Here is a 57,671-nt window from a genome sequence, read left to right as displayed (position 1 = left end):
AAGTAAGTAAATAATACAATGGCTGACATCTTAAAAAATCATAAATATGGTTGAAACTATTCCTTAACGGAAAACTCTCAATATATCTATTACTTAAAAAACCAAGGTATAATGAAAGCATAATACCTAAATATTGAAATGTGTCGCTCAAAGTATAATAAGATATAGCAACTACAATCGGCCAATGCCAAAGATAAATTGAATAAGACCACTTACCTAATGATTGAAAAACAATATTATCTGTTACAATACTATCATTCCTTTGAGCTTGGATTAGCAAAAACGCACCAAAAACAGGAATTAAAGCCAAATACCCAGGCCATAAGTTTTCTTTTGAAATGAAAATATAAGATAGGATTATTAGTGCTAAACCAACCCATTCAAAGACTTTCTTTTTATTCTCTGCAAGTTTTAACGGGTAAAGGTATGCAACACCGCCAATCATCATTTCCCACGCTCTGGTAGGTAATAGATAGTAAGCAGGATTAGGCCATTTGTAGGTTGCTATCACACAGAAGATAAAGCCCAACACCGTTCCAACTAAAACAGTCGCTTTCATCGCCTTTAACGACATAAACTTTCTCATAGCAACAAGGACTAATGGATAGATTATGTAGAACTGCCATTCAGCAGATAAAGACCAAGTATGTAAAAGCCACTTTTCGTGTGAAGCTGCGTCAAAGTAGCCAGACTCCCTCCAATATATGATATTGGATAAAAAGCCCATACTACTGCCTACGTGCTTTCCTAATGCTCTGTAATCAAGCGGAGTAAGATAGAACCAACCGAACACCAACAAGAGCAGACAAAGAACAGCTAACGCTGGTATGATCCTGTTAGCTCTCGCAACATAAAACTTCAAAATAGAAAAGTTTTCTTGCTCAATCCCTCTAAATATTATCCCTGTCATTAAAAAACCAGAAATAACAAAAAACACGTCTACCCCTGCAAAACCGCCGGGCATCCAACTCGCATTGAAATGAAATAGCACAACGGCTATTACTGCTATGGCTCTTAAACCATTTATATCTTTTCTGAACTGCACAAGCCTAAACCAAATGATTGAAATATTTGGGTGTATTTTATACTAATACTAAGGCAAGGCAAGGCAAGGCAAGGCAAGGCAAGGCAAGGCAAGAATATTTTATATAGTGCAGATAGCAAAAAACCGCTCATATAGAACGGTTCTTTTAAATATGGTACCTGCGGGCGGACTTGAACCGCCACTCCCGAGGGAAAGGGATTTTGAATCCCTCATGTCTACCAATTCCATCACGCAGGCTTTTTATACAACTCTATACAACTTTTACTTGAATAGAAAAATCAATGTAACATATTGATTTTAATGCACATTAGCATAATAACACTGGAAACGCAACGCCTTTTGAATCCGTCGTGTATACCAATTTCACCACACCGGCATCTTTGGGCTATTGCCCTTTGATGGTTGGCATTATACGTAAGCTTTTGACCTGCGCAAGCAGAAATACCTTAAATAACTATCGTTTGCTGATAATTTCGCCACAAAGTGTGACAAAGCTGTACTCATAAGAAACGTACGCTCCATTTTCTACTACTCTTCCAGATGAAAGTGAGTATACGAAACTCTTTTTAAATTCTATTCACTGTAATATCAGAAACATAACCATTCCCAATGCTCGACAACGCATTATGGAGCATCTCTGCGGCATCTTCTGCTTGCATGAAGTGACTCGTGTCCATCGTATTGCCGCTTGTTTTCCAGAATTCCGTATCCATTCCACCAGGATAAACCGCGATAATTTTCATAGGTTTTCCTTTTAGCTCCAAACGAACCGACTCAATTAATCCTTTGACGGCCCATTTCACTGCACAATACGTAGACTCTTGCGCTTTAGGTTGTTGCGCGGCTGTGGACATGATCATGACCACTTTTATTGGATGATCTTTGTAACGCTTTACTAACTCTCTTAACACATGAATCGCAGAATTCAGGTTGTTATCAATCAACTTTTGAACCTCTTCCGGCTCCTGCTCTTCCAGTAAGCCAAAATAACCACTTCCTGCACTATGAATGACCATTTCAGGAGGCTGTTTCATCCCATCAAAGAGCTGTTTCACACCTTGATGTAATGAGAGGTTGCAAGCTTGATAGCCGACGTTATGAGAGAGTTGTTTTGCTAGTGCGGATAGTTTTTCTGTATTTCTTCCTATTACATACGTCTCTTTGCCTTCCGCATCATAACGCTTTGCTAGTTCCGCCCCTAAGCCGCTACTTGCACCTGTAATTACAATCATGCGCTACCTCTTTTCAATCACATACTTTTAATTCATCTATCAATTAAGGTAACAGAATCGTGGTAATTCACACCTCAAGAGCACCATTCTTTGAAGCAAGCAGCTTTCTTACTTTCGTGATGCATGAAATATCAAGCAGAACGACGGGCATTTAACCTATGCTTAAGCAAGAATAACTTTCTGAATTTTCTATCGACTTTCTAGTGAGAACTGAATAGGAGCAAAGAATGACTGGGTCAAAATGGCAGTGGTTACTGAAACAGATGACACGAAAACTGTGGGTCCGGACGTCACTCTACGCATTACTAGCTGTTGCTACCGCCTTAATGTCGATTGTTTTAAACCAGTTCATTACTCTGCCCCCTGCCATCAACGTCAGCAAGGATTTGTTGAACAACATATTAAATATCCTCGCAACCTCCATGCTTGCAGTGACTACATTCTCTCTCAATATTATGGTCTCAGCATACAGTGCCGCTAGTGCGGGGGTAACGCCACGAGCGACAAAACTGTTGATGGAAGACAGCACAACACAAAATGCCTTAGCAACCTTTCTTGGCTCTTTTCTATTTAGTTTGGTAGGAATTATCGCGCTAGGTATTGGGGCCTATCATCAACAAGCACAAATTTATCTGTTCATCGTAACTATCGCCGTAATCGTGATGATCATACTCACTCTGCTACGTTGGATTCAGCACCTTTCCGTACTAGGAAGGGTCAGTGAAACCACTTCATACGTGGAGCAAGCCTTGTTAGATGCGATAAGAAAACGGGGCAAAGAGCGTTGGCTAGGTGCTCACCCGTGGAGCCACCCAGAACATAAACCCAGAGGAAGTAAACCTATTTTGAGCCAAGAAATTGGCTACTTACAGCATGTTGATATGCATCATCTCGATAGTATTGCTGAAGCAAACCAATGCACCATCTACCTTGAGCGACAACCGGGAAGTTTTGTGTACGTAGGTCAACCATTGGCTTGGGTTTGTGGAGAATTGCCAGACGAAAGCGAAGTAACGGCAGCCTTCACGATTCGAACGGAGCGTTCATATGATCAGGACCCTCGCTTTGGTTTAGTCGTTATGGCGGAAATCGCCTCACGAGCACTATCTCCGGCTGTAAATGATAATGGCACCGCAATTGACGTTCTTGGGCGTTCTGTACGAGCACTTTCATTATGGGGAGACCTACTCAGTGAGCCTCCTACCAAAACTCGATATCCTAGACTATTTGTGCCCGCATTGAGCTGCCAGGATTTGTTTGATGATGTCTTTTTGCCGATAGCACACGATGGTGCAGCGCAACTCCAAATACAGATTCGCCTACAAAAGGCCTTGCTAGCTCTCTCTAGTATGCACCCTAAGTTATTTTTGTCACCAGCAATCAAGCTGTCAGAAAAAGCTTTAGAGCTTTCGTTAAGCCAACATTATACCGAAGATGAGAAACACCAACTCTCTCAGCTATCTAATCTGGTCACAGACCAAAGAGCCAATGGTTAAGAGAGTCGAATTCAGTTGAAACATATTGCTGCACGGCCTCGTGTATCATGACATGTGCTGATAACGTAGGGCAGAAAAGTCACTTAGTTTATACACAATTAAAGACTCTGTGCGTTAGGTCTCTTTTCTCTTGGTGAGGGAATCTATATTCTGACGCACAATTTTTAAGGTAAGTGATGGAATAATGGCAACGTCTACAACTCTTCCACCTGCTGGTCTCTTTCGTCGACTTGCAGCGTTGATTTACGACACATTGATTATTATCGCAATTGAAATGATGGCCGCTGGTATTGTTATGGCCGTTGTGTTTGCACTAAATGCAGCAGGATTGTTGAGCTATGGCGAGTACGCTGATGCCGCAGATATGCTCGGAAAGCACCCTGTATTCAGCCCTCTATTTACACTTTATCTTGCGGGTGTGTGGATATATTTCTTTGTGTTCTTCTGGACGCGAGCAGGACAAACTCTTGGGATGCGCGCTTGGAAGCTTCGAGTTCGCAATGCCAAAGACGGAGCACCAATTACGGTAACTCAAGCTCTGATTCGTATTTCGACATCTGGCTTTGGCTTGGCAAATTTGACTGTACCGATTGATCCGAAGAAACGTGGTTTCCACGACATTTGGGCCAAAACAGAGGTTGTTGTATTACCTAAGGCAAATTAACTTGTCTAGGAACACAAAAAAGGAAGGCGTAATGCCTTCCTTTTACATTTGGTTCGGTAAAACTTGGTTTATTCGATGATGCTTCAGTTATAGCTTTCTTCGTAGCAGTGCAATCGCAATAGCTAAGAACACCAAACTCGGGGCCAAAGCACCAAACACTGGGGATATGCCATACACCAAGCTTAATGGGCCAAAGAACTCACTGGATATGTAAAAAGTAAACCCGGCAACCACGCCCGACAATACCCTTGCCCCCATGGTCACGCTTCTGAGTGGCCCGAAAACAAAAGATAGCGCCATTAACATCATCACAGCAATTGAAAGCGGCTGAGTCAACTTACGCCAAAACGCCAACTCATAGCGAGATGCATCTTGTTCCGATGCTTTCAGGTAAGTCACATAATCATACAAACCGCTCAGTGACAGTTCTTCTGGCTTCACGGTCACCACAGCTAGCTTATCTGGTGCCAAAGAGGTGTGCCACTCCATCTGTTCGATGTCTTGCTTTGAAATTACGTTTTCATTTTCCATGTCCGTAATTTGTACGTAGCGCATCAGCCAGTTGTTATCTTGTTGGTAGTCGACTTCTTCGGCGAAAATAACTTTTTGTAGATTCTTATCATCATCAAAACGCCACATATTTAAAGCATAAAGCTTGTCGTCTTCGACTTTACCGATAAAGATAAAGTCGTTTGCGTCACGAGCCCACACACCTGAGCGCACAGACACAATGCTACCACCTGATATCGCAAACGCACGTAAGTCACGGGCCATCTTCTGGGCCTCAGGAGCGCCCCATTGACCTAACGCCATAACGACAATCATGAGCGGGACGGCCGTTTTTAGTACCGATAACCCGATATCCAGCTTAGAGAAACCAGCAGCTTGCATCACCACCAGCTCAGAGCTTGAAGCCAACATACCTAAGCCGATCAGGGCACCGAGTAATGCCGCCATTGGAAAGAACATTTCGATATCACGCGGCACACTGAGTAACACAAAGTACAACGCATGAGTGAGGTCGTACACACCTCGCCCTACTTTACGTAGCTGTTCTACATATTTGATGATGCCCGATAAGCCAACAAACGTCGCTAAAACCAAGGCAGTGGTAGAGATGATGGTTCTACCGATGTAAAGGTCTAAGATTTTGAACACAGCTTACGCGAGCCTCTTCTTGCGGAATTTGTCTTTTATTCGTCTAGCAGCAACGCTGTCCATCATATTCGCCATGATAGCAACAATCAGCAACATCGCATTGATTGGCCACATACCAATAGCAGCCGGGATGTCACCATCTTCTAATGCAGATTTGGTTGCACTGATCGCCAAGAAATACGCTAGATAGATCAGAATCGCAGGCCCCATTTTGGCAAACCGTCCCTGACGCGGATTCACCGCAGACAAAGGAATAACGAGCATTGTTAAGAGTGGAATACACACAAATAACGAAATTCGCCATTGTAGCTCCGCTTGCGCCTCTGGATCTGGGTGACCTATCAAGTCAACCGTTGGGTATGCTTCCCAGTCTCGCCCTTTCTCTTTGACCTCACGTTGGCCGATAACACCTTCGTATTCATCGAATTTCGTGATCATATATTCAACGCGAGTAGGCACACCTTCATAACGCGTACCTTCTTTCATAGTGATGATCTGACGACCGTCCGAAAGCTCTTTTACTTCACCAGAAGATGAGAACATCACACTCGGTAACACTGAATCTCGAGGGCGCATCTGCGCAACAAAAACGTTGCTCAAGGTATTGTCTTTAATGTCATCGATGAACACAACCGATGAACCGTCTGGTGTACCTTGGAACTGACCTTTTTTAAGTAGGTCAACGCTGTTTTCTGACGCTACCTGCTCATAAAGCTGCTCAACGCGGTCTTGAGACCACGGCGATAGCCACAACGCATTGAAAGCCGCCACCGCTGAAGTAATCAACGCTAGGTATAAGGCCGCTTGAACCAAGAATTTATTACCAATACCTGTCGCGTTCATTACGACAATTTCGCTCTCTGCATACAGACGACCAAATGTGATCAATATGCCGATATACAGACTTAAAGGCAGCATTAACAGACCCATTGCTGGCATGTTCAAACCAACAATCGAGAAAATCAATCCAGCAGGAATATCCCCATCAGAAGCATCAGCAAGAACACTTATGAATTTCTGGCTTACAAACACCAAAAAAAGTACGAAAAAAATCGCAAATTGGCTCTTGAGTGTTTCGCGGATCAAATATCTAACAATAATCACGCTGAAATTACCTATACAAAACTTGTTTTTTTGGTCGAATCACTATAGTTTCCCGTTGAACCATTTATTTTTTTAAAAATTATAAACTAGATGTTAGTCGCTTAATCAGCTCTGCATGTAAGCCTGGAGCTAAAATTCAACAAGTAAGCGATCATTATCTAACATTTAGAGCAATTTGTCTTCAGGATGTAGGAGTACGCATGGAGTTCAGTGTAAAAAGTGGCAGTCCAGAGAAACAACGTAGCGCATGTATCGTTGTTGGTGTGTTTGAACCACGTCGCCTTTCTCCAGTAGCCGAACAACTTGATAAAATCAGTGACGGTTACATCAGTTCACTACTTCGCCGTGGTGATCTAGAGGGTAAACCTGGTCAGATGCTGCTACTGCATCAAGTACCAGGTGTTTTGTCAGAGCGCGTTTTACTTGTCGGTTGCGGCAAAGAGCGTGAACTTGGCGAGCGCCAGTACAAGGAAATCATTCAAAAGACGATCAGCACACTTAACGAGACAGGCTCAATGGAAGCAGTATGTTTCCTAACTGAACTGCATGTTAAGGGTCGTGATACATACTGGAAAGTGCGCCAGGCTGTAGAAGCGACTAAAGATGGTCTATACACATTTAATCAATTCAAGAGCGTGAAACCTGAGACTCGCCGCCCACTGCGCAAGCTTGTTTTCAACGTACCAACGCGTCGTGAATTGAACTTGGGTGAAAAAGCAATCACTCATGGTCTTGCTATCGCATCAGGTGTCAAAGCCTCAAAAGACCTTGGCAACATGCCGCCAAACGTAGCTAATCCAGCTTACCTTGCTTCTCAAGCTCGTCGTCTAGCGGACGATTACGAAACCGTAACCACCAAAATCATTGGTGAGCAAGAGATGGAAAAACTGGGTATGACCTCTTACCTAGCAGTAGGCCGTGGTTCTAAAAACGAATCTATGATGTCTATCATCGAGTACAAAGGTAACCCTGACTCGGATGCAAAACCGATTGTGCTCGTAGGTAAAGGTCTAACCTTCGACTCAGGCGGTATCTCTCTAAAGCCGGGCGAAGGTATGGATGAGATGAAGTACGACATGTGTGGTGCGGCATCGGTATTCGGTACAATGAAAGCTCTGGCGAAGCTAAACCTACCAATCAACGTTATTGGTGTTCTAGCGGGCTGTGAAAACATGCCTGGCAGCAACGCTTACCGTCCAGGTGACATCCTTACAACCATGTCTGGTCAAACTGTAGAAGTTCTGAACACGGATGCGGAAGGTCGTCTCGTTCTTTGTGACGCACTGACTTACGTAGAGCGTTTCGAACCAGACTGCGTAGTAGACGTTGCAACGCTAACTGGTGCTTGTGTTATCGCACTAGGCCACCATATCAGCGGCGTAATCTCTAACCACAACCCTCTTTCTCATGAGCTAGTAAACGCTTCTGAGCAAGCGAGTGACCGTGCATGGCGTCTACCAATGGCAGACGAGTACCACGAACAGTTGAAGAGCCCGTTTGCGGATATGGCAAACATTGGTGGTCGCCCTGGTGGCACAATTACTGCGGGTTGCTTCTTATCTAAGTTCGCGAAGAAGTACAACTGGGCACACGTCGATATCGCAGGTACCGCGTGGAAATCAGGCGCAGCGAAAGGCTCAACGGGCCGTCCTGTCTCAATGCTTGTCCAATTCCTTTTGAACCGCAGCGGCCAAGAGACAGAAGAGTAATTTCTGAACAGAATCTAAAAGGGCCGCAAGGCCCTTTTTTATTACCTCGATTTTCTTGATTGAAAATCGGATTTAATATGGTTTCTGGAAGAGACCATCGGCAAGTGAGAGAATGATGCAAACAGCAACCTTCTACATCATTAATGAAGAGAGCCCGCAAGCAACGGTGACTGGCTTTGAAGAATACATCGTGTTTTTGGCTCAGCACTTTGCTCGTCAAGGCGCAAAAGTGTATCTGAACTGCCAAGACAAACCGCATGCCGAGCAGCTCGCTGAAGCCTTTTGGCAAATTGATGCAGACAAGTTCATGGCACATAATCTTGTAGGCGAAGGACCGAAATACGCCACCAATATTGAAATCGGCCATGAAGGTGTAAAACCTAATTGGAACCGCCAGCTGGTAATTAATTTGGCGGAAAATGAGACAACCTTTGCGAACAAGTTTGCTCAAGTGGTAGACTTCGTGCCCTGCGAAGAAAAAGCTAAACAACTCGCAAGAGAAAGATATAAAATTTACCGTCAAGCAGGTTACCAGCTGCAAACGATCGAAATTCAATATCCTTAACGGTCAATCCTTATAGTTAAGGCGATCTTGTTAAGATCCCTCACTTATAAAGATTGACTAAGATTCAACCATCAACGTATCCATTAAAAGAGCGCTATGGAAAAGACATACAACCCAACTTCAATCGAACAAGCTCTGTATCAGACTTGGGAAGAGAAAGGCTACTTTAAGCCACACGGTGACACTACTAAAGAATCATACAGCATCATGATCCCGCCACCGAACGTCACTGGTAGCCTACACATGGGCCACGCGTTCCAAGATACGATCATGGATACGCTTATCCGTTGTGAACGTATGAAGGGTAAAAACACCCTTTGGCAAGTAGGTACTGACCACGCTGGTATCGCAACTCAGATGGTTGTTGAGCGTAAGATCGCTGCAGAAGAAGGCAAAACAAAACACGATTACGGTCGTGAAGCTTTCATCGACAAAATCTGGGAATGGAAAGGCGAATCTGGCGGCACTATCACTAAGCAGCTTCGTCGTCTTGGCGCATCTGTAGACTGGGATCGTGAACGCTTCACGATGGACGATGGTCTATCTAACGCCGTCCAAGAAGTGTTCGTACGTCTGTACGAAGACGATCTAATCTACCGCGGTAAGCGTCTAGTTAACTGGGATCCAAAGCTACACACAGCGATTTCAGATCTAGAAGTAGAGAACAAAGACACTAAAGGCCACATGTGGCACTTCCGCTACCCACTAGCAGATGGCGCTAGAACAGCCGATGGCAAAGACTACATCGTTGTTGCAACGACTCGTCCAGAGACCGTGCTAGGCGATACAGGTGTTGCAGTTAACCCAGAAGATCCACGTTACAAAGATCTTATCGGTAAAGAAATCATCCTTCCTATCGTTGATCGTCGCATCCCAATCGTGGGCGATGAGCACGCAGATATGGAAAAAGGTACTGGCTGTGTGAAAATCACACCTGCGCACGACTTCAACGACTACGAAGTAGGTAAGCGCCACCAGCTACCAATGATCAACATTCTGACTTTCGACGCAAACATCCGTGATGCTTCTGAAGTATTCAACACCAACGGCGAAGCAAGCGACGCTTACAGCACTGAGCTACCAGCTAAATACCACGGTATGGAGCGTTTTGCCGCTCGTAAAGCTATCGTTGCTGAATTCGACGAGCTAGGCCTACTTGAAGAAGTGAAAGATCACGATCTACAAGTTCCTTACGGCGACCGTGGTGGCGTGGTTATCGAACCAATGCTAACTGACCAATGGTACGTACGTACTGCGCCTCTAGCGAAAACTGCAGTTGAAGCAGTAGAAAACGGCGACATCCAATTTGTTCCTAAGCAGTACGAAAACATGTACTTCTCTTGGATGCGTGACGTTCAAGACTGGTGTATCTCTCGTCAGCTATGGTGGGGTCACCGCATCCCAGCTTGGTACGACAACCAAGGTAATGTTTACGTAGGTCGCACTGAAGAAGAAGTTCGTAAGAACAACAACCTAGAGTCAGTCATTGAACTGCACCAAGACGAAGACGTACTGGATACGTGGTTCTCTTCTGCACTATGGACATTCGGTACTCAAGGTTGGCCAGAGCAAACTGACGACCTGAAAGTATTCCACCCTTCAGACGTTCTAGTAACTGGTTTCGACATCATCTTCTTCTGGGTTGCGCGCATGATCATGATGACCATGCACTTCGTGAAAGACGAAAACGGCAAACCACAAGTACCATTTAAGACGGTTTACGTTACTGGTCTAATCCGTGATGAAAACGGCGACAAGATGTCTAAGTCGAAAGGTAACGTACTTGACCCAATCGACATGATCGATGGTATCGACCTAGAGTCTCTAGTAGAGAAGCGTTGTGGCAACATGATGCAACCTCAGCTAGCGAAGAAGATCGAGAAGAACACTCGTAAGACGTTTGAAAACGGTATCGAAGCATACGGTACAGACGCACTACGTTTCACTCTTGCAGCAATGGCATCAACAGGTCGTGATATCAACTGGGATATGAAGCGTCTTGAGGGTTACCGTAACTTCTGTAACAAACTATGGAACGCAAGCCGTTACGTAATGATGAACACAGAAGAGCAAGATTGTGGCTTCAACGGTGGTGAGATTGAATACTCACTAGCAGACAAATGGATCGAGTCTCAGTTTGAACTTGCAGCGAAAGCGTTCAACAACCATATCGACAACTTCCGTCTAGATATGGCTGCGAACACGCTTTACGAATTCATCTGGAACCAATTCTGTGACTGGTACCTAGAGCTAACTAAACCCGTTCTATGGAAAGGTACTGAAGCGCAACAGCGTGGTACTCGCCGTACACTAATCACGGTACTTGAGAAGACTCTACGTCTGGCTCATCCTGTGATTCCTTACATCACTGAAACTATCTGGCAAAGCATCAAGCCACTAGTTGAAGGTGTAGAAGGTGAGACAATCATGCTTCAAGCACTGCCTCAATTCGACGAAGCAAACTTCAACCAAGAAGCGCTAGATGATATCGAATGGGTGAAGGCGTTCATTACCAGCATCCGTAACCTACGTGCTGAATACGACATCAACCCTGGTAAGCCGCTTGACGTTATGCTGAAAGCAGCAAATGCAGAAGATGCCTCTCGTCTAGAAGCAAGCAAGCAAGTACTGATGTCACTAGCGAAGCTAGAAGCAGTACGCGTGCTTGAAGCTGGCGAACAAACTCCTGCATGTGCGACAGCACTGGTTGGTAAGTCTGAGCTGATGATCCCAATGGCAGGTCTGATCGACAAAGATGCTGAGCTTGCTCGTCTAGATGGCGAAATCAAGAAGACTCACGGCGAAATCAAGCGTATCGAAGGCAAACTAGGTAACGAAGGCTTCGTAGCGAAAGCACCTGAAGCAGTTGTTGCTAAAGAGCGTGAGAAGCTTGAAGGCTACAAAGAAACGCTAGCTAAGCTAGAAGAGCAGAAGACAACGATCGCTGCGCTTTAAGCCTCAGTGAAAGAGAAGAATTAGCACTTCTCACTTTTTGGTTCAAAAGGTTGGTCATCATGGCCAACCTTTTTTGTATACATTTCACCAAAACCATCATCAATAGCTTCCCCCTATCACAACAATACTCATTACCCATTAGCATTAATGAGAATTATTATCGATAATAAGCTCATCGAAACAAACACGATTGAGTAATTATCATGAAAAAGACACTAACTTTCGCAGCACTGCATTTTACTATCGCATTTAGTGTCGCTTACGTACTCACAGGCGACATTCTAATTGGTAGTTTAATTGCCATGATTGAGCCTTCAGTGAACACCGTAGCCTTCTACTTTCATGAAAAGGCATGGGCAAAAGTCCCAGCACTTAAAGCTCGTCAGTGGATGACCAAATTAAAAACCGCAAGCTTTGCGACCGTGCACTTCAGCGTCGCTTTTACCGTGGTTTACTTACTAACAGGTGATGCATTTGTCGGCGGCGTAATGGCGATGTTAGAGCCAAGTTTGAACACGGTGGCTTACTACTTCCACGAGAAAGTATGGATGCGTAAATCATCAGAAAAAACTCCAGCACCGCAGTTTTGTTTACATCACCACGCTTAAACATGGAGGCTCACTACGTCTCCTAACGAGCAAAATGACATTTACCATTGACAAGGTTGCGCACCGCAATTAATTTAATTGCGGTACGCAACTTTATTTTTAGAGGTAAGTGATAATGAACGCTCGTCAACTTCGACACTACTCCCGTCAAGCCGTCCGATTGCTTGGTATGCTTGATAAACAATGCGGCGATGTCGCTCTCACTCCAGTGCAAGCGCACGCATTGGGTGAAATCCAATTGCAGCCATTGACCATCAATCAGCTGGCACAGCAGCTTAATGTCGACAAGTCCAACGCGAGCCGAACCGTTACTGGTTTGATTAAATTAGGTTTGGTCGAGAGCATCGAAAACCCAAAAGACAAACGTAGTCAACTCGTCGCGATTACAGAGCAAGGCCAACTGGCGTTATCGCAACTGGACCAACAGCAAAACCACTTCTTTGAACAACTGCTTACCCAACTCGATGACAGCGAGCAAGAGCAACTCAAACTTGGTCTAGAGACTTACCTAAAAGGGCTAACAAAAGTGTGTCAGTCTGAGGAATACGTTCTTCGACCTCTTACTAAAGCAGACAACCCGCAAGTCGCAGATGTGATTCGTAAAGTCTCTGCAGAATACGGCTTAACCGCAGACAAAGGTTATGGTGTGGCCGATCCAACGCTTGATGATATGTATTCGGTTTACAATCAATGCGGGGCCGCCTATTGGGTCATTGAACATCGCGGAGAGATCGTTGGTGGCGGTGGCTTTGCCCCTTTAGCTGGCGAGCCAAATGTGTGTGAACTACAAAAGATGTACTTCTTACCTCAAACACGAGGACACGGTTTAGCCAAACGCATCGTCGCATTGAGCTTACAATTGGCGAAACAATTTGGGTATCAGCAGTGCTATTTAGAGACAACTGAATGTCTGAGAGAAGCGGTAAGCTTGTATGAAAAGCTAGGCTTTGAGCATCTCGATGCCCCGCTTGGACAAACAGGGCATGATGCATGTGAAGTCGTAATGCTTAAGATGCTGTAATAGATAATATTATTAGAAGTTAAAGCACAACATGGGTAACACAAAGCTCCTGGCTCAAGGCAACAGTGAAGTTTTGGTGCTGCCCATCCAACTCAACAGACAATTGGTAGAGATCACTTGGATCAGGATCAGTAAGATCGGCATACTTTGGCGCTTCGATCTGGAATAAAGCGCTCGCATGCTCCGCTCGGACATCAATAGGAATATGGTAAGTCATAGCATTAAACTTAACCGATGCAGAGACCAGACCCGGCGCAAAAGTTTGATAGTACAAGTCTACTTTAAACTCGCAACCACCACCGTGGTGCCAAATCTGCTCGGTTGCCACGCGGTCTAAACGTACATTGCGAATGAACTGCAGATACGGTTCTTGCCATACCCCTAAGCGCTCATCACTTTTTTTATATTCATGATCGGACAGAGAGCACAGCTCAGGTTTATCTTCATCAAACAGAAGATCCTCTTCTTCCTCTAAGAACAAGATTTCAAAGCGGTTACGCCCCATTTGCATGAACGGACGAATGTCTTTCTTGTAGACATTTTGAGAACCGTCACAGTCGAACAATGCTACTCCGTTCAAACGCACTTCTGCATGGTAATCCACACCACCCAACACCATTTCTACCGCTGGGAATGCCATCATGGATTCGTCCACTTCAATGTCATGCATCAGGTGCCACTCTTGCTGACGAATTGCTTCTTCTGTCAGTTCAGCTGGCAATACCTGACTCAAAGGAGCAGGGAAAGTAATGTCATCCTGTGGGATAGAAAGGTCCGTCAGTGGAGAGACTTGCCATAAACCGGCGAGTGAGAGTTGCATATACACCTTGAGCTAGATCAATTTTCACGCATTATAGGGAGAAATCCCCTATAAACTCAATGTGAATTATTTATCGCCTCCACATTCGTCAGTTTTTCAAGGAATAAAAAAACCAGCGTTAAACGCTGGTTTTTCCAAAAGTAGTGAGCTTTGATTACTCGTCGTCTTCATCTTCTTCAGGGTAAAGCGCATCTTCGCCTTCGTAGTACGTACCCCAACCGTCATAGATGATGTCGTATTTTTCTGCCAAGTGAATCAATTTTTCAACTTGCGCATCAATCGCTTCTGCGTCTAGTGCGGACTCCATAGTCGCATCACAGCAAAGCAACTTGTTACCATCTTCATCTTCAGTTTCTTCTGCTTCAAGAACTTCAAAGCCCATCTTGAATGCTTCAACTACCGCTTTTTCTAGCGTGTCAAAATCTTCTGCAAACAGGTGGTGCTCAATTTCGTATAGCGAATCTGGATCGCTGCCATCTTCTAGCAATGCTGCAATGATATCGCGAGTCTCTTCCTTTTGAATCTCAATTAATTCTTCTACTGATAGATATTCATCTTCGTGAGACATGTTTTGGCTCCAGATTAGTTACTTGATGGAAACACAATACCCGATACTGAGTATGCTGATCTGGTGAAATATGGCATGGATTGCGATGAAAAGCCACAAACAAACATCATACCACTGCGATTCTTATCGGTTATTTGAATCTAAATATTAAACCGACCACACAAAGAAACAAAAAATTAACAAAGAATGGCATTTTTTAATATTCAGAACATCCTAATTGACACTTAATGTGGTTATTTTCTCTTTCTATGCGTGTTTATGATGCTTTCTTGAATACACTCACGTGTAAAACGAAGAAGCATAACGAATAAATTCACTTTAATAATGCATAATTTAGAATAAAAATGCACGTTTTATGCACTGTGCGTGTATTCTTTCTCAACGGGAAAATTAGAATAAAAACGCACGCACTCTAATTTTAGTAAAATAGCATTTATATCTAATAATGAATTTCATAAGAATAAAAATAAAAATAAAAAACTCACAAAACCATAAACACCAGAATATAAACAAAGCTTGATAACTTGCATCTTTCTAGGAAGCTTGTCATAACTAATGGCTGGAAAATTTGTAAGGATACAAAATGAGCAAGCTGTACGTTGGATCAGAAGTTGGTCAACTTCGACGAGTTCTATTAAATCGCCCTGAACGCGCCCTAACCCACTTAACTCCGTCAAACTGTCATGAGTTGCTATTTGATGACGTTCTTGCTGTAGAAGCGGCAGGTGAAGAGCACGATGCATTCGCACGTACGCTGCGCGAGCAAGACGTTGAAGTGCTTCTCCTCCACGATTTACTGGTCGAAACCCTCGCCGTTCCAGAAGCAAAACAATGGCTGCTGAACACTCAGATTTCTGACTTTCGCTACGGGCCAACATTTGCGCGAGACCTACGCCAATACTTTTCAGAAATGGATGATGAACATCTTGCCTGCATCTTTTTAGGTGGCTTAGCTTACTCAGAGCTACCGATCTCCTCATCTTCTATGCTGCCAAAAATGAAGCGTCCTCTCGACTTTGTTATTGAGCCACTGCCTAATCACCTCTTTACTCGTGATACCTCATGTTGGGTTTATGGCGGCGTTTCTCTTAACCCGATGATGATGCCTGCACGTCAACGTGAAACAAACCACCTACGTGCGATTTATCGTTGGCACCCAATTTTTTCTGGCCAAGATTTTATCAAATACTTCGGTGACGATGATCTGCATTATGATAATGCGAATGTCGAAGGCGGTGATGTGTTGGTTATTGGTAAAGGTGCAGTTCTGATCGGTATGTCTGAGCGTACGACCGCGCAAGGCGTAGAGAACCTTGCAGCGAGCCTATTTAAAGCAGGCCAAGCTACCGAGGTTATTGCAATTGATCTGCCTAAACACCGCTCATGTATGCATTTAGACACTGTGATGACCCATATGGATGTAGATACTTTCTCTGTCTACCCAGAGATCATGCGCAAAGATCTCGACACATGGCGCTTAACACCAAAAGGCAACGGTGAAATGCATGTTGAAGCCTCACATAACTATCTGCACGCGATTGAGTCCGCTCTTGGCTTAGATCAGCTGAAAATCATCACTACTGGTGGCGACAGCTATGAAGCGGAACGCGAACAATGGAATGATGCCAATAACGTTCTAACTGTAAAACCGGGCGTAGTAATTGGTTACGAACGCAACGTATACACCAACGAAAAATACGATAAAGCTGGCATCAAAGTACTGACAGTACCTGGTAACGAGCTTGGTCGTGGTCGCGGTGGCGCTCGCTGTATGAGCTGTCCAATAGAACGAGACGATATATAACTTACTCGTCCCTTTACATTAGGTGAATCAAAACTAAGGTTGATGTGAATACATCAACCTTTTTTAGCTTTAATTGAAAATAATTATTCACAATAAAAGCATTTATATGTTTTAATGAATTCTATTAATCTAATCACATGTACTAAGGGACGAGCTATGGCTTTCAATTTACGTAACCGCAACTTTTTGAAGCTATTGGACTTCTCAACCAAAGAAATCCAGTTTTTGCTCGAACTGTCTGCAGAGCTGAAAAAAGCTAAATATGCAGGAACAGAGCAGAAGAAACTTCAAGGTAAAAACATCGCACTAATCTTTGAGAAATCTTCGACTCGTACCCGATGTGCGTTTGAAGTCGCTGCCTTTGACCAAGGTGCTCAAGTCTCTTACATCGGCCCTTCTGGCTCGCAGATCGGTCATAAGGAATCGATGAAAGACACCGCTCGCGTTCTTGGTCGTATGTACGACGGGATTGAATACCGAGGCTTTGGCCAATCCATTGTTGAAGAGCTTGGTACTTATGCTGGTGTTCCTGTGTGGAATGGTTTAACGGATGAGTTCCACCCAACCCAGATCCTTGCTGACTTCCTGACCATGCAAGAGCACGGCCGTGGTAAACAGCTGCATGAAATAACCTTCGCTTACCTAGGTGATGCGCGCAACAACATGGGGAACTCACTTATGGTGGGCGCAGCGAAAATGGGCATGGATATTCGCCTTGTCGCGCCAAAAGCGTTCTGGCCTGAAGAAGAGCTCGTGGCAACTTGTCAAACTATCGCGCAACAAACCGGTGCAAAAATCACGTTAACAGAAAGCGTTGAAGAAGGTGTGAAAGGTTGTGACTTCCTATACACCGACGTTTGGGTGTCTATGGGTGAGTCTGCCGAGGCATGGGATGAGCGTGTAGCGTTAATGACACCTTATCAAATCAATATGAACGTGATTAAGCAAACGGGCAATCAACATGTGAAATTCATGCACTGCCTTCCAGCTTTCCACAATGATGAAACCACCGTCGGCAAAGAAGTCGCTGAAAAATACGGCATGAAAGGCCTTGAAGTAACAGAAGAGGTATTTGAATCGGAATACTCCATCGTATTCGACGAAGCTGAAAACCGTATGCATACCATCAAAGCCGTAATGGTTGCGACGCTAGGAAGCTAACCAGCGCGCAAAAACAGCCGCTAAAAACCATGATGTAATCGCTTGCGCTCACGAAAGTTAAGCGTATAATGCTCGGCAATTTGTCTGAGGATTAAGAAATGACCACGCTGATTGCTGACTTAAAAACGCGATTTGCTCTCGCTAAGCGACTACGCTTACGTGGTGTTATTTTCGTTAATTCTATTGAATTTTAAAACCTCCCCATTGGGGAGGTTTTTTTATGTCCAAAATTCCTTTCGGTTATTTGGATGTAGTCATCAATGTTATAGGGAAGAAGATCATGGCGAACTCGCTTTACCAGAAGCACATCATCTCTATTCCAGAGCTTTCACGCGAAGAACTGGAACTTATCGTAGAAACAGCAGGTAGCCTTAAAAAAGCACCTCGACCAGAACTGATTAAAAACAAAGTCGTTGCAAGTTGTTTCTTTGAACCATCAACACGTACACGTTTATCGTTTGAAACAGCGATTCAGCGCATTGGTGGTGACGTGATTGGCTTTGATAATGATGGTAATACCTCTCTGGCGAAAAAAGGCGAAACACTCGCAGATTCAGTACAAGTCATCTCTTCTTACGTCGATGCCTTTGTGATGCGTCATCCACAAGAAGGCGCCGCTCGCTTGGCCTCTGAATTTTCAAATGGCGTGCCAGTGATCAACGCGGGCGACGGTGCAAACCAACACCCAACTCAAACGCTACTCGACCTATACACCATAGCGGAAACACAAGGGCGTCTAGACAACCTGAACGTCGCATTCGTAGGTGACCTAAAATATGGCCGCACAGTGCACTCACTGACTCAAGCCTTAGCAAAGTTTAACAACATCCGCTTCTTCTTTGTTGCACCAGATGCGCTGGCAATGCCAGATTACATCTGCGAAGAACTAGACGAAGCTGGCATTCAATATAGCCTACACACAGACATGGAAAGTGTGATTCCTGAACTGGATATTCTGTACATGACACGCGTACAGAAAGAACGTTTTGACGAATCGGAATACGCACATATTAAGTCGGCTTACATCCTAACGGCGGCACTACTAGAAGGCGCGCGTGAGAACTTGAAAGTACTGCACCCACTACCACGTGTGGATGAAATTACAACTGATGTTGATAAAACGCCTCATGCCTACTTCTTCCAGCAAGCTCAAAATGGCGTGTATGCTCGCCAAGCACTGCTGGCGCTTGTTCTAAACGAAACACTGTAATCGAGGGGAAAAATCATGGCTAAAGAAACTCAATTGCAGGTAGAAGCAATCAAAAATGGTACGGTCATCGACCACATCCCTGCGCAAATCGGCATCAAAGTATTAAGACTGTTCGATATGCACAATTCATCACAACGCGTAACGATTGGACTGAACTTGCCATCATCAGCACTCGGTCATAAAGATCTACTCAAAATCGAAAATGTGTTTATCAATGAAGAGCAAGCGAGCAAGCTAGCGTTGTATGCTCCTCACGCGACCGTGAATCAAATCGAGAATTATGAAGTGGTGAAAAAGCTCGCGTTAGAGCTTCCTGAGCGCATCAATGATGTATTTGAATGCCCGAATTCAAACTGTATTTCTCATAATGAACCAGTAGAAAGCAGCTTTAGCGTGTTCGAGAAAAAACAAGAAATCCGCCTAAAGTGTAAATACTGCGAGAAAGTGTTCTCACGCGAGATCGTAACCGAGCGATAAACACGCCGCACGACTAGGCTGTGATACGTTTAAAATACCCTGCAATGTCAGGGTATTTTGCTCTTTACCTACCGAGGGTTTAGAGGCAAACTGAGAATCTTTATTCCCTACAACTGATGGAAAAATCAAATGACGAAAGTACTTCACACTGAGTCTGCACCAGCAGCAATCGGTCCTTACGTTCAAGGCGTAGATCTAGGTAACATGGTTCTTACTTCAGGCCAAATCCCAGTAAACCCAGCAACAGGTGAAGTGTCTGCTGATATCGCAGAACAAGCTCGTCAGTCTCTAGAAAACGTAAAGGCTGTAGTTGAATCTTCAGGTCTTAAAGTATCTGATATTGTAAAGCTAACGGTTTTTGTTAAAGACCTAAATGACTTTGGCACAGTGAACGAAGTTTACGGCAAGTTCTTTGATGAGCACGGCGTAGCAAACTACCCTGCACGCTCTTGTGTAGAAGTGGCTCGCCTACCAAAAGATGTTGGCATCGAGATTGAAGCAATCGCTGTTCGCAAATAATTGCACTTACTGACAAACAATAAAAAACGGGTAGCTCAGGCTACCCGTTTTTTATTGTCTTTTCGTGATGATATCGCAGTAAAACTTAAGCAGCGTTGCGCTGTTTGACTTCTTCATCTAACGATTCAAGCTTCTCTTTCATCTGTTCACGACAGATATTCGCTAACTCGCGAATGCCCTCTTTACCATAGCCTTCAGTGCTGATTGGAGGTAGCATTTCAACAATCACATGACCATTGTTCCAACGGTTCAGCTTAATTTTATTCGTCGAGCTACATACGATAGGAATGATTGGCACACCTGCACCAATTGCCGCATGAAAAGCACCTGTTTTGAATGGCAGCAAACCACGTCCACGAGAACGCGTGCCTTCTGGGAACATCCACACCGAAACATCACTTTCTTTCATGCTGCTCACGACCTGATCGATAGTACCTTTTGCTTTAGAACGATTCGCTCGGTCAATCAGAATGTTACCCGTAAGCCAGTAAAGCTGACCAAACAGTGGCATCCAAGCCAAGCTCTTTTTACCTACTGTCACAACTTTCGGAGTCACAGCCGCAGAAACAGTAAACATGTCCCAGTTGTTCTGGTGGTTAGCAATGTAAACATGTTGGCCGCGTGAATACGCATCTTCAGGGATACGCAACTCTAACTTAATCCCAAACACACGAGACATCTTGGCAAACAAACGGCCAAAAGTGAAAACGTGCTTAGGGTTTCTAGGGCTTAATAGGCAGTAACCACAACCACCAATAAACATAACAATCGCAAAGATAGCGACAGCAAATACACGTAACAGTGCAATCATTCTTGTTCTCCAGGAACCGGCTTTTGCCAGATACAGCTATTAATATCTCTCTTTCCATAAAGGGAAAATATGGTCATGAGAGTGATATAAAAAAGCCGAAACTCAGGTTTCGGCTCTCTTGATATCCAAGTTACCTGCGGTGCAGTTTAACTTGCCTAGCTCACTCGCTCAATATTTGCGCCAAGTGCAGCCAGTTTATTTTCGATTTTGTCGTAACCACGGTCGATATGGTAAATACGATCAACGACGGTTTCGCCTTTAGCAATGCAACCTGCAATAACCAAACTAGCCGAAGCTCGTAGATCGGTTGCCATCACTTGCGCACCGCTGAGTGACTCAACATCACCACAGATAACCGTATTGCCTTCGATCTCAGCTTTAGCGCCCATACGCATGAGTTCTGGTACGTGCATAAAGCGGTTTTCAAAGATAGTCTCTGTGATCACGCCGCCACCTTTCGCCATCATGTTCAGAAGCGTAAATTGAGCTTGCATATCCGTCGGGAAACCAGGATGTGGCGCAGTACGTACACTTACCGCTTTTAGCTCGCGGTCGGTCATATCAACGGAGATCCAATCTTCACCCGTTTCGACAAGCGCGCCAGCTTCTTCCAGCTTGGCGAGAACCGCTTCAAGCAAATGAGCATTAGTGTTGCGACATACCACTTTACCGCCAGATACTGCTGCTGCGACAAGGAATGTTCCCGTCTCAATACGGTCAGCAACCACGTTGTGTTTACAACCGCCTAGGCGCTCAACACCTTCAATCGTAATGGTATCTGTGCCAGCGCCAGAGATTTTTGCGCCAAGCTTATTTAGGAAATCAGCGGTATCGACGATTTCAGGCTCACGCGCAGCGTTATCTAGTGTTGTTGTGCCTTCCGCCAGCGTTGCGGCACACATGATGGTGATCGTCGCGCCTACGCTGACTTTATCCATCACGATGTGTGCGCCTTTTAGCCGACCATCCGCTTCTGCTTTCACATAACCATCTTCTAATGTAATGGTTGCGCCAAGCTGCTCTAAACCAGAAATATGCAGATCCACAGGACGAGCGCCAATAGCACAACCGCCTGGTAAAGAAACCTGACCTTGACCAAAGCGCGCCACCAAAGGACCTAAAGCCCAAATAGAAGCACGCATGGTTTTCACCAAATCATAAGGCGCGCAGTATTCTGTAATACTGCTTGGGTCAACATGAACAGAGCCATTGCGGCTTACTTTCGCGCCTAAACGCTTAAGCAATTCCATGGTTGTATCGATATCACGAAGGTGTGGTACGTTTGCCACTTCTACTGGCTCTTCCGCCAAGATAGACGCAAATAAAATCGGCAGTGCTGCGTTTTTTGCACCTGAAATGGTCACTTCACCAACTAGTGGTTTATCTGACCCAATAACTCGAAACTTTTCCATCAATAAACCTTAAAGCGACATCAATTTCTTATCACGAGCCCACTCTTCTGGTGTGAACGCTTTGATTGATAATGCGTGAATGTCGTTACGCTGGATGTATTCCATCAGAGGAGCATAAATTAGCTGCTGCTTCTTAACGCGGCTCATTCCATCGAAACAAGCATCAACAGCAACCACTTCATAGTGGCTACCTTCACCTTTCACATGCACTTCTTGAAGGTTTAGTGCTTCTTCTAATAACTGTTGTACTTTTGCGCTATCCACAATTTACCCCTGATAATTCTGTACGTGTTTGGCCACTAAAGATTCAACATTGCTCAGTTGAAACAAAGTGCGCAGTTGCGCCGGCACGAAACTGAGCATTATATGACAGTTTTGCTTTTTTGCATGCTCTAATAAGTGGATTAACATCACCATTCCTGCAGAGTCGACTCGCTCTATCTCTTTTAGCGAGCATTCCAGCTCCGATTCAGCAGGTTGCCATTGCTGTGCATACGCCCACAATGAAGGCACTGTATCTCTATCAAGTGCCCCTGTTAGCTTAAGAATGTTTTGATCCAATTGCCACTGAGCGGGAGTCTGGGCCATTATTTCTTCGCCTCGAAGCGGATCGGTTCTGCGGCCAATTTTTCTAGGTCTTTAGCAACAGATAGAATGCCTTCTTGACGAATTTTACTGTTCCATTCGGATTGTTTACTAGAAAGCAAACTAATGCCCTCTGCAATCATATCGAATGCTTCCCACTCACCAGACTGGTTGTCTTTACGCAGTTTAAACTCAAGTTTGATGTTTGGACGCGGAGTATCGATGATATCAACTTTAATGCTTGTAATACGCTTAGAGTCATCAATGCTAGGCTCAGGACCAAACTCAATTTTTTGGTCAGAGTATTGCGTCAACACTTGTGCATAAGACGCAATCAGGTAAGCACGAAATGCATCGATAAACTCAAGTACATCTTCACGCTTAGCACCTTTTAAGTTTGGACCAAGAAGTTTTAACCCTGCATAGCGGTAGTTGACGTAAGGCATTAGCTCTTCTTCAACGATCACTTTAAGTAAATTTGGATCTTGTTTGATTTTCGGCTGTTCGGCTTTCAATCTTTCGAACGTGACTTCAGCTACCTGCTTCATCATCTTATAAGGTTCAGTTTTATCCACCTCTGCTGCTGTTGCTCCAAATACGCTAAACACAGCACAAACTGAAAGTAGTAATCTCGCTAACATAGTTATTCCTTACTTGAGTCGTCTGAACCACCTACGCTGTATAGTACTTGACCAATTAAGTCTTCAAGCACAAGCGCCGATTTGGTGTCTTCGATGGTATCACCATCCACCAGCATGACTTCATCATCAAAAACGAAGCCAGGTACTAAACCAATGTATTGCTCACCAATCAGGCCAGATGTCAAAATTTGTACGCTCGACGTTTCTGGGAACTGATTGTATTTACTATTGATAGATAGTGTTACAACTGGCAATAAGTTGTCTGGGTTAAGCGAAATACTACTTACTCGACCAATCACAACGCCCCCCACTTTTACGGGCGAACGAACTTTTAAACTGCCAATATTATCGAACTCGGCTTTGAGGGTATAAGTATCACCAGAGCCAATGCTTTTTACGTCAGCAACTTGAAAAATCATCACAAGAATCGCGCAAATTCCCGCTAATACAAAGCTGCCAACCCATAATTCAGTTTTACGTGTTTGTTGCATGATTAATTCCCAAACATCAATGCGGTCAGTACAAAGTCTAATCCTAGTACTGCTAAAGAAGAATGCACAACAGTGCGCGTAGTTGCTCGGCTGATCCCTTCCGATGTTGGAATAGCATCATAACCGTTAAATAGAGCGACCCAAGTAACCGTAATTGCAAACGCAAAACATTTGATCATACTGTTACCAATGTCTTGCCCTAGCTCAACAGAGGACTGCATCGCTGACCAAAAACTGCCGTGATCAACGCCTTTCCAGTCAACACCAACAAGCTGAGCGCCCCAAATTCCCACAGCCATGAAAATCATAGCCAGTAAAGGCATTGAGATAACCCCAGCCCAAAACCGTGGTGCAATCACTCGTTTCAATGGGTCTACCGCCATCATTTCAAGGCTAGACAGTTGTTCCGTTGCTTTCATTAGACCTATCTCTGCGGTTAACGCAGAACCGGCACGACCAGCAAACAAAAGTGCAGTAACAACGGGTCCTAATTCACGGAGTAACGAAAGCGCTACCATTTGCCCCAAACTGCCTTCTGCGCCGTAATCCACCAACACAACATAGCCTTGTAGACTCAAAACCATTCCAATGAACAGACCAGATACGACGATGATCGCCAGCGACTGAACACCAACAGAATAAAGTTGCTTAACAAGCAGAGGAAAGCTTCTGATCGGTTGTGGCTTAGAAAATAGCGCCCCAATCAACATGAAAGTCGCACGACCAAATGCTCCGCAAATAGAAAGCGTGCGTCGACCCAGCGAGGCGACAAAGTGAATGAAGTTATCGACCATCAAATAAGTCCTTTTCGATACTTTGAGAAGGGAAACGAAACGGTACAGGACCGTCGGCATCACCTTGTAAGAACTGCTGGACACGAGGATCAGAGTTTTGAGTCAGCTCTTCTGGCGTACCATAGGCGATGATTTTTCCATCGGCCATCAGGTATACCCAGTCAGCAATACTCATGACTTCAGGTACGTCGTGAGAAACCACAATAGAGGTCAAACCTAACGCTTGGTTTAGATTGCTAATTAGCTCAACCAAAACGCCCATAGTGATTGGGTCTTGCCCCACAAACGGCTCATCGTACATGATCAGGTCAGGATCAAGTGCGATTGCACGAGCCAAAGCAGCGCGTCTTGCCATACCACCTGAAAGCTCACTCGGCATTAATTGCGCCGCGCCGCGCAGACCGACAGCTTCGAGCTTGAGTAACACCATGGTGCGAATCAAATCTTCCGATAAATCGGTATGCTCTCTCAATGGAAAGGCGACATTATCAAAAACATTCAAATCAGTGAATAAAGCCCCTGACTGGAACAACATGCTCATTTTCTTTCGAGCATGGTAGAGTTTTTTACGCGAGAGAGAGGGAATATTGTCGCCATCAAACCAGATCTCTCCTTGCTCGGGATACAACTGACCACCAATCAAACGCAGCAGTGTTGTTTTACCAATTCCCGATGGTCCCATAATGGCCGTCACTTTGCCCTCAGGAACATGCAGATCAATATCATCAAAGATCATGCGTTCTCCCCGTGAAAAAGTGAGGTTGTTCACGGTGACTAAATCGTTGTTCGACATATCATCTCTTCTACTGTAGGAGCGTTGCAACTCACGGAATCATCAAGCAGATACTCATCGGAGTTGAATTCTACGTTTAATAAAGTAACGTCGGTACATTTATTAGGCTGCAATCATAAGCACATTGGCGTTGAATTTAAAGCACTGTTCAATTAAATAAAGTCGACTATATCCCTGCAATTTCTCATGGTTTATGACCTAATTAGCACGAAGTGTTTAAATCCTAGACCAGAATTGCTCATTTAAATGAGTGAGATTTACATACATTTTCGTTACTAACCTTTAATTTATTCTTCGTTTATCTTCCATTTTAGGCCGCAAAAGGTCAAAATTAGCGGTTATTCATTTTACTTATTTAATACTTAGGAATTCTCATGCTCGAAGCCGTTGCGTTGCTTATAGTCGGTCTTGTTTTGCTTGTTTGGAGTGCAGATAAACTTGTTTTTGGCTCTGCAGCGATAGCCCGCAACGTCGGTATTTCCCCGCTTGTCATCGGCATGACAATCCTTGCGATGGGCTCATCTGCCCCTGAGATGATGGTATCTGCAACCGCTGCTTGGGATGGTAAAACAGATACAGCGGTGGGTAACGTATTAGGCTCAAACATAGCGAACATTGCGTTAATCCTAGGTATTACAGCGCTGATCAAGCCTTTGTCGATTAGCTCCGCCGTCATCCGCCGAGAACTTCCACTCATGATAGCCGTAACCGTACTCGCTGGTATTCTGCTTTGGAATAGCCATCTCGGTTTTTATGAGGGTGTCTTATTGTTTGTACTCTTTGGGGCATTTTTATTTGCTATGTTGCAAATCAGCCGCAAAGAGCAAAAATCAGGTGATGTTTTTCTTGATGACCAAGAGTCAGAGATCCCTGAAGGCGTCAGTAACCCTAAAGCAATCATGTGGGTGGTTATTGGCTTGATACTGCTTCCTTTGGCAGCCAGCATGCTGGTTGATAACGCGGTAATTATTGCTAAACACTTTGGTATGAGCGACCTTGTTATCGGTCTAACTATTATCGCCATTGGCACTAGCCTGCCTGAACTGGCCGCATCACTTGCGGGAGTTTTAAAGGGTGAAGACGACATGGCTGTCGGTAACATTATCGGTTCGAATGTGTTTAACATTCTGGCGGTAATGGGGATTCCTGGCATCATTAATCCATCGGTGCTCAGTGAGTACGCGATGGGACGTGACTTCTGGGTCATGTTAGGCGTTTCATTGTTACTTGTCGCGATGTGTTTGGGTAAATCACGCAGTATTAACCGTATTGAAGGTGCCATCTTGTTTGTGTGCTTCTTAGGTTACCAAGTGTACTTATTCGCAAACATGACCGCTTAATTACCACGATCAATAAGTAGAGATCTGATATGTCCAATCAATTTGATTTTCGCGCTGCTGCTAAACAAGTTCTTGATATCGAAGTTGCTGCTCTGCAAGAGCTAGATACCTACTTTGATGATCAATTTGAAAAAGCGTGTGAACTTATCCTTTCCAACAACGGCAAAGTTGTCGTTATGGGTATTGGCAAGTCAGGCCATATTGGTAACAAGATTGCCGCCACTCTGGCAAGCACTGGGACTTCGGCGTTTTTCGTTCATCCAGGCGAAGCCGCACATGGTGACTTGGGTATGATCAGCCCTGGTGACATCGTGCTGGCAATTTCTAACTCTGGTGAATCAAACGAAATTCTGTCTCTATTTCCAGTATTAAAGCGCCTAAATATTAAGATCATCAGCATGACAGGTAAGCCAGAATCAAATATGGCCAAGCTGTCTGACTTACACCTGCAAATTACGGTACCTCAAGAAGCTTGTCCGTTAGGCCTGGCGCCAACTAGCAGTACGACTGCCACATTAGTGATGGGAGATGCATTAGCCGTAGCTCTGCTTCAAGCTCGTGGTTTTTCTGCCGAAGATTTTGCCCTATCTCACCCAGGTGGTGCACTGGGGAGAAAACTGCTACTTAAGTTGTCTGATATTATGCACTTTGGAGAAGCGTTACCTAAAGTTTCTCCTGACGCATTAATTCGCGATGCCCTGCTTGAAATTTCAGAAAAGGGGTTAGGCATGACAGCCATCGTCGATGAGCACGATGCTATGCTTGGTATATTCACCGATGGTGATTTACGTCGTACCTTAGACAAGCGTATCGATATTCATACGACGGCAATTGGCGAGGTCATGACGACAAACCCAACCACAGCACACCCTGATATGCTGGCGGTTGAAGGTTTGAACTTGATGCAGAATAAAAACATTAACGCTCTGATTTTATGTAAAGACGAAAAAATTGTGGGTGCACTGAACATGCACGATTTACTAAAAGCTGGCGTGATGTAATATCAGCACAAACATTTAAATCATTTATTAGACGAATAAAGGCAATGGTCAGGGAAGTACTGAGCTAAACGATAGGCCTTCATTATATGAGTTTTACTCGCCTTATTTATTTGCTCTTGATCTTCGTTGTAGCGTGGTGCGGTTATTACCTACTAACCCCTAAAGGCAACGACGCAATTCAAGTAGCACCAGATTCTGAACTGCCCATGTTCAGTGGTTCTGGATTAGAAAACATCACCTACGGTGAAGATGGTGTCCGCAGTTACATCATTCGCTCCACTAACTTAGACCATTATGCTAAGAGTGGAGATACTATTTTTAATAACCCGACTTTGATGGTTTACCGTGAAGGTAGCGTCATTGAATGGAAGGTGACTGCCACAAGAGCAGTGTTAGATGAAGACCAAGTTTTGACTTTATATGACAAAGTCTTAATGCAAAATCTTCTGCCTGGTGCGAGTTTTGATACCATGGCAACAGACAAATTGGTCATTAATCTAACCAATCGTGATTTTAAAGCTGACCAACAAGTGATGTTGGTTGGACCACAATTTGAAACTACTGGAGGCGCAATGCAAGGCAACTTAAAACAGCATACTGCGACTCTGACAGATGAAGTTCAAGGTCGATATGAAACCGTTACACCTTAGCCTACTGGCACTGGTATTGGCGGCGCCTCAAGCGCTGGCACTCAAGTCGGATACTCAACAGCCGGTTTACATAAACTCTGACACCCAACAGGTGGATATGAAGAGTAACCAGGTTGTTTTTGAAGGCGATGTATCTCTTAAGCAAGGGAGCATCAATATCGATGCTGATAGAATCGTGGTAACTCGCGATCCTAAAACCGAAGCAATTAAACAGATTCAAGCATTTGGTAAACCTGCGAAGTTTTCTCAGCTGATGGACGATGGTAAAACACTTAGTGGTCAAGCTACGGAGTTGGATTACCGTATTTCTACAGACGAACTGACCATGAAAGGTCAAGCGCAGCTGGCGCAAGACAACAACACCATCAAAGGTTCTTCGATTCGTTACCAAATTGGTAAACAAAAGCTAGTCGCAGATAGCTCTAAGGAAGAGCGCGTTACGACCATTTTGCAACCCAATCAGATAGAGAACTAATATGGCAGTACTGAGTGCGAAAAACTTGGCGAAAAGCTACAAAAAACGCAAAGTCGTCACTGATGTTAGCTTAGAAGTTGAATCTGGTCAGATTGTTGGGCTGCTCGGTCCAAACGGTGCGGGTAAAACCACCTCGTTTTACATGATTGTCGGCTTAGTACCTCGCGATGAAGGCACCATTACCATTGACGACAATGACATCAGTATTTTGCCGATGCATAGCCGTTCACGACTTGGCATTGGCTATCTTCCGCAAGAAGCGTCGATTTTCCGTAAGCTTTCAGTAGAAGATAACATCATGGCCGTACTTGAAACTCGTCAAGAAATGACGAGGGAAGAGCGCCAAGATAAACTGGAAGATTTGTTGGAAGAATTCCACATCCAGCACATCAGAACCAGTGCTGGTATGGCACTATCAGGGGGTGAGCGACGCAGGGTGGAAATCGCTCGAGCTTTAGCGGCCAACCCTCAGTTCATTTTATTGGATGAACCTTTCGCTGGTGTTGACCCAATTTCGGTTAATGACATCAAGAAAATCATTGAGCATCTGCGCGATCGTGGTCTCGGAGTGTTAATCACTGACCATAATGTACGTGAAACACTGGACGTATGTGAAAAAGCCTATATCGTGAGCCAAGGGCACCTAATTGCATCGGGAACTCCGGCAGAAGTTCTCAATAATGAACAGGTGAAACAAGTTTATCTCGGCGAACAATTCCGTCTATGATTATATTAGGAACGGTAAGATTCTGAGCATTACAAGGTAAGTAACACTGAATGAAACCTTCATTACAACTCAAGCTAGGTCAGCAGTTAGCCATGACGCCACAGTTGCAGCAAGCGATTCGCTTATTGCAATTGTCGACACTCGATCTTCAACAAGAAATCCAAGAAGCGTTGGACTCAAACCCATTATTGGAAGTTGAAGAAGGCCAAGACGAGCCTCTAGCAAACGGTGAAGATAAGTCAGCGGTCGAGGCTGCTGATAGCAACAGTGCTAGCGAACCAACAGAAATTGACGTTCCAGATAGCTCCGATGTGATAGAGAAATCAGAAATTAGCTCTGAACTTGAAATCGACACGACTTGGGATGACGTCTACAGCGCGAATACTGGTAGCACTGGCTTAGCTCTTGATGATGATATGCCCGTCTACCAAGGCGAAACCACTGAATCATTACATGATTACCTCATGTGGCAGCTTGACCTAACACCATTCAGTGAAACCGACCGCACGATTGCATTAGCGATTATTGACGCTGTTGACGACTACGGCTATTTAACTTTGTCGCCTGAAGAGATTCATGAGAGCTTCGATAATGAAGAGATAGAGTTAGACGAAGTAGAAGCCGTTCGTAAACGCATTCAACAATTCGATCCTCTTGGCGTTGCATCGCGTAACTTACAAGAATGTTTGTTACTGCAACTGACGACCTTCCCAGAAGACACGCCATGGCTTGCTGAAGCCAAAATGATACTTGCGGATCATATTGATCACCTAGGCAACCGTGACTACAAGCTCGTCATCAAAGAGACTAAGCTGAAAGAAGCCGATCTGCGTGAAGTCTTAAAGCTTATCCAACAGTTAGATCCTCGTCCAGGTAGTCGCATCACTCCTGATGATACCGAGTACGTAATTCCAGACGTATCCGTTTTTAAAGACAATGGCAAATGGACCGTTTCTATAAACCCGGATAGCGTGCCAAAATTAAAAGTAAATCAACAATATGCTCAATTAGGCAAAGGTAATAGCGCGGATAGCCAGTACATCCGCAGCAATTTGCAAGAGGCAAAATGGTTAATTAAGAGCTTAGAGAGTAGAAACGAGACGCTACTCAAAGTTGCAAGATGTATTGTTGAACATCAACAAGATTTCTTCGAGTATGGTGAGGAAGCCATGAAGCCAATGGTACTCAATGATGTCGCTTTGGCTGTGGACATGCATGAATCCACGATTTCTCGTGTAACAACGCAAAAATTTATGCATACACCACGTGGTATTTTTGAATTGAAGTACTTCTTCTCTAGCCATGTTAGTACTGACAACGGCGGAGAATGTTCGTCAACAGCAATTCGTGCACTCATTAAAAAACTGGTCGCAGCAGAGAATACTGCCAAACCACTGAGTGATAGCAAGATTGCTGCTCTTCTGGCTGACCAAGGGATTCAGGTCGCAAGACGTACGATAGCCAAATATCGCGAATCCTTGGGAATTGCCCCTTCAAGTCAGCGTAAACGCCTATTATAAGGCACTAACTGAAAAGGAAAGTCTATGCAAATCAATATTCAAGGCCATCACGTTGATCTTACCGATTCAATGCAAGACTATGTAAATTCTAAGTTTCAGAAGCTCGAAAGGTTCTTCGACCATATCAATCAAGTGCATGTTGTACTAAAAGTTGAAAAAATTACTCAAATCGCGGAAGCTACGCTTCACATAAATCAAGGCGAAATCCACGCATCAGCCGATGACGAAAATATGTATGCCGCGATCGATTCGCTGGTAGATAAATTGGTTCGCCAACTTAATAAGCACAAAGAAAAACTAAACAGTCATTAATCATGCAACTGAGCGAAATACTGTCATTGGACTGCACCAAAAGTGCGGTCCACTGCACGAGTAAAAAACGCGCCCTTGAAATGATCAGCCGTATCGTGGCTGATCAAACGGGCCAAGATTCTACCGAGCTGTTCGAATGCATGCTCAATAGAGAAAAAATGGGCAGTACCGGTATCGGAAACGGTATTGCGATCCCTCACGCGAGAATGCAATCAAGCGACAAGGCCATTGCTGTCTTACTGCAATGTGATGAAGCAATCGAATTTGATGCGATTGACAATCGACCTGTCGATCTTCTTTTTGCGCTCCTTGTACCAGAAGAACAGTGCAAAGAGCACCTCAAGACTCTATCCTCTATGGCAGAACGTCTGAGCGATAAGCAAGTATTAAAACTACTGCGTAATGCTCAGAGTGATGAAGAACTTTACGACATCATGATTCACCAATAAGCAGGACTAACTCCATGCGACTAATCGTTGTTAGCGGGCACTCAGGTGCCGGTAAAAGTATTGCGCTTCGTGTACTGGAAGACTTAGGTTACTACTGTGTTGATAACCTGCCAGTTAACTTGCTGGACGCATTTGTTCATTCTGTTGCTGACAGCAAACAGAATGTTGCAGTCAGCATTGATATTCGTAATATTCCTAAAAAGCTAAAAGAACTGACGAGTACACTAGAACAGTTAAAAACTGAGCTTGATGTGACCATGCTTTTCTTGGACGCCAATAAAGAAACGCTACTCAAACGCTACAGCGAAACACGCCGAATTCACCCGTTATCTTTAGGTGGCACCTCCCTCTCGCTCGATCAAGCCATCGAGCGTGAGAAACAAATTTTGACGCCACTCAAAGCGCATGCAGATCTGGTCCTAAATAGTAGTGGGCAGTCTTTGCATGAATTGAGTGAAACCGTGCGTATGCGCGTTGAAGGCAGAGATCGCAAAGGGCTCGTTATGGTATTTGAGTCTTTTGGTTTTAAATACGGCCTGCCTTCCGATGCCGATTACGTATTTGACGTTCGCTTCTTACCTAACCCACATTGGGAACCAGCACTACGCCCGCTTACAGGTCTGGATGCTCCTATCGCCGCATTTTTAGAGCAACACCAATCGGTGTTAAGTTTGAAATATCAAATTGAAAGCTTTATAGAGAATTGGTTACCTCTGCTTGAGAAAAACAACCGCAGCTACCTGACCGTTGCAATCGGTTGTACTGGTGGTAAGCACCGCTCGGTGTACTTAACTCAGCAAATCGGTGAATACTTCGCCAACAAAGGACACCAAGTACAAATTCGCCATACCTCACTAGAGAAAAACGCTAAGGATTAGCCGTGGAGTTAAGTCGTAAAGTATTGATTCAAAACCGCCTTGGCTTACATGCTCGTGCAGCAGTCAAACTGGTCGAACTGGCACAGAGCTTTGAAGCGGTCATCACCATCGACAATGAAGAAGACAAAACCGCCACAGCAGACAGCGTAATGGGCCTGTTAATGCTAGAGTCCGCTCAAGGACAATACGTCACGATCCACGCAACGGGTGGGCAAGCGGAAGAAGCACTGGATGCCGTTTGCCACTTGATCGAAGATAAATTTGATGAAGGCGAGTAGTTTACTCGCTTTTTTCTTACCTCCCATTATCTTTCTCTTCCCTGACCTAATAAATAAATTTGCTTAGTATCATAAGTTGTTATTAAAAGGCGCCTAGAATTAAGTTATTATTCAACGCATTGTAAATATCAGGAATTGGGAGGAATGAATGGCAGAGCAAATTGAATTCGACCAAGCTCACCAAGCCCTCCAAGAAGTCACAGAAGCGCTAGAAAATGGTCGCTTCGTCCATGTTCGTCGTCAATTACAGGACATGGAACCTGAGGATATCGCTCACCTTTTAGAAGCCTCCCCACGGAAGAGCCGTGAAGTTCTTTGGCAACTCACCGACCCTGAAGATTATGGTGAAATCCTTGACGAGCTGAACGAAGACGTCAAAGACAGCCTCGTATCCAAAATGGCACCAGAAGCGCTTGCAGAAGCGACAGAAGGCATGGATACCGATGACGTGGCTTACGTACTGCGTAGCTTGCCTGACAACCTGTCACGCGAAGTCCTGTCGCAAATGGACTCCTCTGACCGTCTACGGGTCGAAACCGCCCTATCCTACCCAGAAGACACTGCGGGTGGACTGATGAACACCGACGTCATCACAATTCGTGGTGACGTCGATGTGGACGTAGTTTTGCGTTATCTACGTATGAAAGGCGAGCTTCCAGAAGCTACGGATGCCCTGTATGTGATCGATGAAGAGAGTAAGCTCATCGGTGAACTGCCGATCACGACGCTTATTACCACTCAGCCAGACGTAAAAATCATTGATGTAATGGAAGACGCGGACGAGGCCATCACCGTCGATACTAGCGACTCAGATGTTGCGAGTCTGTTCGAACGCCGTAATTGGGTATCTGCACCTGTTGTTGATGAAAACTTGCATTTGGTCGGTCGTATCACCATCGATGACGTGGTTGACGTTATTCGTGAAGACGCGGAACACTCGATGATGAGTATGGCGGGTATGGACGATGACGAAGATACTTTCGCGCCTGTTGTAAAATCAGCTCGCAAACGCAGTATCTGGCTTGGCGCTAACGTATTAGCCGCCCTTGCTGCTGCTTCCGTTTCTAATATGTTTGAGGCCACATTAGATCAAATGGCGGCCATTGCAGTATTGATGACGATTGTTCCGTCCATGGGTGGTGTCGCTGGTAACCAAACCGTCGCACTAGTGATTCGTGGCCTTGCTCTTGGTCATATCGGTGACTCAAACAAACGCGAACTGTTAATGAAAGAAGCCTCGATAGGCTTACTCAACGGTATCATGTGGGCGCTGATTATTGGTGGTATTGTTGTTGCTTGGAAAGGTAACTGGATGCTCGGAGGAATCATTTCCGCCGCCATGCTGACCAACTTATTGGTCGCAGGTATTGCAGGAGTAACGATTCCAATCCTATTGAAAAAAATGAACATCGATCCTGCTTTAGCTGGTGGTATGGCATTAACAACGGTGACGGATGTGATTGGTTTATCTGTCTTCTTAGGGCTTGCCACAATACTGATTACCTAACAGAAAAAACGAAAAAGCCTGATGAACACATCAGGCTTTTTTGATTCTGAATTGCTAGAAAAGCTTATTCACCCGCCACTTTCATGGTATCCAGTAGGATAGAGCCCGTTTGGATTTGTGAGCGCGTTTCAATATCACTACCAACCGCCACAATCTTGGTGAACATGTCTTTTAGATTACCTGCGATGGTAATTTCTGATACTGGGTATTGGATTTCACCATTCTCAACCCAGAAGCCTGCGGCACCGCGAGAGTAATCCCCCGTTACCACGTTCACACCTTGTCCCATGACTTCTGTCACTAGAAGACCAGTACCGAGCTCTTTAAGCATTTGTTCGAAGTTTTGGCCTGTCGACTTCACGTACCAGTTATGAATCCCACCAGCGTGACCTGTCGGCGTCATCTTCATTTTACGTGCGGCATAACTGGTTAACAGATAAGTTGCTAGCACACCGTCGGTAATGATCTCACGGTCTTGAGTGTACACACCTTCACTATCGAATGGACTTGATGCCAAACCACGCAATACATGCGGACGTTCTGAGATATTGAACCATTCAGGAAGCACTTGTTTGCCTAGATGGTCAAGTAAGAAAGAAGATTTTCGGTACAGGTTACCACCGCTGATCGCCATAACGAGATGGCCAATCAAGCCTGTCGCAACATCAGCCGCAAACATGATTGGGTATTGACCTGTTTTTAGACGCTGCGCATCTAAGCGGTTAACCGTATTCTCTGCCGCCTTACGACCCACCGTTTCTGGGGTCCATAAGTCATCACGATGACGTGCCACGGTGTAGCTGTAATCACGTTCCATCTCGCCGTTTTGACCAACGCCAATTACACAACAGCTAGTACTATGGCGGCTAGACGCATAACTAGCTAATAAGCCATGGCTATTGCCATACACTTTCACGCCGTAATGACTATCATAACTCGCGCCATCACTTTGCTTGATTGCTCTGTCATAACTTAGCGCTTCTTTCTCAGCGGCAATCGCCACATCGGCAGCATAGTCTGGATCGGGTGCGTCAGGGTGGAAAAGATCAAGCTCCGGGATCTCTTGCACCATGTATTCTTTTGCTGCAGGGCCTGCAAATGGGTCTTCAGATGTGTAATGTGCAATATCTAGCGCCGCTATAACGGTTTGCTCGATTGCCGCTTCACTTAAATCAGACGTGGAAGCACTGCCTTTGCGTTGACCTCGGTAAACGGTAATGCCCAGCGCACCATCGCTGTTGAACTCGACATTTTCTACTTCACCCATACGAGTTGAAACACTTAAACCAGTGCTTTTAGTAATTGCGACTTCGGCGGCGTCAGATTTTGCCGATGCAAGCTTTAAGGCTCTTGCGACGGCTTGCTCTAGCTCGGTACGTTGCTCAGCAACCTGCTGTTTAATATCCATTGTCTTTCACATCTTGTCTTTGATGAACAATAGGATAACAAGAATTTCGCTTTCTCCCCATGATTCTTGTTAAAATAGTCATAATATTAATCAAAACACAGGCAACTGAAATGGCACGTAAGAATCAAAAAGCGCCATGGGAACCAGAAGAAGAGATCATCTGGGTAAGTAAATCCGAGATGAAGCGAGACATGGAAGAACTGCAAAAGCTAGGTGAGGAGCTTGTCGGCCTCAAACCTTCAGTTCTAGAAAAGTTTCCATTGAGCGAAGATTTGCGAGAAGCAATTGCTGACGCGCAACGCTTTAAAAATGAAGCGCGTCGTCGCCAATTACAACGTATCGGTAAATTGATGCGTTACGAAGATCCAGAGCCAATCCAAGCCGCACTGGATAAAATTCGTAATAAGCACTCTCAATTAACGGCGGTATTCCACAAACTTGAAGCGTTGCGTGATCGCGTAGTGGAAGAAGGTGACAAAGCCATTGATGACGTAATGGAAATGTACCCAGAAGCGGATCGTCAGCGTCTACGCCAACTTGCTCGCCAAGCAGCGAAAGAGAAAAAAGCTGGGAAACCAGCAAAAGCGTACCGCGAAATCTTTCAGATCCTTAAAGGTCTAAACGAAGAAGAGTTTTAATTCGAGGGCTCACGCAATGAGCATTCGATTTAAACGCAAAAAGCAGACGTCAATGTCTGCTTTTTTTATCTTTGGTTTTACAGTCAGCGTTACACTAAGCGATTAACGCGGTCTCCGCGCTCGAAAGCGTTAATGTTCTCAATCAAGATTTCCGCTAAACGTTGGATAGATGAGTCGCTGCCCCATGCAACATGCGGTGTCAGTAACAAATTAGGTAAACTCATATTGGCAATCAGCGGATTGCTCTCATCAGCCGGTTCTTGTGTAAAAACATCAAAACCAGCCGCTGCAATTTCTTGCTGTTTTAAGGCATCCACCAGTGCGCTCTCATCCACCAAACCTCCACGCCCTGTATTAATCAAAATGGCGTTGGACTTCATTTGTTTCAACTCTGCTTGACCAATTAAATTCTGAGTATGATCGTTGAGCGGGCAATGCAAAGTCAGCGCATCGGAGCGTTTTAATACTTCCTCAAACGACACATAACCTGGTCTACATTCTGCCGCCCCTTTACGCTCAGAAAACAACACGGTCATTCCTAACGCTTGAGCCAGATTCGCCGTCGCTTGCCCTAGTGCCCCACTACCAACAACACCTAACGTGCTACCACCAATATCCCCGATTGGGTGAGTAAAAAAACAAAACTGCTGGTTACGCTGCCACTCACCTGCGGCAATATCTTGGTGGTACCCAAATAAATTCCGTCTTAAAGCGAATAACATTGCCATCACGTGCTCGGGCACCGAACGCGTCGCGTAACCACGTACATTAGCAACCGCAATATCATGATTAGCACAGTAGTTCACATCGACGTTGTTAAAACCAGTTGCGGCAACCGCGATCATCCGTAATTTTGGTAGTTGCTCTAATACATGTTGGTCAAGCAGGACTTTATTGCTAATCACGATATCGGCATCTGCTAACCTTTCTATTACCTGCTCAGGCGCAGTTAGGTCGTACTCACGCCAGTGGTGCGGAAAGCCAGGTCGTGGGACCTCAATATGTTCTGGGATGGTCGCTCGGTCTAAAAATACGATGCTTGGCAAAGACATAACAACTCCTTGTTCACGGCTGAAAGACAGGATACATCAACCACAGTAACGAAATAGCCAAAAATAGCGAACTAGAAAGAACCGCTGTTGAGTGCAATTGGCATTAAGGGTGTGGTAACGTTTTATAATCAGGCAATGTACGCTCTGGCGAAAAATAGTTAAAGATCATCGCCTCGGCTTCAGAATAAAAGTCACAGGGTACAAAAATACTGCTCAGCTGATCCGTAGCTGGATGATAAAAACTTAGCTCCGCAGCGTGCAACTCTAAACGTTCTGAAAACTGATACGCCTCTTCGCTTGCATAAAACTCATCACCCACAATCGCATGACCAATCTCCATCAAATGCACGCGTAACTGATGCGATCGACCAGTAATGGGCAGTAGTCGCACAACGGTTGTATGGGTGCCATCAGGGTGCACTTCACGCTTCACTACTTGGAATAAAGTTTGAGATGGTTTGCCGTCGTCAAAACATACTTTTTGTCGTGGACGATTTGGCCAATCACAATTTAATGGAAGATCAATATTCCCTTCTTGCGACTCAACATGCCCCCAAACACGTGCGTAATACACCTTGTGAGTGAGGCGATATTGGAACTGCTTTTTTAATGCTCGCTCCGCGGGTTTGTTTTTCGCCAGCAACATCAACCCTGATGTCGACATATCCAAGCGATGCACAACTTGAATTTCTGGATGCAACTCTTTGAGGCGGCTCCACATGCTGTCGTAATGCTCTGCAAGGCGACCAGGGACAGACAGCAGCCCTGATGGCTTATTCACTGCCAGAATGTCGTCATCCTCAAAAACGATATCAACCCAAGGGTCGGTGGGAGGGGTATATTCAAGCATTGCCATGGGAGATCTCTACAAAATAAAAACGCCGCGATTATATACCCAAATAGCACCCAGATGCAGGATTCTGAAGAAAAGTTCAACCCAATAAAACAAAGTCAATCCTTTAGCATAAAAACTAAAAATAGCACGTTGTAAATTTAGTTTGACAACAAGACGCATAACTGAATAGAGTGCTAGATGCACACAGCATGATATTCGCAAAGAATACTTAAAATAAATACATCAAAACACAGCATTTAAAAGACATTACCGTTGCGCAGTATAGGGCGATCGCTCAGCTTGTCATGTACTGCGGTATGTATCTCTTTAGAAAGATACATAAGATAAAAAGGACAATAAGCAATGGACTCCGCCGTTATAGATAAACCCCAATCCAAACTTTCCTTATTTTTTCGTTCGCTAGGCCCCGGCATATTAATGGCATCTGCTGCGGTCGGTGGCTCTCACCTCGTGGCATCAACCAAGGCTGGTGCGATTTATGGTTGGCAATTGGCTGCACTGATTCTGCTCGTAAACCTGTTTAAATACCCTTTTTTCCGAGCGGGCGTACAGTACACCATGGGGACAGGGCTCACCTTGGTTGAGGGCTACGCGAAATTAGGTCGGCCTTATCTATGGCTATTTCTATTTCTGAGCGTGGTATCGGCCGTCATCAATACCGCCGCTTTGTTGATGTTTAGCGCTAGCTTGCTGGGCTACTTCATTCCGTTTTCACTATCAATGGCATCACTCAGCATCATTGTGATTGTCACCTGCCTGATTATATTATTTGCTGGCCATTACAAAGCGCTCGATACGCTATCTAAGGTGATCATGTCGGTGTTAACCATCGCGACTTTACTCGCTGTTTCTATCGCCGTTGGAAACCCTGTTGAGCAAGTAGCCAACTTCGAGCCGCCATCACCTTGGTCTATTGCGGCTATTGGTTTTATCGTCGTGACAATGGGGTGGATGCCTGCACCGATTGAGATCTCCTGTTTAACCTCAGCGTGGCTAAAACGCCAATCAAGCCAGCAAGAAGTAACATACCGCTCTGCTCTATTTGACTTTAATGTCGGTTATATTGGCACGGCGTTTCTTGCCATTATCTTTGTATCGCTAGGCTCTTTGATGCTTTATGGATCTGGCGTTGCGCTTGAAAGCTCTGGTGTTGGCTTCTCCCACCAATTGGTTGGCTTATATGCGGCAACGATTGGCGAATGGTCTCGTTACTTGATCGCGGTAATTGCGTTTTTCTGTATCTTTGGCAGCACGATTACCGTTATTGATGGCTATTCGCGCGTTATTTCGGATTCTCAACGCCTACTGCGCTCACAACCAGACACTAACCCTAAAACCACTTCAGCGATCATGCTGGTAGTCTCCTTACTTGCATTAGGTATTGTGGTTTTCTGGGCTTCTGCGTTATTGCCTATGCTGAACTTTGCGATGATCCTCGCCTTTATGACCACGCCATTCTTTGCTCTGCTAAATTACACCTTAGTGAGCAAAACTGAGTTACCTGAGCCTTTGGCTGTTGGACCTAAACTAAAGTGGTTGTCGATTGCAGGCCTGATTTACTTGTTTGGCTTCTTGGCTGTATTTATCTGGTGGAAGTGGTTGATGTAAATGAGATAGCTATCAGTGATTAATGCATTCCGCATAAAGAAACTAAACCGTAAATAAAGAAAAAGGTCTTCAACTGAAGACCTTTTTTAATGAGCAATAAATACTTACTTAGTTGTGGCTCACCACAATCAAACGCAGCGAGTCGAGCTGAACCTGAGCTTGGTTGATATAACCAGTAAGCTCTTTAATTTGTGCGTCGATAGCTTCAATTTCTTCGTCACGAATATTTGGGTTCACCGCTTTCAGTGCTTGCAAACGCTCAAGCTCTGCATTCAAACTGTGCTGCATATCTTGATGAGCTTGTTTGCGTACTTCTTCGACCTTCTCTTCAATAAGAACATCACCGGCTTCAATTAAGCGGTGTACGTCTTTCTGTACCGACGTAACCAACTTGCTACCTAAGTGACGGTTTACAGGGCTGAGCTGGCGGTTAAAGCTTTCAAACTCCACTTGAGCAGACAAATCATTACCACGCGAGTCCATCATTAAACGGATTGGCGTTTTCGGTAAGAAGCGCGCGATACCACTGCGTTTTGGCGCTTGCGCATCTACCGCGTAAATCAACTCAAGAAGAATAGTCCCGACTGGTAACGCTTTGTTTTTCAATAGAGATACCGCAGACGTCCCCACCCCTTCACTCATAAGAAGATCGATACCACCCTGGATCATTGGGTGTTCCCAACTGATAAAGTGCATATCTTCACGAGATAAAGCCGTATCACGATCAAACGTGATCGTCGCTCCTTCGTATGGCAGACCTGGATAGCTTGGCACCATCATGTGCTCAGATGGGGTCACAATCAGGGCGTTTTCACCTTTATCGTCTTGATTCAAGCCAATCGTGTCAAAAAGAGAAAGTGCGAAGGTGACCAGATTGGTATCGCCGTCAGTTGATTCAATTTTCTCAACGATTTGTTGTGCTTTTTCCCCGCCATTTGAATGCATTTCTAATAGGCGATCACGGCCTTGCTCCAATTGGGATTTCAGCTCTTTATTCATTTTTGCTGACGCTTCAATGATCTCATCTAGCGTGCTGGTATCACCAGAGGCAAGAATTTCAATCAGATCATCGGAGTACTTATCGTAAACAGCACGGCCTGTTGGGCAGGTTTCCGCAAAAGCGTTCAGGCCTTCATCGAACCAACGTGCTAGGATCGCTTGCGATGTGCCTTTCAGGTAAGGAACATGAATGTCGATATCGCGATTTTGACCGATACGGTCCAAACGACCAATACGTTGCTCAAGCAAGTCTGGGTTAAATGGCAAGTCGAACATGACAAGTTGGTTGGCAAACTGGAAGTTACGACCTTCAGAGCCGATTTCGCTACAGATAAGAACTTGTGCTCCACCTTCTTCTTGCGCAAAGTAAGCCGCCGCTTTGTCACGTTCAAGAATCGACATACCTTCGTGGAAAACGGTGGCGCGGATACCTTCACGCTCACGCAGTGCTTGCTCCAATTGCAGTGCGGTACTCGCACGAGAAGCAATCACGAGGATTTTCTCGCTGCGCTTCTCTTTTACTTTTTCAAGCAACCAATTCACACGCGAGTCAAACTGCCACCAGCTCGCGTCATCGCCTTCAAATTCTTGGAAAATTTCTTCCGGGTAAAGGTTCTTCATCGCACGTGCTTCAGAACTCATCTTACCGCCAATCATCCCAGCAACACGCATTGATGTAGTGTATTGCGGTGGAATATCCATTGGCATCAGATGCACGTTACGCGTAGGGAAGCCTTTGATGGCCGCGCGCGTGTTACGGAACAGAACACGCCCTGTACCATGACGATCCATCAAGTTATCGATCAGCTCTTGGCGTGCCGACGCTTTAGCTTCTTCGTCCGCTTCACTTTCGATAATACGGAAAAGTGGTTCTACGTCTTGTTCAGACAACAACTCAGTGATCTGGTTTTTTGCTTCATTAGGTAGCTTTTCACCGGAAAAGAGTGAAGTAATCGCATCCGCTACGGGCGCGTATTGATCTTCTTCCTCAACGAATGCTTCGTAATCATAGAAGCGGTCTGGATCCAACAAACGCAGACGAGCAAAGTGGCTCTCACGACCAAGTTGCTCTGGCGTTGCAGTCAGTAACAACACACCTGGAGCACGTTCAGCCAAACCTTCTACCACTTGATATTCACGGCTCGGTTTATCTTGACTCCATTCAAGGTGATGCGCTTCATCGACAACCAGTAGGTCCCATTCACCTTCCAGTGCTTGTTCAAAACGCTTGCGGCTCTTGCGTAGGAAATCCAAAGAACACAGCACATATTGCTGAGTATCAAATGGGTTTTCTGCATCCGCAAAAGCTTCGATACAGCGCTCTTCGTCAAAGATAGAGAAATGCAGATTGAAACGACGCATCATCTCAACCAACCATTGATGCTGCAGTGTTTCAGGCACCACAATCAAAATGCGTTCGGCACGACCAGACAGAACTTGTTGGTGGATGATCATGCCCGCTTCGATGGTTTTACCCAAACCTACCTCATCCGCCAACAAGACGCGTGGCGCGTGACGACGGCCAACTTCGTGCGCGATGTAAAGCTGATGAGGGATCAAACCTGCACGCATACCACATAGGCCACGCATTGGGCTCTTATGCTGCTCAAACTGGTTGGTTAGCGCACGGTAACGCAGAACAAAGTTGTCCATACGGTCGATTTGACCGGCGTACAACTTATCTTGAGGTTTGTTAAAACGAATTTGGTTGCTAAGGAAAATCTCACGCAGAACAACAGCGGTTTCTTGCGTGTCTTCACGAGTACCGAAATAGGTGTAAAGACCTTCATCTTCCAGTACTTCTTCTACTTTTAGAGACCAACCTTCTTGGCAATCGATGACATCCCCAACATTAAAGGTGACTCGGGTAACAGGTGCATCGTTACGTGCGTAAACTCGGTTTTCCTCTGACGCTGCAAACATCAATGTCACAGTACGAGCATCCATTGCTACAACGGTACCTAAACCTAAATCGCTTTCCGTATCGCTAATCCAGCGCTGCCCCAAAGCAAATGTCATGAATTGACTACCTCGTTATTAGTTCTTGATTCGTATTTCTTGTTGGTCTACTCATGCCCGTGGGCATGGATAATAGTTTAGATCTGATTCTGGCTTCTGCTATGCCGATAGCATTCGTCATTTCAGTATGAACTGAGTATTTTTTAAGCCAGCTCAACATGATAAATCGGACGTAGCCTATACGCAGAAAAAGGTCGCTAATCTTACTTGAAGCTGTGATTTAGGTCACGCCGAAACCGCACCAAGCAGAAACTTTTTTTCCCAAACTCTAAATGCAATCAAATTGTAAAATACTCATGCCAATTATTAAGTTGTAGAACGTAAATATTACGTATACTTCTAATGAGGGGCGTTTAAAACCATTGCATATGATTTAAGCGCGTTAGTACACGATTAGGATCAACACGGGTTTGCAGTAAGTTGTCTTGCTACTCGGTTGCACACTAGCCGACATCAGCCCGACAACCTCTATTGCAAGCAATCAGAGTTAGGTCACTTCACACCTATTTGGAAACGACCTAACAACTCGCATGCAGAGCCGTACTACGGCAAGGAGACGCTATGGGCGATACCGATCGGAAACTGTTTGTACTCGATACCAACATTCTTCTTCATGAACCCTTTGCCATCTTCTCTTTCCAAGAACACGATGTCGTTATCCCCATGACCGTGTTGGAAGAACTCGACCGAATCAAAGACAGTAAGCGCGACGTTGCAAGAGATGCGCGCGTGGCTATTCGCACCTTGGAAGATTTGTTTAAAGAAGCAACGCCAGATGAAATCTCTGAAGGCATTCCTGTTTCTAAAGACAACCCCGACCAAGGTACTATTTCCATTTTGGCGGATTTTGAACTGCAGGAAACTGTCAAAGCCTTCGCCGACAAAGCCGGTGACAACCGTATTCTCAACGCGGTGCTTTATCTGCAAAATAAACGTGCACCACGTGAAGTGGTACTGATCACGAAAGACATCAACATGCGTCTGCGAGCCAAAGGGGCTGGTGTACGCTTTGTTGAGGACTATAGAACCGACCAACTGATTGACGACATTCAATACCTAACCAAAGGCTTTCAATTGCGTGAAGGTGATTTCTGGAGCGGTATTGAGGAAGTAGAAAGCTATGCTCTGGGCGGAAAAACTTACCACAAACTCAGTCGCGAACCCTTCGACCCAACCTTTATCAACCAATACGTTATTGATGAAGACAGTGACTTTGCTGGTCGCGTAGAAACCATCAATGAAGACAAGCTAACGCTTCTCGACCTGAGCCGCGAACGTCTAATGCATCGTAAGGCTTGGGACATCACACCTAAAAATATCTACCAGGGAATGGCGTTAGATGCCTTACTCGATCCAGAAATTGACTTGGTGATTCTAACGGGTGCGGCGGGTAGTGGTAAGACATTACTGGCAATGGCAGCAGCATTGGAGCAAACCATTGAAAAAAGCATGTTCGATAAAATTATCGTAACACGTAACACGCCAGATATCGGTGAATCCATCGGCTTCTTACCCGGCTCCGAAGAGGAGAAAATGATGCCGTGGTTAGCGGCGGTGACCGATACCTTGGAAGCACTACATAAACACGATCACTGCACTGAAGGCTCATTGAAGTACATCTGCGATAAAGCCAACATTCAATTTAAATCGATCAACTTTATGCGTGGCCGTTCGATTCAAAATGCGTTTGTACTGCTTGATGAGTGTCAAAACCTCACTGCATCACAAATCAAAACCATCATTACCCGCTGTGGCGAAGGAACCAAAATCGTCTGCTCCGGTAACTTGGCGCAGATTGACTCTCATTACCTCACCCCAGTGACATCAGGATTGACGTACATGGTTGAGCGCTTCAAGAACTTTGAAGGCAGCGCAAATATTCACCTCAACGGCGTGGTTCGTAGCCGCTTGGCGGAATTTGCTGAAGAAAACCTGTAATTGACACCGACTCACAAAGCAAAAGAGCGCTCTAATGAGCGCTCTTTTTATAACGATTCGACTGAGTTACTCCGTGCCACCCACTGTCAGTGAGTCCAGCTTCAAGGTCGGCTGACCAACACCAACTGGCACACTTTGACCTGCTTTACCACATACGCCAACGCCCTTGTCGATACTTAGGTCGTTACCGACCATAGACACTTGCTGCATTGCTTCGATACCTGAGCCAATCAACGTCGCACCTTTAACAGGGCGCGTAATTTTACCGTTTTCAATCAAGTACGCTTCCGATGCAGAGAACACAAACTTACCCGAAGTAATGTCCACCTGGCCGCCACCAAAGTTTGGCGCATACAACCCTTTCTCGACCGTCGAGATAATTTCTTCTGGCGTATGTTCACCTGGAAGCATGTAGGTGTTGGTCATACGAGGCATTGGCAAGTGTGCATACGATTCACGACGACCGTTACCCGTTGGATTTACACCCATTAGCCGCGCGTTTAGCTTGTCTTGCATATAGCCTTTCAGCACACCATTCTCGATAAGCGTGTTGTACTGACCGTTTACCCCTTCATCATCCACATTCAGTGAACCACGAAGGTCTTTTAACGTGCCATCATCGACGATGGTACACAACGAAGACGTCACTTGTTGACCCATTTTGCCAGAGAAAACCGAAGATTCCTTCCGGTTAAAGTCACCTTCTAGGCCATGACCTACCGCTTCGTGTAGCAACACGCCAGGCCAGCCAGAACCCAATACCACTGGCATCATGCCAGCTGGTGCGGCTTCTGCTTCAAGGTTGATTAACGCCATGCGAATCGCTTCGTCTGCGTAATGAAAAGCTTGTTTCACACCATTGCTTTCCGTTAAAAAGAAATCGTAACCGAAACGGCCGCCGCCACCAGCACTACCGCGTTCACGTCGTTCACCTTTTTGTGCGAGCACGCTAATAGACAAACGCACCAAAGGACGAATATCGCCTGCATAAGTACCGTCTGTTGCCGCAACAAGCATCTGCTCATGCACACCGCTGATGCTGATCGAAACTTCTTTAATCAATGGTTCTTTAGTGCGGATGTAAGCATCTAGAGATTTGAGTAATTCTGTTTTTTGCTGCTTTTCCCATTCAGCTAGTGGATTCACAGCCGCGTAGTACGCTTGGTTTTCGGTGCGTTTAAACGCTTGGACTTTGCCATTTTGCCCTTGCTGAGCAATACCGCGCGCCGCCATTGCACTCTGCTTCAGGCCTTCAGGCTGGATTTGATCAGAGTAGGCAAAGCCGGTTTTCTCGCCAGTTACTGCACGGACACCAACACCACAATCAATGTTAAAAGAGCCATCTTTGATGATGCTGTCTTCTAGAACCAGAGACTCATGCCAGCTGGACTGAAAGTAAATGTCCGCATAATCGATCTGGCGCGTCGCAATGCTGGCAAGCGTGTCAGCAATGTCTTGTTCTGTCAGACCATTTGGGGCAAGGAGTGCCTGTTCTATTTGGTTTGTGCTCATAGTTAGCTCTTTTATTTCCGTCTCAATTCATTTTGAAAGCGACTGTGTTGAGTCAGCGGCATATTCTGCCTTACTTGTTGGCTTTGTGACAAATCTATCTCAGTCACCAATAAACCTACTTCATCCTGAAGCTGTTTATGGATACGTCCCCAAGGGTCAACGACCATTGAGTGTCCCCATGTTTTTCGTCCACATGGATGCGTTCCAGTTTGTCCGCTTGCCAAAACCCAACATTGTGTCTCAATCGCTCTAGCTCGCAATAATACTTCCCAGTGAGCTTGCCCCGTCACAGCAGTAAACGCAGCGGGCACCACAATGATATCCGCCCCTTCTTGACGCAATACTTTATAAAGTTCTGGGAAACGTAAATCATAACAAATACTCAATCCAACACTGCCGATATCAGTTTCCGCAACGACTATTTGATTACCCGCCATAAACGTATCCGACTCACGATAACTACCATAACCATCGGCTACGTCGACATCAAACATATGCAGTTTGTCATAGTGAGCAATGCATTTACCGTGCGGCGGAAATACAAGTGTTGTGGTGGTGACACCTTTTGCGGTTTGAATGGGCATGCTTCCGACAATTAGCGTTAACTGGTTCTTTCTAGCGATTTCACAGAGCCGCTGTTGAATCATGCCACTGCCAAGTGGCTCTGCATGTTGATGATAAGCTTCGCGACTGGAAAATAGCACTGTATTTTCAGGAGTAAGAACAAGTTTGGCACCTTGCTTGCTCGCTAAAGCACACTGTTTTTCAATGAAGTCCAAATTCGCGTTAATATCCGGACCCGAAGTCATTTGAATAATGCCAACACGCTCCATGTGTTTCCTCCCTATTCCATTATATTCGGTGAGTTATTTGGCCTGTTCACGCAGTTTTTCTGGCAGCTTGTATTCACCTTTACTTCGCGAAATTTCTTTCACCGTTGGTGAATCTAGTGGGCCTTTCACTTCATAATTGACTTGAGTGAAGACCTCAACCACCGGAGATATCACCGTAGAGATGGCCAAGACATACAAAGCAGTTTGAGGCGCAACGGCAAACGCGGTCAGCATTGGTAGGCCTGATGTGATGTCTGGTGTGAATTTCACTTCCGCATCAACCATTCTGCTGTTCATATTAGCGATGCCGCGGATTTGCATTTCCCCTGCTAACGCATCCATTACGATATCATTGGTGATAAACACACCGTCTTGGATTTTGCCCGTTCCCGTGATCGAGTTGAATGCCATGCCTTTATCGAATACATCGGTAAAGTCGAGCTGCATCTTACGGATGATAGAATCCAAGCTAAACAAGCCTAACAAGCGTGCCGCACCACTAACTTCACTGATCACGCCTTTACCAAATTCCGTTGAGACGTTTCCTTGCAAGGTTTGTGTCTTCATTGACCAAGGTGCGCCGTCCCATTCCATATTGGCATTGATCTCAAATGGTGCTTGTTGAATGCCTGATGTAATACCAAAGCGCTCCATAAGATCGGTGTTGTTATCACCTTTCATTTTCATGGTTAAGTTGGAATGACTACTCTCTTTCGTCAGGTCCCACCAACCACTCATATCAATGCGGTTTTTGCCGCTACTAAAGGTGATATTTTTCCACTCCAAGCGGTTCTCGCGACGCTGCAAATCAACATTAACTTTGCCCACTTTGTAACCTTGCAGCCAAAAATCATCGATGTTCAAAGTTAAGTTTGGCATCTCTGCGTGAAACTTGCGGTCAAAATTGGTAATCAAAGGTGCGTTTTGATCTTCACTCGCAAAGATTGAACTGCGCTCTTTGGTCATCTCTTCAAACCCTGGGATGTACAGATGCAAGTGCTCTAGAGAGACCGATAGATCATAGGGTTTCAGATAGTTAGCTTTCCCTTTAACCTCTTGACTGTCCACATCGAGTTGCCAACTCAAATTTTTCTTGCTTGCTGAAAAATCCACATCATGAAACTCAATCCCACCGAGCCGTAAGTTTGGCGTTTCAACTTCAATGCGTGTCGGCAATGGAATGGTCGGCGTTTTCATGCTTGCCAAAACAGACGATGAAGGCTTGCTCTCAGAGACCTGAGCAAGCTCCGCCCATTGGTCTAAATTCAGTTCTTCGACACGCACCGAAGCATCGTGCCCGACAATAGGACTAATCCGGAAGCCACCTTTGCCAACCATTAAATGAGTCGCAGTCAGAACCGGGACATCGCCAGCGATATCTATCTCAGTTTGATACTTCACATTTGGGATCTGTAGTCGTGCTGAAATACTCTCTTGGTTGCCGGATGCTTGCAGTTTCGCTTGTCCAGACTCGCCAATTTGTTTAGCTAAAGGATAAGGATATTGACTAGCCAGACGATTTAGCTGCGCCAGCACTTCAAGCTGATAAGTGAAACCAACATCATTGAGTTGCAAGTCAATGTCCATTTGCCACGGCGCATGGCCCGAAACAAGGTTTAACCAACGCTCACCGACATAGGGTTTGAGAGGCTCGACATCCCAATCTCCTAATGTATTAATTGTCACGTTGTAGCCTTGCTCCGCACTCTCTCCATGGAAATCAAGAGAGATAGGCTGTTGTAATAATTCGGCCGACAAACCCGATGTGGTAACCACATCATTGTCGAAGGTGATACGCCCTGTGGCGTTTTCAAGCGTCATTGGCGGCGCTTCAATATCAACACGATTTTCTGTTAAATCGGCATAACCCCAAGCGCGAGACTCTTTCTCAAAATCAAACGGTATATTGAGTTGAAACTCAGAGTAAACGGGACCACTCACTTGCAGCGCTGTCAATGCGGCACCGACTGAATCCACTAATGGCGTCGCCATCATGTAGTCACGGACTTCATTACCCGGCGCGCTTGCTTTCGCTTCAATCTCGATGTGTCCACCTTCTGCCAACTCAGGGATTCGCCCAGTGATACGCTTAGCATGAACGCCATTTAGTGTGGCTGATTTTGAATCCAAATACATGGCATCATTTTCAAACAGCAAGTCTAGCTGCAAATCCGTGATGGTTGGCCATGCCGTATCAAAGCTAAATTTCGCGTCTTTTAATCCAACCCAAGCTTGGAACATGCCATTATGTTCTTTGTAAGGAAAATCACCTAACTCGCCATACCACAACAATTTCGCTGTATTCACTTTTCCGCCCTGAATCGCGGTCGAAAGATAGTCGGTCAAGTCTTGTCCAAGTGCCAGAGTCGGTAGATAGCGCCATGTTTCACCCGCGTTGTAGAGATCCGCTTCGGCATAGAACGATAAAAATGGGCTTTGTTCTTTTGGAAAATCAAGACGAAATGCCCCCAAAACTTGAAGATCAGGCGTTGCTGCCGTCACTTTATCCGACCACAAACGCCAGCCCGCATCATCTTGCTGCCAGATAATATCGACTTCACCTTGTTTGATATTCAGCGGAGCTTGGAATACATCGCCGTACGGAAAGACATCATCAATGACGGTGACTTTTGCTTTAGCTTGATTCACATCCCCCGATACGCTGCCCTGTACGTGATGAAACCCGGGTAGGAGCTCCCATTGTGTCATCGCGAGTTCATCCAGTTCAGCCGAGTAGCGTAAGGTGTCTAAACCACCGCTCATTGACAATCGGACATCTTCGACCCGACCTTTCGGTGCTAGTTTGTTAATAAGGTCACTGGTCGACTCTGACTCTGGAGCCAGCTTAATGAGCGGAATGAGTGCTTCAATGTCGAGTTGAGAGAGATTAAGCATCCAGCCGTTTGGTTGCCAATCAAACGCGACGTCTAGCTCTGGCCAAGGGGTATTATCGGTTCTGATCTGAAGTGAGTGGCCATTTACTTTCCAGCCTTGTTTATCTGGTCGAAGATTGAAAATTCCAGACTCAATAAACAACTCATGATGTCCATCTTCATTCCACACCAACTCGGAAGGCAGCAATTCAACATAAGCATCATGCGGTTGGCTATGTTTGAGCGTTAGCCAAGTATTTAAGCTGACTTTACCCGACTCTGCTCCTGACTCTTCTTGCATGTAAGTGGTCAGCCAAGGTGTGACCGAGACATCTTGAGCACTCACGTAAAACTCACCAGATACATCGCGCAACGAGCCATGATCTTTAAAGTTAGCGCTTACTAACAATGAGTTCAGGCGAACATCGGCAATGCTAACCGTGCCTTCGGCTACGTGACGTTTCCCTTGATTGCTCCAACGAAGCTGCTCAATATCTAAACGGCGAGTTTCACCAGACACCGACTTATACCAAATCCGTGAATCGCTAATAGTGAAGTCTTCGAACTGACGTAAAAGAAGTGAGTCGAGTTGGTCAATGAGTTTCACTTCGCTCTTATCCACTTCAGGCTTCGGATCTTGACGATGAGAAGTCGGCAGAATGTCTACCGTGTGAATGTCTAAAGCGAGGTTATGAATGGTAAGGTCTGCAACTACAGGTTTAAGTTGAAAAAGAGATTGAACAAGGTCGAACTCAATTTGGACTTCTTCAACAGCGAAGCGTGCATCTTGCACGTTTGGTAGATTTGCCTCTAAACCCAGTAACGCGATTGAGGGATGATTATTGCGCCACGTCCCTGCGACATTAGCAATAGAAACGTCAAAACCTGTGCCTTGTTTGACCCAGGTTTTGATCTCATCTTGGAAATGGTTAAGTTGCGGCAGTGTGACGCGAAGCGTGGTTACTAATATGGCTAATAACACCAATACAGTAACTAAACTCCACGCACAAAAACGCCCAAAACGGTTAACACCAGAATTCACAAATGTTCCAAATTACATCATTACGACGTCAAACTGTTCCTGAATGTACAGGGGTTCAGCCTGAACTCGCACTTGCTTGCCAATAAATACTTCGAGCTCAGCCAACGCATGAGACTCATCGCCCAATAGCGCTTCAGCAACAAACGGCGATGCGTACACGACAAAATTATCGGCGTCGTAAGCACGGTTCACACGAGTAATCTCGCGTAATATCTCAAAGCATACAGTTTCGACCGTTTTCACGCTGCCACGGCCTTCACAAGTAGGACAGCCAGAACACAAGATATGTTCAATACTTTCTCGTGTGCGCTTACGCGTCATTTCAACTAAGCCAAGCTGGGTAAAGCCGTTGATGTTGGTTTTTACTCGGTCTTTCGCCAGCGCCGTTTCCAGTGAGGTAAGTACTCGCTGACGATGCTCTTCGGATGCCATATCGATAAAATCAATAATGATGATACCGCCGAGGTTACGTAAACGTAGCTGACGCGCAATAGCTTGCGTTGCCTCTATATTGGTATTGAAGATAGTCTCTTCGAGATTACGACGACCAACAAATGCACCCGTGTTGATGTCGATGGTGGTCATGGCTTCGGTTTGATCGATGATCAAATAGCCGCCCGATTTTAGCTCGACCTTGCGCTCTAAAGAACGCTGAATTTCGTTTTCGGTGTCGTACATGTCAAAGATTGGCTTGTCACCTTCGTAAAGCTCAAGCTTATCTGTTAACTCCGGTACATACTCAGAAGTGAATTCTTTCAGGTTCTCGTATTCAAGGCGGGAGTCGACCATGATCTTATCGAGCTCTGTGCCAACAAAGTCACGCAGAATGCGTTGAGCTAAGCCGAGTTCACCGTAAAGTGTTGAACGCGTTTTGTATTTTGAGCGACGCTCCATGACTTTTAGCCACAAACGCTTTAGAAATGCCGCATCTTGAGATAGCTCTTTTTCATCAGCGCCTTCTGCCGCGGTACGAATGATAAAACCACCGTGCTCATCGCAGTAATGGTTCACCACCTTTTTCAAACGCTCGCGCTCTTTTTCACTTTCAATACGCTGCGAAACACCGACATGGCTGGCCCCCGGCATAAAAACAAGATAACGCGAAGGTAAGGTGATATCCGTCGTTAAACGCGCACCTTTTGTGCCGAGCGGATCTTTGACCACTTGCACAACAATGTCTTGTCCCTGGCGTACCAGCTCAGAGATATCACGGACTTGAAACTGCTGTTTTTCGTTTTCTGCCACACATTCGGTATGAGGAACAATATCTGACGCATGTAAAAATGCCGCTTTATCTAAACCAATGTCGACGAAAGCCGCCTGCATACCTGGTAACACTCGGCTTACTTTGCCTTTGTATATATTGCCCACAATACCGCGACGCGATTCGCGCTCGATATGTATTTCTTGTAGTACTCCACCTTCAATCATGGCCACACGAGTTTCACTCGGGGTCACGTTAAGCAGCAATTCTGCACTCATGTGCACACCTCAAAACAATTATAAAAATTCTTGAATTAGCTGATCGGTTTCGAACAAAGGTAAGCCTACTACAGCGTGATAACTGCCTTCGATTCGGGTGACAAATCGCCCTCCGAGTCCCTGAATACCATAACTTCCAGCTTTATCGCATGGCTCTCCTGACTGCCAATATTGTTCGATTTCTTCGTGAGTCAGTGGTTTGAACCACACGTCAGTGGTAACGACCACTGAATGTTGTTGTTCCGATGATACAACGCTCACCGCAGTCATCACTTGATGACGACGACCCGATAAGTCAGTAAGCATACGCTTTGAATCTTCAAAACTTTTTGGCTTTTCTAGCACACGGTCATCGCATACTACGACCGTATCAGAGCCCAATACAACGGAATCAGGCTTAGCCAACGCTAAGCCTGCCTGAGCTTTTTCCAAAGAAAGACGCAACACGTAATCTCGTGCTTGCTCATGAGCCTGTTTGGCTTCCTCAATATCAGGCAATACGATCTCAAAATCATAACCCAGTTGAGCAAGCAGCTCTTTTCTTCTCGGAGAACCCGATGCGAGAACGAGAGATAAGCTTTTCTTCACTGCTTTACCTTACGTGCCATGCACGACGAACTCGTCGCATTAATAAAAACATCCATGGCCAAAGTATACAGTTTATTGCCGCCGTCCACAGAGATAATGGATTAAATACTACGTCCTGGTTCAAATATTCCCCACAGAATATCAAAACTTCCAATAACGCAGTAAAAAAGGCAATTAAAATCGACTGTTGCCACAATGCCATGTTGCGAATCAACAGGAAATTCAGCGCCACAAGGTAGATAACGATCGACATCATCATGCCACGAATTCCAAGCGTTGAGCCGATCAAGATATCCCACAATAAGCCCAACACTAGCGCAGTTCCGACGTTCACTCGGTGCGGTAGTGCCAACACCCAATAACACGTGACAAGGAACAACCATGACGGACGTAACACATCTAACACACCTGGCCATGGAATGGTTTGCAGTACCAGCGCAACGAAGAAACTGACGCCAATCACCATTCGGCTACTCAATACATTATTGGCCATCGGTTACCTCTTGTTCTTGCTCTAACCCTTCATCTACATTGGACCGCAGTACTTTGTGTTGACGGTCTTCATTCGGCCAAATCAGCAGTAGGTAGCGTAAGCGATCAAACTCCACAACCGGCTCAGCCTTGATTGAAGCGAACTCTTGACGCGTATCGTGATCCACATTGGTAACCGTCGCGACTGGATATCCCTCAGGGTAAATGCCACCTAAACCGGATGTCACCAATAAATCACCAACCTGAATATCTGTGCTGGTTGGAATGTGCTCCAGTTGGATTTCATCCATTTCACCATTGCCCGATGCGATCACTCGGATATCATTGCGGATCACCTGGACAGGAATTGCATTTTTCGCGTCCGTTAGCAGCAGAACACGTGCGTTGTGCGCTGCGACAAACGTAACCTGACCGACGATGCCTTTCTCGTTGATAACAGGCTGACCAACGTAAACACCATCAATACGGCCTTTATCGATCACCACTTGATGACGATAAGGTGAAGTATCCACCGCCATTACTTCTGTCACGACTTTCTTTTCATCACGGACAAATGAAGATCCTAGCAACTTACGTAGGCGTTGGTTTTCTTCTTTATATTGGTCGAGCAAGATAAGCTCGCTTTTCAGGCGTAGCACTTCTCGCTTTAAGCTGCGATTGCCTTCAACCAATGCCTGATGAGAATTAAAACGTTCAAATACGCCATCGAACATACTACGAGGCAAATTCGCTGTGTACTGAATCGGTGCAACCATACTGTTTAGTAGGTATCGAACGTTGGAAAACGTATCTAGACGACTATCGGCCAGCATTAAGCTCGCCGACACGATGACAGCAAAAAACAGACGTAATTGCAGAGACGGACCTCTGCCGAAAATCGGTTTCATCTTGTTTTTGACCTGATTGCTTCCATGATTATTGAGCCTTACTTGGCAACCTAAAAATACTTAACTAAATACTTTTAGGTATGGAGCATGTTTGAATTACAGAGAGAGCAGAAATGAAGGTGAAGCCCGACATGAGCTTCACCTAAACCTTTATTCTTCAGAGAACAGATCGCCACCGTGCATGTCGATCATTTCTAGAGCTTTACCGCCACCACGCGCAACACACGTTAGTGGATCTTCCGCGATAACCACAGGAATACCAGTTTCTTCCATTAGTAGACGGTCTAGGTCTTTAAGTAGTGCACCACCACCTGTTAGTACCATACCGTTTTCAGAAATGTCTGAAGCAAGCTCTGGTGGACACTGTTCTAGTGCAACCATGACTGCTGATACGATGCCAGATAGCGGCTCTTGAAGCGCTTCTAGGATCTCGTTTGAGTTCAAACTAAAGCTTCGTGGCACACCCTCTGCAAGGTTACGACCGCGAACTTCAATCTCTTGAACTTCATCACCAGGGTAAGCAGAACCGATTTCGTGTTTGATCTTTTCAGCCGTTGCTTCACCAATCAAGCTGCCGTAGTTACGACGTACGTAGTTGATCACAGCTTCATCAAAGCGGTCACCACCGATACGTACAGACGATGAGTAAACCACACCGTTTAGAGAGATAACGGCAACTTCAGTTGTACCACCACCGATATCGACCACCATTGAACCTGTCGGCTCAGATACGCGTAAACCAGCACCAATTGCCGCCGCCATTGGCTCGTCGATTAGGTAAACTTCACGCGCACCAGCACCAAGTGCTGATTCACGAATTGCGCGACGCTCAACTTGGGTAGAACCACAAGGAACACAAACAAGAACACGTGGGCTTGGCTTTAGGATGCTGTTATCGTGCACTTGCTTGATAAAGTGCTGAAGCATTTTTTCGGTTACGTAGAAGTCAGCGATTACGCCGTCTTTCATTGGGCGAATAGCGGAAATGTTGCCAGGTGTACGACCAAGCATCTGTTTTGCTGCGTGACCGACTGCAGCAACGCTTTTTGCAGAACCTACACGATCTTGACGAATAGCAACTACAGAAGGTTCATCAAGGACAATTCCTTGCCCTTTTACGTAAATTAGAGTGTTGGCTGTACCTAAATCGATAGATAGATCGTTAGAAAACATGCCACGAAGTTTCTTAAACATACTCTTCGCTCATCCTGCAAAAATATAGAAGACAAAAATTGCTCTAAATGTACCAATGCCTCGCTGTCACAGCAAGGTATTGGTACACAAACATGAGCAGAAAGCCTCAATTTCTTGCAGTTTCCTAACTTAAGGGCAAAAACCTAAGTTGTTACTGTCCGATTAACCCTGGCTCACCACGGTAAATCACGCGATCGTTACCTCGATGAATACCAAAGGTGACGACGGAGGATGGGTCTTCATCTCCTTTCCCTCTCCAGTTATATTGGAGCCAAGGTTGACTCATGTAGCTACTTCCACAAGTAACATAATCAGTTTCCAACGTTTGCGGAGATGTCGTACTAGTATCATCCATTCTCAGCCAGAAGCGTAATTGTTGGCGTATTGAGCTACTATAATCTTCGGAATATGGAGTAGCATAAAGTTCGTCGTTGACACCTGAATCAACTGTCTTTGTTACTCCATTCAACGAACCGTCTGAACCAGAAGCTTCAGACCACACCTCTTGATAACAAACATAGTCTTCATCAGAAGAATAATCAGAAGCAGAGTCATCAGTATTAGTGATAAAGCGAGAACCACTCCAGTATTCTGTACGCAGAGGAATATTGATGGTACTGACAGAAGTACCACCGACATCATCCATTGCCATTCGGCCATAGCGAATATCTGGTTGAGTTGGAAAAGACTTACCAATATCGTCATTTAATTCGAGGTTGGTATCTTCTGAAGTAAGAAAGTCGACATCATCCACTTTATCTGCCACTAGTAATCCAAATCCATTTGTAAATGGCCCATCTGCTTCAGTCGTTAACGGAGAACTATTGGTTTCTGATTTATTAAATTGGAAAGACTGGTTTGATACTGACAGCTGTGATCCTGACCATGAGTCACTGCCATCCCAGTAGTTTAGATAATAATTTTCCACCCGATCGCTAATGTCTTCGTTATCATCCGTGTCCACAGCCAGCAGTTGGACATCAGCAATTAAATCAGAGCTGAAACTACTGTAATTGGTAGTAGCTTCGCCATCCATATTTTGTGCTTCGACCACAAAGTCATAACTGATAGGCTGACTCATGTACATGAAGCCATCATGGTCAGACGCATAATCCCAGTTATTGCTTACTAAGCTCAACCAGGCAGGATAAAAACGTCCGATATCACGATAGCCGGGGTTAACATTCATACCCAAATAATTTGCCTGAGTATCTGCGGTTACTTTCAATACCCCTACTTCGCTCCATGAAAGCCTACTGTACAATAGATAGGTATTATTGGTTCCCGCGCTATTGCTATAGACCAAAGTGCCAGAAAGAGAACCATCATCTCCACCATCAGGCTCAGCGACTGAATGCGTCAATCCGACCGTTGATGTGATCGCACTACCCGCAATAAAGAAAGGCTATGTTCCCTTTAACTGTTGTTATACTTAAAGTAGGCAACGATTGGAGGGAACTCCTATGCTTC

The 57,671-nt window shown here is 45.2% G+C and carries 53 protein-coding genes and 1 tRNA gene (1 of these 54 running past the window's edge); 26 read left to right on the top strand and 28 right to left on the bottom strand.

Going from position 1 to position 57,671, the window contains the following annotated elements:
- The 3 genes from R8O11_RS18105 to R8O11_RS18095 form a co-directional block, all read right to left on the bottom strand.
- A protein-coding gene (locus R8O11_RS18105) for an acyltransferase family protein (protein WP_318194322.1) crosses the window boundary here: on the bottom strand, positions 1-1,045 show its 5' portion. The gene continues 800 nt to the left of window position 1, outside the view; only the first 1,045 of its 1,845 coding nucleotides appear in the window; its start codon is at positions 1,043-1,045; the stop codon falls past the left edge of the window.
- Positions 1,046-1,197: 152 nt separating this feature from the next.
- Positions 1,198-1,282, bottom strand: a tRNA-Leu gene (locus R8O11_RS18100).
- Positions 1,283-1,611: 329 nt separating this feature from the next.
- Positions 1,612-2,277, bottom strand: coding sequence for an SDR family NAD(P)-dependent oxidoreductase (locus R8O11_RS18095; RefSeq protein ID WP_318194321.1), 666 nt, complete (start codon positions 2,275-2,277; stop codon positions 1,612-1,614).
- 227 nt (positions 2,278-2,504) lie between these two features.
- Here R8O11_RS18095 and R8O11_RS18090 point away from each other — a divergent pair, with 227 nt between their 5' ends.
- Both R8O11_RS18090 and R8O11_RS18085 read left to right on the top strand, forming a co-directional pair.
- Positions 2,505-3,773, top strand: coding sequence for a DUF2254 domain-containing protein (locus R8O11_RS18090; RefSeq protein ID WP_017636178.1), 1,269 nt, complete (start codon positions 2,505-2,507; stop codon positions 3,771-3,773).
- A gap of 184 nt (positions 3,774-3,957) precedes the next feature.
- Positions 3,958-4,437, top strand: a complete 480-nt coding sequence (locus R8O11_RS18085) for an RDD family protein (protein WP_318194320.1) — start codon at positions 3,958-3,960, stop codon at positions 4,435-4,437.
- 87 nt (positions 4,438-4,524) lie between these two features.
- Here R8O11_RS18085 and lptG read toward each other — a convergent pair whose 3' ends face one another.
- Positions 4,525-5,595, bottom strand: coding sequence for an LPS export ABC transporter permease LptG (lptG, locus tag R8O11_RS18080; RefSeq protein WP_005381071.1), 1,071 nt, complete (start codon positions 5,593-5,595; stop codon positions 4,525-4,527).
- A 3-nt stretch (positions 5,596-5,598) separates the two neighbouring features.
- Positions 5,599-6,699 (bottom strand): LPS export ABC transporter permease LptF, encoded by a 1,101-nt coding sequence (lptF, locus tag R8O11_RS18075; RefSeq protein ID WP_258669243.1) that lies wholly within the window; start codon positions 6,697-6,699, stop codon positions 5,599-5,601.
- A gap of 200 nt (positions 6,700-6,899) precedes the next feature.
- Here lptF and pepA point away from each other — a divergent pair, with 200 nt between their 5' ends.
- The 5 genes from pepA to R8O11_RS18050 all read left to right on the top strand — a co-directional run bounded on the left by pepA (position 6,900) and on the right by R8O11_RS18050 (position 13,557).
- Positions 6,900-8,408 (top strand): leucyl aminopeptidase, encoded by a 1,509-nt coding sequence (pepA, locus tag R8O11_RS18070; RefSeq protein ID WP_005381073.1) that lies wholly within the window; start codon positions 6,900-6,902, stop codon positions 8,406-8,408.
- A gap of 115 nt (positions 8,409-8,523) precedes the next feature.
- Positions 8,524-8,973 carry a DNA polymerase III subunit chi gene (locus tag R8O11_RS18065; RefSeq protein WP_009703970.1) on the top strand — a complete coding sequence of 150 codons (450 nt, stop codon included), beginning with the start codon at positions 8,524-8,526 and terminating at the stop codon, positions 8,971-8,973.
- Between the two features lie 96 nt (positions 8,974-9,069).
- Positions 9,070-11,928: a valine--tRNA ligase gene (locus R8O11_RS18060; RefSeq protein ID WP_047103615.1), complete on the top strand. Its 2,859-nt coding sequence runs from the start codon at positions 9,070-9,072 to the stop codon at positions 11,926-11,928.
- A 203-nt stretch (positions 11,929-12,131) separates the two neighbouring features.
- On the top strand, positions 12,132-12,536 hold the full coding sequence (locus tag R8O11_RS18055) for a DUF2061 domain-containing protein (protein WP_169628884.1): 405 nt from the start codon (positions 12,132-12,134) through the stop codon (positions 12,534-12,536).
- A 115-nt stretch (positions 12,537-12,651) separates the two neighbouring features.
- Positions 12,652-13,557 carry a bifunctional helix-turn-helix transcriptional regulator/GNAT family N-acetyltransferase gene (locus tag R8O11_RS18050; RefSeq protein WP_262631614.1) on the top strand — a complete coding sequence of 302 codons (906 nt, stop codon included), beginning with the start codon at positions 12,652-12,654 and terminating at the stop codon, positions 13,555-13,557.
- Positions 13,558-13,576: 19 nt separating this feature from the next.
- Here R8O11_RS18050 and R8O11_RS18045 read toward each other — a convergent pair whose 3' ends face one another.
- A complete protein-coding gene (locus tag R8O11_RS18045; protein WP_318194319.1) occupies positions 13,577-14,377 on the bottom strand; it encodes a glycosyl hydrolase 2 galactose-binding domain-containing protein in 801 nt (266 codons plus the stop codon).
- Positions 14,378-14,531: 154 nt separating this feature from the next.
- On the bottom strand, positions 14,532-14,945 hold the full coding sequence (gene rraB, locus R8O11_RS18040) for a ribonuclease E inhibitor RraB (protein ID WP_005381081.1): 414 nt from the start codon (positions 14,943-14,945) through the stop codon (positions 14,532-14,534).
- Between the two features lie 583 nt (positions 14,946-15,528).
- On the opposite strand from rraB, the gene arcA reads away from it, so the two are divergent.
- The 5 genes from arcA to R8O11_RS18015 all read left to right on the top strand — a co-directional run bounded on the left by arcA (position 15,529) and on the right by R8O11_RS18015 (position 20,116).
- Entirely contained in the window at positions 15,529-16,749 is a 1,221-nt protein-coding gene (arcA, locus tag R8O11_RS18035; protein WP_213912445.1) for an arginine deiminase, read from the top strand.
- A gap of 156 nt (positions 16,750-16,905) precedes the next feature.
- Positions 16,906-17,910 (top strand): ornithine carbamoyltransferase, encoded by a 1,005-nt coding sequence (locus tag R8O11_RS18030; protein ID WP_053350615.1) that lies wholly within the window; start codon positions 16,906-16,908, stop codon positions 17,908-17,910.
- A 280-nt stretch (positions 17,911-18,190) separates the two neighbouring features.
- Positions 18,191-19,120, top strand: coding sequence for an aspartate carbamoyltransferase (gene pyrB, locus R8O11_RS18025; protein ID WP_005381085.1), 930 nt, complete (start codon positions 18,191-18,193; stop codon positions 19,118-19,120).
- Between the two features lie 15 nt (positions 19,121-19,135).
- Positions 19,136-19,597 carry an aspartate carbamoyltransferase regulatory subunit gene (gene pyrI, locus R8O11_RS18020; RefSeq protein WP_005381086.1) on the top strand — a complete coding sequence of 154 codons (462 nt, stop codon included), beginning with the start codon at positions 19,136-19,138 and terminating at the stop codon, positions 19,595-19,597.
- Positions 19,598-19,726: 129 nt separating this feature from the next.
- Complete coding sequence (locus tag R8O11_RS18015; RefSeq protein WP_005381087.1) at positions 19,727-20,116, top strand: RidA family protein; 390 nt, start codon at positions 19,727-19,729, stop codon at positions 20,114-20,116.
- 85 nt (positions 20,117-20,201) lie between these two features.
- Here R8O11_RS18015 and R8O11_RS18010 read toward each other — a convergent pair whose 3' ends face one another.
- The 8 genes from R8O11_RS18010 to mlaF all read right to left on the bottom strand — a co-directional run bounded on the left by R8O11_RS18010 (position 20,202) and on the right by mlaF (position 25,643).
- Positions 20,202-20,927: a 1-acylglycerol-3-phosphate O-acyltransferase gene (locus tag R8O11_RS18010; protein ID WP_005381088.1), complete on the bottom strand. Its 726-nt coding sequence runs from the start codon at positions 20,925-20,927 to the stop codon at positions 20,202-20,204.
- A gap of 155 nt (positions 20,928-21,082) precedes the next feature.
- Positions 21,083-22,339, bottom strand: coding sequence for a UDP-N-acetylglucosamine 1-carboxyvinyltransferase (murA, locus tag R8O11_RS18005; protein ID WP_213912446.1), 1,257 nt, complete (start codon positions 22,337-22,339; stop codon positions 21,083-21,085).
- Between the two features lie 9 nt (positions 22,340-22,348).
- Positions 22,349-22,603, bottom strand: a complete 255-nt coding sequence (ibaG, locus tag R8O11_RS18000; RefSeq protein ID WP_005381092.1) for a BolA family iron metabolism protein IbaG — start codon at positions 22,601-22,603, stop codon at positions 22,349-22,351.
- 3 nt (positions 22,604-22,606) lie between these two features.
- Positions 22,607-22,927: a lipid asymmetry maintenance protein MlaB gene (locus tag R8O11_RS17995; RefSeq protein ID WP_258662937.1), complete on the bottom strand. Its 321-nt coding sequence runs from the start codon at positions 22,925-22,927 to the stop codon at positions 22,607-22,609.
- Positions 22,927-23,565 carry a phospholipid-binding protein MlaC gene (mlaC, locus tag R8O11_RS17990; protein ID WP_005381098.1) on the bottom strand — a complete coding sequence of 213 codons (639 nt, stop codon included), beginning with the start codon at positions 23,563-23,565 and terminating at the stop codon, positions 22,927-22,929. Before mlaC ends, R8O11_RS17995 begins: the two co-directional genes overlap by 1 nt.
- 2 nt (positions 23,566-23,567) lie before the next feature.
- Positions 23,568-24,056 carry an outer membrane lipid asymmetry maintenance protein MlaD gene (mlaD, locus tag R8O11_RS17985; RefSeq protein WP_005381099.1) on the bottom strand — a complete coding sequence of 163 codons (489 nt, stop codon included), beginning with the start codon at positions 24,054-24,056 and terminating at the stop codon, positions 23,568-23,570.
- A 2-nt stretch (positions 24,057-24,058) separates the two neighbouring features.
- Entirely contained in the window at positions 24,059-24,850 is a 792-nt protein-coding gene (gene mlaE / locus R8O11_RS17980; RefSeq protein ID WP_005381100.1) for a lipid asymmetry maintenance ABC transporter permease subunit MlaE, read from the bottom strand.
- Positions 24,840-25,643, bottom strand: coding sequence for a phospholipid ABC transporter ATP-binding protein MlaF (gene mlaF / locus R8O11_RS17975; RefSeq protein ID WP_005388422.1), 804 nt, complete (start codon positions 25,641-25,643; stop codon positions 24,840-24,842). Before mlaF ends, mlaE begins: the two co-directional genes overlap by 11 nt.
- Positions 25,644-26,017: 374 nt before the next feature.
- Here mlaF and R8O11_RS17970 point away from each other — a divergent pair, with 374 nt between their 5' ends.
- The 11 genes from R8O11_RS17970 (at position 26,018) to mgtE (ending at position 34,780) form a co-directional block, all read left to right on the top strand.
- Positions 26,018-26,983, top strand: a complete 966-nt coding sequence (locus R8O11_RS17970) for a calcium/sodium antiporter (RefSeq protein ID WP_005381102.1) — start codon at positions 26,018-26,020, stop codon at positions 26,981-26,983.
- 29 nt (positions 26,984-27,012) lie between these two features.
- Positions 27,013-27,984 (top strand): arabinose-5-phosphate isomerase KdsD, encoded by a 972-nt coding sequence (gene kdsD / locus R8O11_RS17965; RefSeq protein ID WP_005381104.1) that lies wholly within the window; start codon positions 27,013-27,015, stop codon positions 27,982-27,984.
- Between the two features lie 86 nt (positions 27,985-28,070).
- A complete protein-coding gene (gene lptC / locus R8O11_RS17960) occupies positions 28,071-28,634 on the top strand; it encodes an LPS export ABC transporter periplasmic protein LptC (RefSeq protein WP_005381106.1) in 564 nt (187 codons plus the stop codon).
- Complete coding sequence (gene lptA, locus R8O11_RS17955; protein ID WP_005381109.1) at positions 28,615-29,109, top strand: lipopolysaccharide transport periplasmic protein LptA; 495 nt, start codon at positions 28,615-28,617, stop codon at positions 29,107-29,109. The genes lptC and lptA overlap by 20 nt, the downstream gene beginning before the upstream one ends.
- 1 nt (position 29,110) lies before the next feature.
- Positions 29,111-29,836 (top strand): LPS export ABC transporter ATP-binding protein, encoded by a 726-nt coding sequence (gene lptB, locus R8O11_RS17950; RefSeq protein WP_005381111.1) that lies wholly within the window; start codon positions 29,111-29,113, stop codon positions 29,834-29,836.
- A gap of 50 nt (positions 29,837-29,886) precedes the next feature.
- On the top strand, positions 29,887-31,356 hold the full coding sequence (locus R8O11_RS17945; RefSeq protein ID WP_005381112.1) for an RNA polymerase factor sigma-54: 1,470 nt from the start codon (positions 29,887-29,889) through the stop codon (positions 31,354-31,356).
- Between the two features lie 24 nt (positions 31,357-31,380).
- A complete protein-coding gene (gene hpf, locus R8O11_RS17940) occupies positions 31,381-31,668 on the top strand; it encodes a ribosome hibernation promoting factor (protein ID WP_005381114.1) in 288 nt (95 codons plus the stop codon).
- Positions 31,669-31,670: 2 nt separating this feature from the next.
- The gene (ptsN, locus tag R8O11_RS17935; RefSeq protein ID WP_005381116.1) at positions 31,671-32,117 is read left to right on the top strand and encodes a PTS IIA-like nitrogen regulatory protein PtsN; all 447 of its coding nucleotides are present in this window, start codon (positions 31,671-31,673) and stop codon (positions 32,115-32,117) included.
- A gap of 14 nt (positions 32,118-32,131) precedes the next feature.
- Positions 32,132-32,995 (top strand): RNase adapter RapZ, encoded by an 864-nt coding sequence (gene rapZ, locus R8O11_RS17930; RefSeq protein ID WP_318194318.1) that lies wholly within the window; start codon positions 32,132-32,134, stop codon positions 32,993-32,995.
- A 2-nt stretch (positions 32,996-32,997) separates the two neighbouring features.
- Positions 32,998-33,273, top strand: coding sequence for an HPr family phosphocarrier protein (locus R8O11_RS17925; RefSeq protein WP_005381120.1), 276 nt, complete (start codon positions 32,998-33,000; stop codon positions 33,271-33,273).
- Between the two features lie 148 nt (positions 33,274-33,421).
- Entirely contained in the window at positions 33,422-34,780 is a 1,359-nt protein-coding gene (gene mgtE / locus R8O11_RS17920) for a magnesium transporter (RefSeq protein ID WP_005381121.1), read from the top strand.
- A 64-nt stretch (positions 34,781-34,844) separates the two neighbouring features.
- Here mgtE and pmbA read toward each other — a convergent pair whose 3' ends face one another.
- Positions 34,845-36,188: a metalloprotease PmbA gene (gene pmbA / locus R8O11_RS17915; protein ID WP_042523482.1), complete on the bottom strand. Its 1,344-nt coding sequence runs from the start codon at positions 36,186-36,188 to the stop codon at positions 34,845-34,847.
- A 110-nt stretch (positions 36,189-36,298) separates the two neighbouring features.
- Between pmbA and yjgA the strand changes: the two genes are divergently transcribed.
- Positions 36,299-36,826: a ribosome biogenesis factor YjgA gene (gene yjgA, locus R8O11_RS17910; protein WP_005381124.1), complete on the top strand. Its 528-nt coding sequence runs from the start codon at positions 36,299-36,301 to the stop codon at positions 36,824-36,826.
- A gap of 89 nt (positions 36,827-36,915) precedes the next feature.
- Here yjgA and R8O11_RS17905 read toward each other — a convergent pair whose 3' ends face one another.
- Positions 36,916-37,878, bottom strand: a complete 963-nt coding sequence (locus R8O11_RS17905) for a D-2-hydroxyacid dehydrogenase (protein ID WP_054577140.1) — start codon at positions 37,876-37,878, stop codon at positions 36,916-36,918.
- Between the two features lie 103 nt (positions 37,879-37,981).
- Positions 37,982-38,734 (bottom strand): pseudouridine synthase, encoded by a 753-nt coding sequence (locus R8O11_RS17900; RefSeq protein WP_258483184.1) that lies wholly within the window; start codon positions 38,732-38,734, stop codon positions 37,982-37,984.
- 342 nt (positions 38,735-39,076) lie between these two features.
- Here R8O11_RS17900 and R8O11_RS17895 point away from each other — a divergent pair, with 342 nt between their 5' ends.
- Entirely contained in the window at positions 39,077-40,342 is a 1,266-nt protein-coding gene (locus R8O11_RS17895; RefSeq protein ID WP_054575321.1) for an NRAMP family divalent metal transporter, read from the top strand.
- Between the two features lie 108 nt (positions 40,343-40,450).
- On the opposite strand, the gene rapA is transcribed toward R8O11_RS17895, so the two are convergent.
- On the bottom strand, positions 40,451-43,360 hold the full coding sequence (gene rapA / locus R8O11_RS17890; RefSeq protein WP_104975637.1) for an RNA polymerase-associated protein RapA: 2,910 nt from the start codon (positions 43,358-43,360) through the stop codon (positions 40,451-40,453).
- A 561-nt stretch (positions 43,361-43,921) separates the two neighbouring features.
- On the opposite strand from rapA, the gene R8O11_RS17885 reads away from it, so the two are divergent.
- The gene (locus R8O11_RS17885) at positions 43,922-45,298 is read left to right on the top strand and encodes a PhoH family protein (RefSeq protein WP_005381133.1); all 1,377 of its coding nucleotides are present in this window, start codon (positions 43,922-43,924) and stop codon (positions 45,296-45,298) included.
- 66 nt (positions 45,299-45,364) lie between these two features.
- Here R8O11_RS17885 and tldD read toward each other — a convergent pair whose 3' ends face one another.
- The 9 genes from tldD to R8O11_RS17840 all read right to left on the bottom strand — a co-directional run bounded on the left by tldD (position 45,365) and on the right by R8O11_RS17840 (position 57,564).
- Complete coding sequence (tldD, locus tag R8O11_RS17880; RefSeq protein ID WP_005381134.1) at positions 45,365-46,810, bottom strand: metalloprotease TldD; 1,446 nt, start codon at positions 46,808-46,810, stop codon at positions 45,365-45,367.
- 11 nt (positions 46,811-46,821) lie between these two features.
- A complete protein-coding gene (locus R8O11_RS17875) occupies positions 46,822-47,643 on the bottom strand; it encodes a carbon-nitrogen hydrolase family protein (protein ID WP_238764880.1) in 822 nt (273 codons plus the stop codon).
- Positions 47,644-47,676: 33 nt separating this feature from the next.
- The gene (locus tag R8O11_RS17870; protein WP_318194317.1) at positions 47,677-51,558 is read right to left on the bottom strand and encodes a YhdP family protein; all 3,882 of its coding nucleotides are present in this window, start codon (positions 51,556-51,558) and stop codon (positions 47,677-47,679) included.
- Positions 51,559-51,570: 12 nt separating this feature from the next.
- Positions 51,571-53,040 carry a ribonuclease G gene (gene rng / locus R8O11_RS17865; protein ID WP_005381138.1) on the bottom strand — a complete coding sequence of 490 codons (1,470 nt, stop codon included), beginning with the start codon at positions 53,038-53,040 and terminating at the stop codon, positions 51,571-51,573.
- An 18-nt stretch (positions 53,041-53,058) separates the two neighbouring features.
- Positions 53,059-53,628, bottom strand: a complete 570-nt coding sequence (locus R8O11_RS17860; protein WP_005381139.1) for a Maf family protein — start codon at positions 53,626-53,628, stop codon at positions 53,059-53,061.
- Positions 53,629-53,632: 4 nt separating this feature from the next.
- Positions 53,633-54,121: a rod shape-determining protein MreD gene (gene mreD, locus R8O11_RS17855; RefSeq protein ID WP_005381141.1), complete on the bottom strand. Its 489-nt coding sequence runs from the start codon at positions 54,119-54,121 to the stop codon at positions 53,633-53,635.
- On the bottom strand, positions 54,111-55,007 hold the full coding sequence (gene mreC, locus R8O11_RS17850; RefSeq protein WP_318071113.1) for a rod shape-determining protein MreC: 897 nt from the start codon (positions 55,005-55,007) through the stop codon (positions 54,111-54,113). Before mreC ends, mreD begins: the two co-directional genes overlap by 11 nt.
- Before the next feature lie 150 nt (positions 55,008-55,157).
- Positions 55,158-56,201 carry a rod shape-determining protein gene (locus R8O11_RS17845; protein ID WP_005381144.1) on the bottom strand — a complete coding sequence of 348 codons (1,044 nt, stop codon included), beginning with the start codon at positions 56,199-56,201 and terminating at the stop codon, positions 55,158-55,160.
- Positions 56,202-56,352: 151 nt separating this feature from the next.
- Entirely contained in the window at positions 56,353-57,564 is a 1,212-nt protein-coding gene (locus R8O11_RS17840; RefSeq protein ID WP_412035064.1) for a DUF6701 domain-containing protein, read from the bottom strand.
- Positions 57,565-57,671 lie beyond the last annotated feature (107 nt).

This window comes from Vibrio sp. 1288 (assembly GCF_033344475.1).
This window is presented reverse-complemented; position numbering and strand designations above follow the sequence as displayed.

Bases quoted from the DNA above. Each gene is read 5' to 3' on its own strand.
- R8O11_RS18095 (WP_318194321.1), bottom strand. From the start codon at position 2,277: ATGATTGTAATTACAGGTGCAAGTAGCGGCTTAGGGGCGGAACTAGCA.
- R8O11_RS18090 (WP_017636178.1), top strand. From the start codon at position 2,505: ATGACTGGGTCAAAATGGCAGTGGTTACTGAAACAGATGACACGAAAA.
- R8O11_RS18085 (WP_318194320.1), top strand. From the start codon at position 3,958: ATGGCAACGTCTACAACTCTTCCACCTGCTGGTCTCTTTCGTCGACTT.
- pepA (WP_005381073.1), top strand. From the start codon at position 6,900: ATGGAGTTCAGTGTAAAAAGTGGCAGTCCAGAGAAACAACGTAGCGCA.
- R8O11_RS18065 (WP_009703970.1), top strand. From the start codon at position 8,524: ATGCAAACAGCAACCTTCTACATCATTAATGAAGAGAGCCCGCAAGCA.
- R8O11_RS18060 (WP_047103615.1), top strand. From the start codon at position 9,070: ATGGAAAAGACATACAACCCAACTTCAATCGAACAAGCTCTGTATCAG.
- R8O11_RS18055 (WP_169628884.1), top strand. From the start codon at position 12,132: ATGAAAAAGACACTAACTTTCGCAGCACTGCATTTTACTATCGCATTT.
- R8O11_RS18050 (WP_262631614.1), top strand. From the start codon at position 12,652: ATGAACGCTCGTCAACTTCGACACTACTCCCGTCAAGCCGTCCGATTG.
- R8O11_RS18045 (WP_318194319.1), bottom strand. From the start codon at position 14,377: ATGCAACTCTCACTCGCCGGTTTATGGCAAGTCTCTCCACTGACGGAC.
- rraB (WP_005381081.1), bottom strand. From the start codon at position 14,945: ATGTCTCACGAAGATGAATATCTATCAGTAGAAGAATTAATTGAGATT.
- arcA (WP_213912445.1), top strand. From the start codon at position 15,529: ATGAGCAAGCTGTACGTTGGATCAGAAGTTGGTCAACTTCGACGAGTT.
- R8O11_RS18030 (WP_053350615.1), top strand. From the start codon at position 16,906: ATGGCTTTCAATTTACGTAACCGCAACTTTTTGAAGCTATTGGACTTC.
- pyrB (WP_005381085.1), top strand. From the start codon at position 18,191: ATGGCGAACTCGCTTTACCAGAAGCACATCATCTCTATTCCAGAGCTT.
- pyrI (WP_005381086.1), top strand. From the start codon at position 19,136: ATGGCTAAAGAAACTCAATTGCAGGTAGAAGCAATCAAAAATGGTACG.
- R8O11_RS18015 (WP_005381087.1), top strand. From the start codon at position 19,727: ATGACGAAAGTACTTCACACTGAGTCTGCACCAGCAGCAATCGGTCCT.
- R8O11_RS18010 (WP_005381088.1), bottom strand. From the start codon at position 20,927: ATGATTGCACTGTTACGTGTATTTGCTGTCGCTATCTTTGCGATTGTT.
- murA (WP_213912446.1), bottom strand. From the start codon at position 22,339: ATGGAAAAGTTTCGAGTTATTGGGTCAGATAAACCACTAGTTGGTGAA.
- R8O11_RS17995 (WP_258662937.1), bottom strand. From the start codon at position 22,927: ATGGCCCAGACTCCCGCTCAGTGGCAATTGGATCAAAACATTCTTAAG.
- mlaC (WP_005381098.1), bottom strand. From the start codon at position 23,565: ATGTTAGCGAGATTACTACTTTCAGTTTGTGCTGTGTTTAGCGTATTT.
- mlaD (WP_005381099.1), bottom strand. From the start codon at position 24,056: ATGCAACAAACACGTAAAACTGAATTATGGGTTGGCAGCTTTGTATTA.
- mlaE (WP_005381100.1), bottom strand. From the start codon at position 24,850: ATGGTCGATAACTTCATTCACTTTGTCGCCTCGCTGGGTCGACGCACG.
- mlaF (WP_005388422.1), bottom strand. From the start codon at position 25,643: ATGTCGAACAACGATTTAGTCACCGTGAACAACCTCACTTTTTCACGG.
- R8O11_RS17970 (WP_005381102.1), top strand. From the start codon at position 26,018: ATGCTCGAAGCCGTTGCGTTGCTTATAGTCGGTCTTGTTTTGCTTGTT.
- kdsD (WP_005381104.1), top strand. From the start codon at position 27,013: ATGTCCAATCAATTTGATTTTCGCGCTGCTGCTAAACAAGTTCTTGAT.
- lptC (WP_005381106.1), top strand. From the start codon at position 28,071: ATGAGTTTTACTCGCCTTATTTATTTGCTCTTGATCTTCGTTGTAGCG.
- lptA (WP_005381109.1), top strand. From the start codon at position 28,615: ATGAAACCGTTACACCTTAGCCTACTGGCACTGGTATTGGCGGCGCCT.
- lptB (WP_005381111.1), top strand. From the start codon at position 29,111: ATGGCAGTACTGAGTGCGAAAAACTTGGCGAAAAGCTACAAAAAACGC.
- R8O11_RS17945 (WP_005381112.1), top strand. From the start codon at position 29,887: ATGAAACCTTCATTACAACTCAAGCTAGGTCAGCAGTTAGCCATGACG.
- hpf (WP_005381114.1), top strand. From the start codon at position 31,381: ATGCAAATCAATATTCAAGGCCATCACGTTGATCTTACCGATTCAATG.
- ptsN (WP_005381116.1), top strand. From the start codon at position 31,671: ATGCAACTGAGCGAAATACTGTCATTGGACTGCACCAAAAGTGCGGTC.
- rapZ (WP_318194318.1), top strand. From the start codon at position 32,132: ATGCGACTAATCGTTGTTAGCGGGCACTCAGGTGCCGGTAAAAGTATT.
- mgtE (WP_005381121.1), top strand. From the start codon at position 33,422: ATGGCAGAGCAAATTGAATTCGACCAAGCTCACCAAGCCCTCCAAGAA.
- pmbA (WP_042523482.1), bottom strand. From the start codon at position 36,188: ATGGATATTAAACAGCAGGTTGCTGAGCAACGTACCGAGCTAGAGCAA.
- yjgA (WP_005381124.1), top strand. From the start codon at position 36,299: ATGGCACGTAAGAATCAAAAAGCGCCATGGGAACCAGAAGAAGAGATC.
- R8O11_RS17905 (WP_054577140.1), bottom strand. From the start codon at position 37,878: ATGTCTTTGCCAAGCATCGTATTTTTAGACCGAGCGACCATCCCAGAA.
- R8O11_RS17900 (WP_258483184.1), bottom strand. From the start codon at position 38,734: ATGGCAATGCTTGAATATACCCCTCCCACCGACCCTTGGGTTGATATC.
- R8O11_RS17895 (WP_054575321.1), top strand. From the start codon at position 39,077: ATGGACTCCGCCGTTATAGATAAACCCCAATCCAAACTTTCCTTATTT.
- rapA (WP_104975637.1), bottom strand. From the start codon at position 43,360: ATGACATTTGCTTTGGGGCAGCGCTGGATTAGCGATACGGAAAGCGAT.
- R8O11_RS17885 (WP_005381133.1), top strand. From the start codon at position 43,922: ATGGGCGATACCGATCGGAAACTGTTTGTACTCGATACCAACATTCTT.
- tldD (WP_005381134.1), bottom strand. From the start codon at position 46,810: ATGAGCACAAACCAAATAGAACAGGCACTCCTTGCCCCAAATGGTCTG.
- R8O11_RS17875 (WP_238764880.1), bottom strand. From the start codon at position 47,643: ATGGAGCGTGTTGGCATTATTCAAATGACTTCGGGTCCGGATATTAAC.
- rng (WP_005381138.1), bottom strand. From the start codon at position 53,040: ATGAGTGCAGAATTGCTGCTTAACGTGACCCCGAGTGAAACTCGTGTG.
- mreD (WP_005381141.1), bottom strand. From the start codon at position 54,121: ATGGCCAATAATGTATTGAGTAGCCGAATGGTGATTGGCGTCAGTTTC.
- mreC (WP_318071113.1), bottom strand. From the start codon at position 55,007: ATGAAACCGATTTTCGGCAGAGGTCCGTCTCTGCAATTACGTCTGTTT.
- R8O11_RS17845 (WP_005381144.1), bottom strand. From the start codon at position 56,201: ATGTTTAAGAAACTTCGTGGCATGTTTTCTAACGATCTATCTATCGAT.